Origin of the sequence: Marivirga sericea, assembly GCF_900177665.1 — a bacterium.
GTDB lineage: Bacteria > Bacteroidota > Bacteroidia > Cytophagales > Cyclobacteriaceae > Marivirga > Marivirga sericea.
Genome location: NZ_FXAW01000002.1, coordinates 1 through 57,671 on the forward strand (window position 1 = coordinate 1; position 57,671 = coordinate 57,671).

Sequence of the window (57,671 nt, forward strand, 5' to 3'; positions counted from 1 at the left end):
GAACATTAGTTCGTGCGGGTTTACCTACCCTTTTTTTAGGCAGGTTCAAGTCCTGCATGGCAGGCAAGCCCGCTCCTGGCACAAAAGCTTCTCAGAAATGAGAGGCTTTTTGTATTTTTGGATCTATTTCAAATTCATCTTGTTCACAGTATACGCTATTAAGAGCTCTCAAAGAAACTATATCTATAAAGGGTTGACTCAAAACCTGAAAGATAGAATTAATAGACATAATGCTGGAAAAAAAATACAGCACCCTGCTGTCCCTTTATTTTGATCTATACCAATGATTTCTCTACTAGGGAAGAAGCTAGAATTCATGAGAAATGGCTGAAGACCACTGCAGGTAGAAAATTCCTGAAAGAACTTCTTACCAAAAACATTTAAAATCTTGTGAGCATTAGCTCGTGAGGGCCTGCCTGTTTTCCAAACAGGTTCAAGTCCTGCATGGCAGGCAAGCCCGCTCCTGGCACAAAAGCTTTTCAGCAATGAGAGGCTTTTTGTATTTTAGGGCTACTACTATGTTTGTTATCTTTGCTATTAAGAGCTTCAATACAAACCATATCTACAAAGCTGTAACCTCCAGTATATAAAGGAGGATAATTACGCAAAATGTGCGGAGTGAAATGACTACCTCGCCTTGCTGACTATTTTTTCAACCCATTCCAAATAAATTTAAAACGAGATAAAGAGCTAAAATTCAGAAAAAGTGGCTTAAAAGGAGTGCTGAAAGGAAATGTCTTATAGACTTGCTCGATGAGCAGGCTTAAAATCTTGTTGTCATTGATTGGTGCAGTCCTTCCAGTTTAGAAGTTCTGGCTCATAGCGCAAAAGCTTCTCGGCAAAGAGGCTTTTCGTATTTTACATCTATTCCATTCTTATTGATAAAGCTGATTATTAATTATTGTAATTAGAAGCGAAATCTGCATTTAGGTTTGGGGAGCAGAGCATAAAAAAAGCCCTACATCTCTGTAGGGCTTTGCTCCTCTTCTTGGACTCGAACCAAGGACCCTTTGATTAACAGTCAAATGCTCTAACCAGCTGAGCTAAAGAGGAATTTTATCCGTTTGGGAATGCAAATATGCAAGGCTCTTTTATTATTTCCAAATAGTTCTTTTAAAAAAAATCAAAATTATTTTTCAAGGCATATTTTGACACTTTTTAGAGGGCTGATTTTAAAAAAGAAGCCAGAATGACATGTTTTAATAAGGTGAAATCTTAATAGTGAGACATAATGGCGTATAATTAAAATATATTGTAATTGGTATAGATTTTTCTATAGTGATTTTACATTAAATGTTAAACCTTAAAATATAATTGTTATGACACTAATAAAGTATAACCCAAGCTTACCAAATACTGAAAACAGAAGTTTTTCAAGTTTATTGGACAAATTCTTTAATGATTCATTCAATGGAGTTGGTAAAGAAATGCAACATTTTGCTCCTCAAGTAGACATTGCAGAGAGCAAAAAATCTTTTGAGATAGCAGTAGCAGCACCGGGAATGAAAAAATCGGATTTTAACATCGATATGAAAGATGGGTCCATTACCATTTCAGGAGAAAGAAAATTTGAAGAAAAGAAAGAAGAGAAGAATTTTCATTCCGTTGAAACACAATATGGATCCTTCTCAAGAACATTTCATTTGCCAGAAAATATAGAGGAAGATAATATCGAAGCTTCTTATCAAGATGGTATTTTAACTATTGTGATTCCTAAGGATGAAAAGAAAGAATTGAAAAGAACAATTCAAATTAAATAATAGCGAAAGTGAGCAAAAAGAGGGGGCCTGATTGCCCCTTTTTTATTAATACAATATGACTTAGAACAGTAGCGTTAATTCTGCGTTTTAATTTTAAGTTTAAAAAGAAATAGAAAGATGGAAAAGAAACAGTTTTTTATAGGAATTTTATTTGCCTCAATACTGAGTGCGCTGATTTCAGTCGGAGGATATATTTATTTTAATCCAAACCCATCAGCATCAGAAAATAAGAACTTTGAGGAAATTCAAAATGATAACACTCGTTTTTCAAGTTTTTTAGACGAAACGGTATATAATGTTCCGGAAGGAATTAATTTCATTTATGCTGCAGAACAAGTAACAAAAGGGGTAGTCCATATCAAAGCAAAAATGGACCGAAAAACACCTCAAGCTAAATCGCCTTTTGAAGAATATTTTAGAAATCAAAGGCCTCAACAATCCTCAGGCTCAGGAGTCATAATATCACCTGATGGATATATCGTGACCAATAATCATGTAGTTGAAAATGCTTCAGCTTTGGAGGTTATTCTACACGATAATCGAAGCTACAAAGCCCAGGTGATCGGTACTGACCCTAATACTGATATAGCATTATTGAAGATCGATGAAGAGGATTTAAACTTTGTAGAGTTTGGAAATTCTGATAATGCTAAAATTGGGGAATGGGTATTAGCAGTAGGTAACCCTTTTAACCTAACCTCAACTGTTACTGCTGGAATTGTAAGTGCCAAAGCAAGAAATATCAATATTTTGAATAGACAGAATAGATACGGGATTGAGTCTTTCATTCAAACAGATGCTGCAGTAAACCCCGGAAATAGCGGAGGTGCTTTGGTGAATTTATCTGGAAAATTAATTGGTGTGAATACTGCTATTGCAACTCCAACTGGAAGCTATGCAGGTTATTCTTTTGCAGTACCCTCTATTTTGGTCAAGAAAGTAGTAAATGACTTAAAAGAATATGGAGTTGTTCAAAGAGCCCTATTGGGTGTTAGTATTTTAAATTTAGATGATCCAAATTTGGAAACAAGAGAATTTCCAACAAACTCAGGAGTGTTCATCGGAGGTACTACACCAGGTAGTGCCGCGGAAGAAGCTGGTTTGCAAGCTGAGGATATCATCATCAAAATTGATGAAAAGAAAATCACTAATGTTGCGGAATTACAGGAGCAAATAGCACGTTTCAGCCCAGGTGAAGAGGTATTAGTGACTTACCTGAGAAATGGAAAAGAACAATCTTCAACTGTTAAATTGAAAAGCTTAGCCAATACTACTGAAGTTGTCACTGCTAGTACTGCTAGAGTGCTAGGTGGAGCTACATTCGAGGATGTAAGTGAAGAAGAAATGGAAGCATTAGATATTTCAGGTGGATCCAAAGTAGTGGAAATCGAAGATGGAAAATGGAAGGATATCGGAATCAAGGAGGGCTTTATCATAACAGCAGTAGATAAAGGCGCAGTGAAGGATACAGAAAGCTTAATTGCTATTCTTCAAAATGCAAGAGGAGGAATTTTGATCGAAGGCGTATATCCTGACGGATCAAAAGAGTACTATGGAATGGGTTGGCAATAAGCATAGACTATTGTAAATAATTTGAAAGGCACTCAAATACGGGTGCCTTTTTCTTTTGTTATCCTTTAAAAAAAGCCAATTTTGTGCCAATAAGAATTCAAAATACTTGCTGAACAGTTTGGTTTTCAGCTGAAAACGTGATTTAAACTATTTAAAGACCTATTAACACTTATTTTTTATAATTATTTAATACTATGGATATTAGAAAAACTTATGGCTTAGCGGATGCCTTAGAAAAATTAGGAGTAAAAGATCACAATGGGGGTACTTCTACTGGTAGTAATTGGATGGAAGGAAGCGGAAAAATAAGTTCTGTTTCACCGGTTGATGGAAAAGAAATTGCTTCTGTTGGAGTAACTACTGCGGAAGATTATGAAAAAACTATTCAAACGGCCTCAAAAGCGTTTACAACATGGAGTAACATGCCTGCACCAGCCAGAGGTGAGATTGTTCGTCAGTTTGGAAATAGATTAAGAGAATTGAAAGATCCTTTAGGTAGGTTAGTTTCTTACGAAATGGGTAAATCATTGCAAGAAGGATGGGGAGAAGTTCAGGAAATGATTGACATCTGTGATTTTGCCGTAGGATTATCTCGCCAATTATATGGATTAACAATCAAATCAGAGCGTCCTGATCATGCTATGCAAGAGCAGTGGCATCCATTAGGAATCACGGCTATCATTTCTGCTTTTAATTTTCCAGTGGCAGTTTGGAGTTGGAATACAGCCTTAGCATGGGTTTGTGGTAATGTTACGGTTTGGAAACCATCGGAAAAAGCGCCTTTAACGGGTGTCGCTTGTCAAAATATCATTGCGGAGGTTTTAAAAGAGAATGATATGCCCGAGGGAATCTCTTGTCTTGTTAATGGAGACTATAAAGTGGGAGAGATGATGACTAAAGACGCTCGTATTCCATTAGTATCGGCAACTGGATCTATCAGAATGGGTAAAATTGTTGGTCAAGAAGTTGCTTCTAGACTTGGTAAATCCATTTTAGAGCTAGGAGGAAACAATGCAATGATTATTTCCAAAGAAGCTGACCTGAAGATGACCTTGATAGGAGCTGTATTTGGAGCTGTAGGAACTGCAGGTCAACGTTGTACCTCTACTAGAAGATTAATTATTCATGAAGATATTTATGATGATTTAATCAGCAAAATGAAAGATGCTTACAAGCAAATTAGAATTGGCAATCCATTGGATGAAAATAACCATGTAGGACCGGTAATCGATAAAGATTCTGTCAATAACTACTTGAAAGCAATTGAGAAAGCAAAAGCAGAAGGTGGTAAAGTAATTGTTGAAGGAGGCGTTTTAGAAGGAGAAGGCTATGAAAGTGGTTGTTATGTAAAACCTGTGATCATTGAAGCAGAGAATTCTTTCGAAATAGTGCAGGAGGAGACTTTTGCTCCAATTCTATATGTAATGAAGTATAGCGGAGATATAGAAAATGCAATTGCACTACAAAACGGTGTTAAGCAAGGTTTATCTTCTGCAATTATGACTAACAATATGCAAGAAGCACACAGATACTTATCTTCACAAGGTTCTGATTGTGGAATTTCTAATGTTAACATCGGAACTTCAGGTGCAGAAATTGGTGGAGCTTTTGGAGGAGAAAAAGAAACAGGAGGGGGCAGAGAATCTGGCTCTGATGCTTGGAAAGCGTATATGAGAAGACAAACTAATACCTTGAACTATGGCAACTCTTTGCCTTTGGCTCAAGGGATTAAATTTGATATTTAATTTTTTCGATGAAATGCACACGATTATTCGTGTGCATTTTCTATATTGAATTGTTTTTAAACAATATTCATTTTATTAACTTGTTCCCAAATTAAAAACTGTCAATATGAGTAAATATCATTCCGTCATGTTAATCGATGATAATGAAATCGATAATTTGATAAATCAGAAAATGGTTGAAGCTGCAGGCTTATCTAAATATATTTATACACATACAGGTGCTAAAAGTGCAATTGAGTTTCTTAAGAATATTGAGCAATTAGCAGATGATATTGTTTCTAGTGTTCTACCAGATATTATTTTTTTAGATATAGACATGCCCTTAATGGATGGATTCCAGTTTTTAGAAGAATTCAATAAGTTGAAAGATAGCACAAGGGATAAATGTAAAATAGTGATGTTAACTTCTTCTATCAATCCGCAAGATGTTAGCAAATCTAAGAAGTATGAAGCAGTAAAGAAATATTTAAATAAACCACTTTCTCAAGAAAGCTTGACGGAGTTATCTATTTAATATCAAAATCATTACAATAAAAAAAGGCCATTTCATTTATTTTGAAATGGCCTTTTTTTTAAGAATTACTTTCTACAATACTAGCTTTTTAATAAGATCATCATTAAACTCTAAAAGTAAGGTTGGAGCAAAATGCTGAACAGGCTCAAGCGATTTAAACTTCTTCACAAGCTCGCTTATTTTTTCCTCTTTATTTCTTTTAGATTCACTTAATGAAATTTTCATGATTTTATTAAGTACCTGAATATTCATGCAATTTTCTTTGCCTATGATGCGGATTTGTCTTTGAATACTGTTGATCAACTGATTAAACAATTCATAATCTTTCATTAAACAGTATTCTAAGGCCAATAATGTTTTAATTTCGAGTTGAGCATTTTGATATTTCTTTAAGCTCACATCATTTAGTAAATTATTTAACCACTTAGCTGACTCTTCATATTTTTTATCAAAATGACAGCTTAAAGAACGGTAAGTAGCATAAGTGATGTATTGGGGAATGTCATCTCTATCGGGCTCAAAATCCTGAAACAAAGCCACATTCTCTTCAGAGAGCATTTCTTTTTCAGGCATTCTTTTAGCTCGTTGAATTTTTGTGATCAGAAACTGAGCTGGATAAGTGAACAAGTTAAAATTAGATAGAAAGCTTGCACATGATTCGTTGACCTCTTCAAAGTAGTTCTCTGCCTTCCTGTGAAGTCTGTAATGATTGTAATACTCTAATTTTAGAAATTCGTAGACTAGGGTCAGGTGGAAATAGATAGAATCTAAACTATATAATTCAAAGATGCCATCGGCCTTAGCTAAAATATCTTCTATGGGATCTAAATCAACACTGGTTTCATCCTCTTCAACGAATAATCTATGGAAAATATTCAAACAGTTTTTATAGATAAATAATCGATGGGAATCATAAATCTTGCAAGTATTAAGCATTTCCTTGTTCAACAGAACTAATTCCAATTTATTAGTTTCATCTCCAGTTAAAGAGTAATTGCCGAACTTAATAAAATAGTTACTTAACAAGTCCTCTGCTTTATCAACAGCAAGCATGTAAGCGACATGGCGATTATACAATTGACTGTACCCAAAATATTCTTCTGTATTCTGGTGCAATTTCTTTAGTGCTTTGTAGACAATCGTTAATTCGTTCGAAAGATCATAATCAATTAACTCTTTCTCTAGTTTTTTCAAAGTAGCAATTGCAATGGCTTTTTTCTTTGTGAAAATAATTTCATTAATATTAGCTACTTTCTTAAGAATATCCGTTCGCGGATTTTCCATTTGCTGAAGGAGATATTCCTCTATTTTTTGATTTAGTCTTGATCTTAAAGTATAATAGGCATTTGTATTCACTTCAAGCTCTTCCATAATGGCATGATCACTTGAAGAACTTTCACGCATTGACTTTAGTAGATAAGCAGATTTCTCTGCCCCGCCTGTAGATAGACTTTCGTGAACCGCTAAGTAATCAGCATCTGAAAGCTGCATGATTATATTCTTGAGTTTTGCCATAATCTTATTTATTTGCCATTTTCATGTCAATTCAAAGGAAAGTTAATTATTTAGATGAAAATCACATAAAAAAGTTCAACATTTATCATAAAACCTTACATCTAAGGCTGATTATTTCTGTTTAATCCACTTTTAATCCAGTAATTTTAAAGATTTGACGCATTAAACGATTACTTTTAAGTTAATCAGAAATTTAATTTGTCCACATAGTATGAAATACTTTTTTCTTTTCCTTGCAATAATGTTGGTCAGCTGTCAAGCTGACAATCCATCAGATTTTTATACTCAGGTAAATAAACTTGAAAAGATAGAAGGTAAGGCAGAATATAGTGATAGTCCCTTTTTGAGTGCTGGGAAGAAGCTTTACGTAGTGGGTCATCAAGACGGATTATTTCCTGATTTAGGTTGGCATGTGGAAGGAGAGATGGGAGGCGTTTGGCTACATCCTATTAAATTACTTGATGGTTATCATGGTGAGATAGACAATGGTGTAGACCAGGTTTGCCTGACAAAGGCCAGTAGGTTTTTCAACTATCCAGTTGGAAGTGAACAATTATTTGAATTAAACAAGTTGGGTCTAACCGTTTCTCAATTTCATTTCGTTCCACAGAATGAAAAGGGCTTGATAATAGCCTATCAATTTGAAAATAAAAGGGAGGAAGAGAATACAGTGCAATTTACTTTTAATGCATCTATTGATTTAAGACCAGTATGGTTAGCAGATTCTTTAGGCATTAAAGACGGCTCTGATGAAGGGGAATGGCAAAAAAGTAATGACCTATTTTTGGCCAAGGACAATAAAAATAATTGGTTCACAGCATTAGGAGGAAAAAGCTTTAAACCTTCGGATTCGGAGAACTCTTGCAAAGTGAAAAGAAAAGGACTTGGCTTTGATCAAGCAATGAGCAGATCCATCAAACTAAAAGGGAAGCAGAAGAAAACGATTTACTTTGTTGTAAGTGGTTCGGATCAAGATGAAAAGTCAGCCGTAAAAACGCATAAATATTTATCAAAGAACGCAGAGCAATTATTGCAAGATAAAATCAGTCATTATCGAGATATTCAGCGAAATAATAAATTGGTGACTAAGAACGAGCAGTTTGATCAGATGTATCGCTGGTTAAAATATAATTCAGAATGGCTTATGCAGGATGTGGTTGGCATTGGGACTGGTCTAACAGCAGGCAGCCCAGATTACCCATGGTGGTTTGGAACCGATAATGGGTATGCTGTACAGGGATTACTTGCATCCGGGATGCATGAACAGGCCCTACAAACCATTGATTTAGTCCTTAAGCTTTCTGAGAAAGTAAATGGCGATAGCGGCCGAATAATGCACGAAGCCTCTACAAATGGCGTGGTTTTCAATCCTGGAAATCTAAATACTACTCCCAAATTTATCAGCATGCTTTGGAAAGCCTTTGCCTGGACTGGGGATAAGCAGTTGCTGAATTATTATGATGTGGTGCAAAAAGGTGTGAAATGGATAGAATCTCAAGATATTGATGGAAATGGCTATCCTGACGGAGCTGGGATGATGGAAATTCATGGTTTAGACAGTGAAATGATAGATGTTATTAGCTATCAGTACGAAATGTATTTAGCAGCAGCAAACTTTGCAAAGGTGAAAGATGACAAAGTTTTAGTGGATGAATACCTTGTAAAGGCAAAGGATTTAAAGGCTAAGATCAACAGTGAATGGTGGGTGGATGAATTTAATTCTTATGCTGATTTTCGATCAACTAAAGTTCAAGCGCTTAAACTAATGGAAGAGGCTATTGTCCGTGCGGACAGTATTGACAAACCTTGGTCAGTTCAAGAATTACAGACGAAACTAGACACCTTGAAAAAAATGGAGATCAAGGAGACTTCACCATTTGTTGTTCATCATAATTGGATTGTAAATACACCGATGGAGGTTGGAGCTGCAGAACAAGCTAAAGCAGAAAAGGCTCTTCAAGCAGCTGAAAACTATCGCAACCGATTTGGCTTGTTCGTAACAGGAATAGACCGAGACGAGCAGCAAGAGAAAGCCTCTAAGTGGAAATCTTTTAGTTATGTGGGGGCAGTTATGACTTTGCCAACTGGCGTGCAGGCAATAGCTGAAGCTAAATATGGAAATCCGGACCGGGCCCTAGAATACCTTAAAATGTTGCAGCAATCTTTTAGCTACGCTTTACCGGGCTCTATGTATGAAGTTAGTCCTGACTTTGGAATGATGACGCAGGCATGGAATATTTATGCCGTAGCTGTTCCGGTGGTGGAGGAGTTTTTTGGAATACAACCCAAAGCATGGAAAAATGAAATATTGATCAAGCCTAATTTGCCGACAGAATGGACAGATGTAAAGCTGGAACGGATTAGGATTGGAGATAATCTGATCGATATCTCAGCTAAGAGGGTGGATAATGTTCTTGAATTTCGTGTTTCACAACTCTATAATTGGAAAATGATTTTTGAGTTTCCAAATGCTAAAAGTGTCATTTACGATGGTAATAAAATAAAAGGAGGAAAAGTGGAGCTTTACGATAGGCTTCATAATTTGAAAATTACTTTCTAAAATATTGGGGAAAACAAGAACATTTAAATAAGTGAAGCGTTTCTTCAGAAGTAATTTGGTAGTAAAAATAATCAGAAACATATGATGAATATAATAATAATCACAGCAGCTATTCTATTCCCTTTTATTACAGGAATAGTCAACATGAAAAGGGAGCAAAAAAAATTAGTGCTTAAAAAAGTGAGAAGTTAACAGCTTCTCATTTTTAGTTTACATTAATAGCTAAAATTTTTGTTGGTCAGTAAAGACTACTTCCAGTTGAACAATAGGTTATTTATGAAGTCCTACAAACATGGAAGTCCCAACTCCTAGTTCAGATTCTACCCATATTTTTCCAGCGTGATTTGCGACAATTTTTTTACAGGTGGCCAATCCGAGACCGGAACTCTTATATTTTTTATCTTTATTAATTTTAACGAATTTATTGAAAATTCTTTCCAAATTCTCCTCTTCAATTCCTATACCGTTATCATTTATTGTAATTATAACATAGTCTGATTGTATTTCAGCATTGATTGTTATTTCAGGATCAATCTCTGGTTTTCTGTATTTTAAAGAGTTCATGATTAAATTTTGAAACAATATTCTAAGTCCAGTTTCATTTCCGGTAATAACTGGCAAATTGGAGATTTCGATTCTTGCATTTTCGTCTTGAATCATAGTTTTTAAATATTCGACAGTATCATTTAGTAAAATATTTAAATCTACCTGCTCCCATTTATCTGTACTCATACCAATCTTTGAATAAATAAGGATTTCACCAATCAGAGTACTCATTCTCTTACTACTTTCTTCAATCAGCTCTAAAAAACGCAAGGATTTTTCACTTAAATTTTCTGAATCCTTAGATTTAATCAGCCGACTTAAGCTAGTAATTGCATTTGCAGGTTCTTTCAAATCATGAGCTGTAATATGAGCGAAATTTTCGAGATCTTTATTTTTATCAATTAATTGAGTTCTTGCTTCTACTAGCTCTTGAATTTGGATCGCCTCTGCAACAAGATAACTGACCTGTTCACCTTCAGTGAAATAAGGAGTTAAATTAAAAAGCACAGTTACTTCATTCTTATCTTTGTCCCATACAGTTACTTCATAACTTACGTTTTGACCATTCGCAGCATGTCCAACGGCTCTTCTTAAATTATCGTTTGTTTCTTTACTAATTTGCCACCAATATGTATCCCAAACGGCTCTTCCAACTACTTCTGCTTGTGATACTCCACCAAAAGCTAATGCTGGCTGATTTACCTCAAGCATAATTCCATTGGTATCTAAAAGCCCAATAAAATGATAAGTAGAATTAAAGATTCCTTTAAACCTGTCCTTTGCTTTTTGAAGTGCTAATTGAGTTTCCTTTAGCTCAGTTATATTTATATGAGTTCCATATACCCATTCTGGATTACCATTCTTATCTCTAGTGATAATCTTTCCTCTATCCATTATCCATACCCAATGTCCGTCTTTATGTTTCATGCGACACTCTGCATGGTATACATTGGTTTTCCCTTCAAAATATTCCTCTAACTTTTGATTTGATAACTCCTGATCATCGGGATGAGTAAGCCTTGCCCAGGTATCAACACTACTAGGCTCCAATTCTTCTTTCGTGTAACCCAGAATATTAGCCCAGTATTCATTAAAGCGGGTTTCTCCAGTCTTCACATTCCATTCCCAAGTACCCGCATGGGTTCCTTCCAAAATATTTTCTACTCGTCTTTTTTCCTCTAAAAGTTCTTTAAAGTATTTTTTTCGTTTAGTTATGTCCTGAATTTGTGAAATAAAGAACTGAAAGTCCCCTTCGCCATTTCTTACAACTGATACACTCAGAATAACCCAAATAATATTACCATTTTTATGGTAATATCTTTTTTCTATTTCATAAGCATCTGATTTTTTATCTATTAGCTGTTGAACGTTTAATAAATCTATTTCTAGATCATCAGGGTGTGTTAAATCTTGAAAGGTTTTAGTTGAAAGCTCCTCCTCTGTGTATCCTAGAATATCGCAAAGGCTTTTATTAACTTTTAGCCAGCTTCCTGTTGGTGAAACTAAAGCCATTCCTATTGAAGCATGTTCAAAAGCTGATTCAAATAGTAAATTCTTATCGATATTTTTCACAGGGATGTTCTATTAATTAATACTAAAATTTAATAATAACATTTTAAATTGGCAGCTTAATATTTAAAAAACAGGAGAGTTTCTGTTTTTTTTTACTTAAATTATTTTTCTATTAATTTATTTGTCTCTCTGGTAGTTTAACCTCAATCACAAATAGGACAGAATAGTAGGCAGCAGAGAGAAGAAGCATGTGTGATTAGCCATCCTTAACTTTTTACAATTGCAGCGATTTGCTTCAAATGTTCTTTTTGTAACGGCTTCATAAAATACCCTTCGACTAATCTGAATTTGCTGGATTTCTTTATATCTGCTTCGTCAGATGATGAACTAAGCATAAAAACATAGGTGTTTTTAGTAGATACAAAAGATTTAATTCTTTCTAAGAACTCCCATCCATTCATCAAAGGCATATTAATATCTAAAATGATCACATATTGCGTATCGACATTGTACTTATTTTTAAGATATTCTATAGCATAAACTCCATCCGAAAAAGTAATTATCTCTGAAGCAAGAGGACTATCTCTAATCATTAAATCCGTTAGCATAACGGATATCTCATCATCATCAATTACCAAAGTTTTGATATTCATCCTTTCTTCTTATTAATCTCAATTTGTTGTGACTTAAATATAACTCCTTTGATAATTTCATCTAATTCCTGTGCTGATTTTTGAATATGCCCATAAAAATCATCCTTTTGGTCCTCGGAGATCTTTCCATCGCGCAACACATTTACTAAACCTAGTAAGCGAGCTAAGGGTGCTCTTACCACATGGGATTGAGTCCAAGCGATTTCGCGAAGTACTTCGTTTTGCTTTTCTATAGCGTCTACATGGCTATTTCGTTCCGTTACATCATTTACCAATATGATTTCCGCCGGTTTACCTTTATATTGAAAGCTGTTGGAGCGGACTTCTACCTCAATGTGTTGCCCATTTTTTTTGATGTGAGTAGTTTCACCATGAAATAAATTTGAATGTGGTTGTTTGAGGGTTTCTAATCCAGCTTCCAAAATCTTTACATCAGCTGAAGGCCTAATTTGTGTAATATCCATATTTAGAAACTCATCGTAAGAATAGCCATAATGGGCAATTGCAGCATCGTTAACATCTAAAAACTTAAGCGTTTGCCTATCGAAAACCCACATGGGAAGGGGGCTAAAGTGAAAAAGGTCTGAATAGCGTTCCTCTGATTCTCTAAGGTTCACTAATATTCTGTTTCTTTCAATATTATAAACTATACTTTTATGTAAAACAGTACTGTTCAAAACATCCTTCAACAGATAATCTGAAGCTCCCAATGTTAAGGATTTAGCAGCAAAGTCTGCATCGGGATAACCAGTTAATATGATAATTGGTTGATTTTGTGATAACAAGTCCATCTCCTTTAGTAAGGGTTCGCCTTCCTTATCTGGCAAACTTAAATCCAACAATATAATGTCTATGTTATTATTGCTGCTAGTTAAAAATTGCTTTGCTGTATTAAAATCCTCTGCCCAGTGCAGTCTCCTGACTATATTTGCTTCTTCCAAATAATCTTCAATCAGAAGATAATCGCCAGGATTGTCTTCCACTACCAAAATATTATACCTCCTTTCGATCCCTTTCATAATGCCCATCTATTTAATTTTTTCAGCAGCTTTCAAACCTACTACAAAATTGCTCTATGCTAGCAAATGCTTTCGTGAACACCCTAATTTCAACTGGCCTTTCCTCACAACAGTTGTCATGGAATGAATAAGCTAAATCACTATCCTTTAGAAATGGAGAAGTAGTTAGCCATATAATTGAATGTGTCTATTTTCTATATGAGCTACTTTACCATTTTTAGCAGCTTCGATAGTTTTGATAATCTTAGTTTCTTCAAAAACTTCTCGGGCTGATACAGTATCCCCTTCATTATTGTCTACGGAAACTAAATGAATTGTCTTCATATGCTATATTCTAGTTAAAATCACCTTTATCAAAAGGGGCACTCCAAGGAATCCAAATCATTTAGCTCTTCTAAACATAATGCTCAAGTCATCTTAATAAAGTTTAAGCACTCAAAGCTATAAAAAATACTAATGTTTGAAATTTAACTCTTATAATTGATATTACATTCCAATTTATTGTACCGCTTGACTGTATAAAACAATCAAAATCTCACATGAGCTTCATCTTTAATTTAATAAAGAGTACATTTATCTTATTCTTAACTTTTTTAAAATCAACAACTTTTGTCATTATTTTCGGACTAAAAGTGATTTTTATTATAAGAATTGTGATTAAAGTACAAAAAAATTTCCTTTAAAAACATCTTATCTCAGAAAAAATAAATATTAATTTCAGAGTCTAATATTACTCTTGAGGTTCATACTATTTCCAAACCACAGCTTAATTCGAAAAATTTAATTCATAAATAAGTCCTTACTGATATGCGATAATTTCTCACGAGGGGATTTTATATAAAGGGATATATTTATATGGTTATGGTGCCTTAAACTTTTTCAAAAAGAAAAATTATGATTTTGGAATTGTAAAATAAAAAGTACTGCCTTTTTGGGCATCAGATTTCACCCAAATGCGACCATTTAATCTTTCAATTATTTTTTTTACGATTGCCAAGCCCATTCCCGTACCAGAATATTTCTTTTTATTATGAAGACGATGGAAAATGTTGAAAATTTTATCGTACGAATCTTCTTCAATACCAATTCCATTGTCTTTAACTGAAATCTTCCACTCATTTTTCAACTCGCTCGCTCTTATTATAATTTTAGGAGGAACCGCAGAGTGGCTGTATTTTAAGGAGTTTGCAATTAAATTACTGAAAATTTGAACTAGTGGAGATGGGTGACTATGTATTTTGGGTAAGTTTTTGAATTCAATATTGGCGCCTAACTCTTCAATCTTCTTTCTTTGTAAAAGGCATACTTCATGAACTACCTCATTTAAATCAACCTCGCTTATTACCTCTTCTGTTTTTCCAATTTTAGAGTAATCTAATAAATCAAGGATGATTTGACGCATTCTGTTTGCCCCATCCACAGCAAAATCTATATATTGTTGAGCCTTTTCATCCAGTTGATCCCCATATTTTTTTTCTAATTGACTTAAAAATCCAGAAATCATTCTTAAAGGTTCTTGTAAGTCATGTGAAGCTACGTAAGCGAACTGTTCCAATTCTGCATTAGAAATTTCAAGGTCTTTTGCATGTTTTGCCAGTGCCAGATTAGCTGACTTTATCTCTTGTTCTGCTTTTATTCTTTCAGAAACATCTCTTGAATTGGTTACAAAGCCTTGCACAGATGGCTCATTTATTAAATCAGTGATGTGGGACTCCATCCAGCGCCATTCTCCATCGCTACTTAAAAAGCGATAAGGGGCCAATTTAATGTTTTTTTGTTTTTTTAACTGTTGAAATTCGGCCCAAACGCGCTCTACATCCTCAGGATGAATAAAATCAAAGCCATTTTTTCCAATATAGTCTTCAGGCTCGAAACCCGAACCTTCGTTTGCAGGGCTAATGTATTTGTAGTTCCCTTCTTGGTCTAGAATAACAATTAAATCCATTCCTTCTTGAACCAGTGCCTTAAATCGCTTTTCACTACGCTTCAGTTGTTCTTCTGCTTTTAATTGATCCGTAGCATCTCTGGCAACACAGTTTATTAATTTTTGCTCTGGTACCCAATATGCCGACCAAACTACTGGGACAATATGCCCTTCTTTGTGACGATAACGGTTTTGGAAATTTCTAAAATGCTTGCCGTTTTGAATTTTCTCAGCTACTTTTTCAGTAAAAGCCCTATCCTCCTTTATCACATAGTCCATAAAGGGCTTCCCTACTAACTCTGTAGGTGCGTAGCCCCAAAGTTTCTCGGATGATCTGCTAACCATTTGAAATATGCCGTCTTTATCAATGGTACATAAAGTATCAAGAGAACTATCTAAAACTTGTTGAAGCTTTTGCTGGCTTTCAAGAAGTGCTACGTTTGCTTTTTGTGCTTCCGTTATATTCAGTGATGTGAGAAAAACACCATTGATTTTTCCATCTGCTGAAAAAATCGGTTTAAATTTTAGTTCATAAAATTGATGATCATCTTCTAAATTAATCTCTACTATATCTTTTACTTCATTCTTTTCCCAAACTCTTTTTAAAATCTTATCCCAACCTTCTTTCTGATCTGGCTTAACAAACTGAGTTATTTTTCTCCCCTTTTCGAGTCTTTTTTGAAAAAACAACTCTGAATGGACTGCCATCTGTTCATTGAATGAAACAATATTCAGCTCTTTATCTAAATACGTAAAGGCTTCCTCAGTATTATTAATGAGCAGTTCGAGTTCATTTAAAAGGGAAAGCCTCTCCGTTATATCGGTTCCTATTCCAAATATGCATCTCTCACCTTTATACTGAATTGTAGAGGCGGAAATAAACATGGGAACCTTTCCTTTGCCTTTTGTACTTAGCCAAGCTTCTAATTCGGTATAGCCTTTCTTTAGAACTTCCTGAATATGGTTGCTGACCTTTTCCTTTTCTTCTCCTTCAAAGAACTCGACCACAACTTTAGACCCTATTTCCTGCTCGTCATATTCTGTGACCTTTGGCAATTGCTTATTCCATAAAAGGAGTTCACCATTTTGATTAAAAAGGAAAAATACTGCCGGTAAATCTCTAATGATGTCCTGCGTAAGTGAATTCTGGTCCTTCAAGTCATTCTGAGATTCAACAAAATCACTTATATCTTGAAAAACCCCGATAAGTTTGCTTGGTTTTCCCTCCTCATCCTTAAAAATAGTAGCTTTCGAACGAACGTGAACAATATTTCCTGCTTTGGACATGAGCCGTTTTTCAATGAAATATTTTGCATCTTTTAGGAGTACTTCTTCCAGCAAAGCAGTGGCTCTTTCTCTATCTTCTGGATGAATGACTCCTATTCCTTTTTCGAAAGTGATCTCAAATTCCTGAGGTTGGTAGCCAAGCATTTTGAATACTCCATCGGACCATGAAAATTGATTTTCAAGTAGGTCTAGCTCCCATGTTCCTGAGTTGGTTAAGGCCTCGACTTGTTCATGCAATAGCTTTAATTTATCATAATCCTGAGCATCCATAGAAATCAGTACTTTATTAAAAGGGTAACCCTATATTTGTGAGGCTTTAATATAATAATTTTTTAATAAAGCAGGTTGAAGATGCCTTTGAGGCAGCGATATATTATCAAATTATTTTGCAAATCCTCTTGAGAAATATGTAACTGGGAGTCGGAGGTTAAACGACTCTACTCTCTTTCTTCGCTTGAGCATGAAAATCTAATATATAGATTGCCATAACGTAGAAAGGGACCATTACAATTCTGTAACGGGAAAGCGTTCCGAAATTATAGGTAGAAATTCCAACTCCGAAGGCAAATATTATAGCAAAAATCAAGCAAAAGAGAATGATTGGAGAGCGGATACTTTGAAGGATATGCACTATTTTGTTTCTATAAAACAAGCGAATAGTTAGACCCAATAAGAATACTGCTTCCATTGCAGATAAAAGCATTAAAGGGTTATTAACTTCCCAGAGGTAGGGTCTGAAAAGAGATACGTTTACAGCTTGGGGTGCTAATCGAATCATACTTCCAAAAGTGCCATCCAGTTCTCCAAGAGAATATCCTGAACCAGCGTCTCTACCTGTCCAATAACGAATATCATAAGCTGTTACCTGTGCTGTTTCAGCTATCTGATCAAGTGCATATCTGTTGTTATCTTCACCGGCTTTTAGTGCCACAAAATAGGCAAGCCCACCGCCAATAACGAGTAGGAATGGAGCCACTAAAACTCTAAGAACTAAGGATTTTATTCTGCCAATTCGGTAAAAAAAATACCACAAGATTAATGCAGGCATTAAGCATAAAAATATGTAAAGCTTCACTGAAGTGACTATATAAATTGCTGCAATTAAGAGTAAAATATTTAAGTAGAGTTTCTTGCGCTCAAAAAAGACTTGAATAAATGCGTAAACTAATAATCCGGTAGCTCCTAATGTAACAGTGTCTTTTAAAATGCCTGATCCCCAAAAAAATACAGTAGGGATAAAGAATATTGCAATGGCAAACTGAAGCTTAAGTTCAGGATAAATATTGCAAAAAGACTGGTACATCATCCACAAGCCCCAGAACGAAAAAAATGCAAAGAATAATGCCACTCCTGCATAAGAATTATAAGTAATGACACCGAAAATGGAGGCTATTCTTACTATAAAATAAGAAGTGGTATCTCTGTACATCCATATTTTAGAGGAGTATTGATATGTCTCGGCATCAAATTCACCATTGGCTGTAAGCAACTTTAATCCGGAAGAGAAATTTTGGTAGAAGGCATCAACTATGTGCGATGATCCATGTGTGAAGTAGGTATAAGTGTCACCTCCTCCGTAGTAAAACTGGTAGATTAAACCAACACCTATTGCTCCAAGCATTTTTAACAGTAATGCAGGGAAAAAATATATTTTTGTTTCCTGATCAGCAAAAGCGTCTCTTATTCCATATGCAACAAACATGAGAACTGAAAAAGTAACAGGCGCTATAAGAAAATCGATTGGTTTCACATCTTAAAACTACAAATCTTTCAACTTATCTTTAGCACTTTTAAAGACTGCTTGCTTTCGACCTGCTTTTTTCTTGGCTTTTTTATAATATTCTTTGGCTAATTCAGGTTCATCCTGTTTTTCAGCGATAATTCCTAAGTGATAAATACTGTAGAGGTAATAACCAGCCTCTTCTTCGCCCACATTTTCAGAGGAAACCATAGCTCTTTCGTAATATTTCTTTGCTTCATCTAAGTTGGCTTGCCTTTCATAGATTTGTCCTAAGAAAAAGCCAGCATATCTTCCTGAAGTACCTCCATAACCAGCTTTTGCGCTGTCGAGATTTTGAAATATTTCCAAGCATTCTCTTTCCGAATCTTGGATTCTGCCAGCGGTATAAAGTAAACGTGCATAGAAACGATGGAAATAAGCATTTTGAGGGAAAGTTTCATGAAGATATTCTGAAAGTTGTAGTCCTTTTCTTAGTTCTCCTTCATCTAAGGCCCAGATTCTCATTAAGAAATACTGTGCTTCTGTACGCGTATAGAAAGCATTTTGAGCTACTGTGGTGAGTTGTTTTACGCCTAATTTTTTATCGCCATCTTCAAAAAACCTTAGTACAGGCTTTAGTATTGGGTAATGTTCCGGCACCCATTCTACGTAATAATTGTACAAAGCATCTCCAAAAAGAAATTCTGGGCTTAAATTCTTATTCCCCTTGCTTTCCTCCATGTAGTTTAAGGCGTTTCGCGCTTCGAATGCAGCTTTTGTCCAGCTTTGATTTTCAGCGTAGAACCTGCCTTTAAATCCATGAATTGCGGCTAAGAAGAAAGTAGCTTCCATGCTATTCTCATCTTGTTCTTTCATGAATTCAGCGTAGAACTGTGCTGTGTCCAAGTAAGCAATCATTTTTTCATTGTTGGGATAATGGGTGGGCTCAGGTAATATTTTCCACCACTCGTTTAAACCGTATAAGAAATAAGGTAGTGGGTGGTTAGGAAAGCGAAAACGCAGCCACTTAAAATCTTGCTCCACTTTTTCATGCTCGGCATTGTAAATGGCATTTACAGAGGCATTCACTTCCATTTGGATGTACATGTTGTTGAGCAAAATACTGCTATCCTGCTCCATTACATATTGGGCCTTAATTGAGAAGCTTAAGGCAATTGAAATTGTGAGTAATAGTAAAGTTCTATACATTATATAAGTGCAACTACAACAAAATTAAAAAAGCTCGACTTAAATCGAGCTTTTAAAATACATATTATAACAAAATGTTTTAATGAGCCATCTGTTTCTCCTTGAATTTTTTGATTTGTCTCCTTAAAGCTTCAGAAGCAGCATCAATACCGGCTTCAAATGAATCACTTTTTTCCTTTGCAAAAAGTTGATTACCAGGAATATTTAATTTCACTTCCACTATTTTATTTGAATTGGTCGAGTCTTTATCCAATTTAAGAAAAACTTCTCCATCGATAAATCGATCATAAAAAGTTTCCAGTTTGTCTATTCTCTTTTGAATAAAGTCTAACAATTTTACGTCTGCGTCAAAGTGGATCGAATGCATTTGTAGCTTCATGATTTTTGTGTTTTATGGTTAAACTTACGCTTTAGGATGTGCTTGATCAAAAACTTTTTTGAGTTTGTCAAGCGAATTATGAGTGTAGACCTGAGTTGCGGCTAAGCTGCTGTGTCCTAACAGATCTTTTACTGCATTCAGGTCTGCTCCTTTATTTAATAAATGTGTAGCAAATGTGTGCCTCAGAATATGAGGACTTGTTTTACTTATGGTTGAAACCTGACTGAGATACTTTTTTGTAATGCGATTGATCATCATAGGATAAGCTTCATTTCCATTATTAGAAACGATTAGGGGGGTGCTCTCGTTGCCTGAAAATGATTTATTTTTATGGGAAATGTAAGTATTCAATCGACTTAATATTTTATTATGAAACGGAATGATTCGCTCTTTATTTCCCTTCCCTAAAACTCTTATAGTTTTTGATGGGATATTAAAATCTGAGTACTTTAAACCAATCAGTTCGGAAAGCCTAATCCCTGTGCCGTAGAGCAATTCCATGATCAAGGCATCACGGCTTCCTTCAAAATCATCTGCAAATTCAATAATAGACAATAGTTGATCCATTTCATTTTCCTGCACAAATTGCGGAAGTTCCTTGCTAGTTTTTAGCGCTTTGATTTTCTGAGTGGGATTTTCCTTGATTTCCTCTCGTGAAATTGCGAACTTGAAAAAGGCTCTCAAAGAAATGATTTTTCTATTGATGCTTTTCGGATTCATCTTTTCTTGCATCAAGGCCACAATCCATGCTCGGATATGACGATGCTCAACTTTTAGTAAATCTTGAAAGAGGTATTGGTTTTCTAGAAATCCGGAAAATTGCTTTAAATCGTTTTGATAGGAAATCAGAGTATGCCTGCTATAGCGTTTTTCAAACTCTAAATATTTCAGGAAAGTATTCAGCATATATTTAATAACCTATCTAAATTTTTGGCAAAAAAAAAGTTAGTATCCCTTCTCCGCAGTTTCTGCAAATGGATACTAACTTAATAAAATTATTTGATAAAAGCTAACTAAAAATTAGCTGTCTAAATCCCTCATTTTTTGCCTATAGGCGGCACGGATAACTTCTTTTCTTCTGGCAACAGAAGGCTTTACAAAGTGTTGACGAGCACGGACTTCTTTCAAAGCACCAGTCTTCTCGAACTTCTTCTTAAAGCGTTTCAAAGCTTTATCAATCGATTCGTTTTCTTTTACGTTTACTACGATCATAATTTACACCTCCTCTCGTGAATAATCTCTCAGAACTTCAGGCTTTTGTTTATCAATGAATTAGCCATTTGTTTTGAGGACTGCAAAGGTAGGAGAATGATTTTGGAAAACCTAATTGCTGGAAGCGTTCTGTTTTTTATAGCAGACCCGTCATTCTATAAAAATCATACATAGTTACTCGAAAGGCTTCTTTATGAGCTGTAGTTCTAAATAATGGCAGTTTTCCGTTTTTGGTATTTACATACAAGGCTACCTCATCGGTCAATCTATTATACAATTCCGTACTGAAGCGCATTTCATCTTTTCGTTTTTGCCCGCTTAAGGCAATTTTTCCTTGATCCTCCGATTCAATTGCTTCCCATAATACAGTAAATTCATCCTTTGCAATAGTTTTTGGCATTTCAATTATAGGATATACTCTATTAACTCGCCAATTTACCACCAATGAAATAGTAAAATAGAAATCAGTAGTATCTGTTTGTCGATCTTCGTGACGGTAGATTCTCCACCCTCCCTCTTCCATGACTTCCAAATCATAATTAGTTTGACGCATATTTCTGAAAAAAATATAGGCATCATCAGAATAGTTGAATCTCAACTTTTCCAATTCTACTTTTTCAGAAGTATTAACTGAGCAAGCTACATTGATGATCAAAAAAAGTAAGATGAATTTCTTCATGCTAAAGAAAACTGAAAATAAATGGTCTGGTTTTAATTTAGTTTAATTCTTTGCTCTATATCCTTTCGGTACCATGGGCTGACCTTCATCATAAGCATTTATATATAAAGTATCCGCTTCCTCTTTTTTGCCTTTGGGATAAACTATCCAAACGTCTAAAAGTCCAAATTTTTGATCTGCTCCAATGGTTTTACTGTTTAAGGTTTTGAAGGGGCAACAGCTTTTCACTCTTTCATATTTTATAGGAGTGCCGTCTTCCATTTCCAAAGCATTTAAAAAACGCATTCGGTTTTTCCCTCCTTCATGGTGGTTGGTTACGCCCACAAAAATGGGGTTTTTCTCGCTTCTTCCATAGGATTTATCATTGGTCGTAGTTCTTAAATAGATGGTAGAATCATTCACCATTTCATAGCTGTCTACTGTATTTTTTTCATTGGTATATTCAGGGTAATTCCGATCGAACTTACTTGGTGGTGGTTTACAAGCAAAAATAAAAATCCATAAAAATAAAATGGAAGTCGTTCTACTTTTCAATAAATAATTCATCTGTAGAATTGTTTTCGGTTAAATCTGATAACATTTTTTGATTGATAGGATTAACAGGTACAGCATTAATATTATCAAAGGAAATGCCTAATCTTTTAGTGGGTGCCAGTTCATAAATATCGTAATCATGCGCTGCTCCATTTCGCCAATGTATTTTTTCATAATCTCTGTTTTCGAGCACATACCATTCGTTTACTTGTTTAACAAATCCTGACTTAAAGTTTGAATCAAAAGCTTCTTTCATATTAGCAACACCACTTAATCTACTGGCATTATTTCCTACTGCAGCGTCCCGGATATAATGAACATAATATTTATTATCCTCAGGATTTTGTTTCCATTGAATCAAATAATGTGACCTTACCCCATCCTTGATAGTCTGAACAGTGAAAATATTCCTCTTTTTCCCTTCAATAGTTTCCTGAATTTTTTCGAATTGCACTATGGCATAATCATCTTTACATATGATCATTTTTGCTATGGGCCTAATGCTTTTTTTAAACATGAGCCTAGATGAGTCACTCATAACAGTCTTGATTTCAATATATTGTTTCTCATTACTTCTATACTCACCAATGATTTCAAAATAATTTTCCTTTACAAAGCCTTCATAAAGTAATCTTTGGGGGTGCTCTTTTCTTTCTCTTTCAATGGAATTACACAAAAAGAAATCATTTATATCTGAATTTTTTGGTCCCATTAATTTTGTGGGGTTTGCTTTATTTACTGTATAAGGCCCCAAATCCTGATATAGCCAATTTTGAAGAGATTGTCGCCAACTAATACCTCTGTTGTCTGCCGTTCTTCTGATTCTCAGAGTCTCATAACGAGTGTCTTCCGACTTTCTATTGATTCCTCGTTCGCTTAATAGCACAATTGCATCCAACATTCTAGAATAGGAAGTATCTCTAATTGTTGATTCCCTGTAAAAGGCAATCTGAGAATGTTTCCCTCTAGGATAGTTTTTTCGAATATTCTTTATGGCCTTTTCCACATACCAAGAAGCCGAGTCAAAAGTCCCTTTAATTACTACTTCGTCCATTGAAATTTTACTATTTCTCAAGGTGAAATTCTGCATTCCACCAAAGCTTATATTTTCAATTGGGATACTAAGACTATTATAGCCAATAGAACTGATGTTTAATTTTTCAAACCCTCTTTTTATACGAAGGGAGAAATATCCTGAATCATTGCTGATAGTGCCATATGCACTTTTATCTAATTGCAGATGAGCATAAGGAATTGGATTCTTATTTTCATCTAGCAGTCTGCCCGATAGGTTTTGAGCAGATATTACAAAACTGTTGGATATAATCAGAATGAAAAGCAAAAATTTTAGGTTCATTTTAAGATTGATTTAGAATCGAAACTAAGATATATGTTGTTTCATACAAAACATCATAGAATCATTTAATTACTTCCCGAAACCTAAAGCAACTTAGCAGGTGGTCATTAACCAAACCGCAAGCTTGCATGTGCGCATACATTATAGTGCTTCCCACAAACTTAAAACCTCTTTTTTTTAAGTCTTTGCTCAATGCATCTGACTCAGGAGAAGTAGCAGGTGCTTCTTTCATTGATTTTATTTTGTTGACAATGGGCTTATGATCTACAAAAGACCAAATATATCGATCAAAGCTCCCGAACTCCTGCTGCACTTCCAGAAACTTTTGAGCATTGGTTACGGCACCATTTAGTTTTAACTTATTTCGGATAATTCCTGGATTTTGCAATAACTCGTCAATTTTGGATTGATCAAAGTTCGCTACTTTTTTAGCACTGAAATTAGCTAATAGATTTCTATAGTTTTCTCTCTTCTTTAAAACGGTTGCCCAACTCAAGCCTGCTTGAGCACCTTCTAATATTAAAAATTCAAAATGCGTTTGATCATCATGAACTGGAACTCCCCATTCTTCATCATGATATTTTATATATTGTTCAAAACCTAAGCACCAAGGGCAACGCTCTTTATCAGTGGACATAGCTTGCAGCATTTATATCAATCGTAGTACCCGTAGCGTGGTCCATTAGGCCAGACATTAACATAGCGATCGTAGGTGAAATGTCTTCTGGTTCTGTTAATTTTGTCAAGGCGATATCATCCAATGCAAAGCCTTCTCCATACTGATCAATAAACTGCTGCGCCATGTCGGTTCTCACAAAGCCCGGTGCCACGGTAAAGGCTTTTATATTTTGTTTTCCAAAGGCTCTAGCAATGGATTTGGTTAAAGAAACAACGGCTCCTTTTGAGGTAGCATAAGCTAAGTAATCAGCTGTGTCTCCTCTAAAAGCAGCACGAGAAGAGATGTTTACGATGCGGCCACCAGTGTCTTGCTTTTGAAACTGCACTACGCTTCTTTTACATAACAATCCAACGGCATTCACATTGACATCCATTGTCTTCAACCAGTCATCGGTCCAGTCCACAGCATTTTTATGAATGTCTGATGAGAGTGCGATCCCTGCATTATTGACAATACCGTCTAGTCTCCCATCAAAATAGTCCAGTGTTTCGCTGAATAAACGTGCTACTTCCATAGCACCAGACAAATCTGCTTTGATGAGATGGATGCTAGATCCTAGTTCTTTTTTAAGCTTTTGAGCCGATTCCTCATTTCTGTTGTAATGAGCAACTACGTAAGCCCCGCATTCTACTAAGGTTCTGGTGATGGCAGCACCAATTCCTCTAGTTCCGCCAGTTACTAATATATGTTGATGAGCACAATCAATTTTCATATTTCTGAGAATAGAATTTACTAAGCTCAATTTAGTAAAAATTCTAATCTATAAAACTGTCTTTGACAAAATCATTGGGCAGGATTAGCTTCAAAATAATTAATTTCTCCGTTTTCAATTTCTAGATTGATCTGCAAGGGATTGCAGCAAACTTCGCAATCTTCTATATACGTCTGCTCTGAAATGCTGGCGTCCACTAACATACTGATTTCTTGAAAACAATGTGGGCAATGAAAGAAATGTTCTATCATATTTTGTAGTTTTGATTATAACAGAATTTTGTAATCAACGTTTCGAACTGTATGAAAAAATTAACTTTAACACTAGCGACTTTATTTGTTTTAATTCAAATCGCAAAAGCTCAAGTAGGAGATTCTTTTCCCGAAATGACAGGAACAAGTCTAACCGATGCAGAAATCACTGTGCCATCTGCTACACAAGATAAGATGACTTTAGTTGGGATTGCTTTTAGTAAAAAAGCAGAGGACGATTTAAAAACTTGGTTTCAACCTATTTGGGAAAGGTTTATCAGAGAGGCTGATCCTAATGCCCTTATTCCTGAAATGAAGCCTGATGTCAATGTTGTATTCATTCCTATGTTTACAGGTTTGAAACGAGGTGCTTCTGGTTCAGCAATCAGGAAAATGCAGAAAGACGTAGATAAAAAACTGCATCCGCATGTGATCGTCTACAGTGGGAAAATGGGTGACTACGAGGATCAGCTAAATATGAGTGAAAAGGACAAACCTTATTTCTATGTAGTCAATAAAGCAGGTGAAATTATTTATGCAACCTCGGGAAGATCATCAATGAAGAAATTAAATGAGGTGGAAGAAATGGTGACAGATTATTAAATCGTCCCTAAAAATTTGAGAAAGTCGAGAATCAATTGATAGAATCCGAAGAGGGCAAAAGCTAAAATAAGCACTGCAACAAGTCCTTTTATGAAAGTTGGTTTCTCTTTTTTGGCATTATCAGATTTCATATTATGCTATTATTTTAATTGCACCTTTCATTATCTCGGCTTTCACTTCTTTGTGTTCTCCTTTCAGTTCACCATCGACCTGTAGAAGTTCTGCTTGTTCACAATATATTTTCGCACTTTCTACTTTATAGATTTCGACATAAGGTGAGTTTTTAATATCACCCAAAAAGGATTCTAATGTCAAAGAAACTAAATCTCTCAGTGGCATAGGTTTGAAAATGATCAATTCGAAGCTACCGTCATCTAGTTTGCTTCCGGGATTGATAACTGCTCCGGAACCATAGCTAGAGGCATTAGCTAGCACAATCATTTCAGCTTTAACGTCTTTTTCTGTTCCGTTGAATTCAATAAGGAAGTCAGTAGCTTTTTTATCTATCAAAGAACTGAAGAAGGATTTTGCATAAGCGAACATGCCTCTTTCTTCATTTTCCTCAAAATCTTTGATCATTTGGGCGTTAAATCCTAAATCACTGAGGTGCAAGCAATAGTTTTTATCATTAATGCAAATCACGTCTATATCTTTGACACGCCCCTTCATAAGTGTTTCTAAGCTTTCCTCGACATCATTTTCGATCTCCAATTCATGGGCTAACCCATTGGCTGAGCCTAAAGGTATAATTCCTAGTTTTGTTTCTGAGTGAAATAAATTCTGTGCCACTAAATTCACAGTCCCATCCCCTCCGCATGCAATTAGGGTATCGGCTTGATAATCTGATTGCTTTTCTTTGATTTTTTCTTGATCATTTTGACCAGTTGTATAGAAAAGCGCATAATCCTTGTTATTTTTAGCACAGACAGACTTTATTTGTCTTTCCAGATTAGTCTTATCAGAATTTCCTGATTTGGGATTAATTATAAAAAGTAGTTTTTGAAATTGCATTAATACTAAAAATTAGAAATTATTCTACGTAGCTTAAATATACGATTTGCCCTTAATTTAAAACGATTATTAGGTATTATTTCTCCACCTAAAATTGTCCCCTTTATGGGCTATGGAAATCGAAACCAGATTTACCTGAAAGGTGGCGTTTTAGAAAACCGGCCTGAGTTTAATTCTGAAGCAGCGGACAAAAGAGGAAAAAATTTTAGGATTATGCTGTCTCGGTATTTGAGTTCTCCTATTCCGGACATGAAAGTTAAAATTGTACTAGGGGAGGAGAGATTCACCACCCAAACCGATGAATACGGTTATTTTAGTGCGTGGATTGAACCGAAGTACAAATTTGAACCGGGCTGGCATAAAGTTATTTTTAGCATAGATGAAAACGGGGAGGAGATTTACAAAGTCACGGGTGAGTTCTTAATTGTTGGAAGTGAAGCTCAGTTCGGAACCATTTCCGATATTGATGATACCATTTTAGTATCACATGCTACTCAACTATTCAAAAAGCTTCGGTTGATCATGACCAAAAATGCTAAAACAAGGTTACCATTTGAGGGCGTTGCTGAATTTTATCAAAAGCTTAGGGCTAGTGAAAACCCTTTTTTTTATGTAAGCAGCAGTGAGTGGAATTTATATGATTTCCTGCAAGACTTTTTTCAAGTTCAAGATATTCCCAAGGGGCCGTTTTTATTGCAGGAGTATAAATCAGGATTAAGGGATTTGTTATTTACTGGTGGAGGTAGTCATCAACATAAACGAGATAAAATAAAAAGACTGATGACACTTTTTCCGAACCTTAAATTCATCTTGATAGGAGACAGCGGACAAAAAGACACAGAAATTTATAGACAGGCATTGCACGAGTTTCCAAATCGCATTTTAGCAGTCTACATACGGAAAATCGGAAAGAAAGATGATTTTGATGAGAAGACCATGCATGAATTTGAAGATAAAGGAGTACCGCTCTTGATGTTGGAAAATACTGCGGAGGCTGAAAATCATGCTCAGGATAAGGGATTTATAATTAGTTAAAAAAAGGAAGCTAGCAAATATGAATTAACTTTATTTTTGTGCAAACACATTCTTAAACAACCCGTTACAAGTTTTGTAGTTAAAAATAAAACATAAAATTATGGGACTAAGAATAGGAGATACCGCACCAAATTTTCAAGCGGATACAACAGAGGGACAAATTGATTTTCATGAATGGTTAGGAGATAGCTGGGGAATTTTGTACTCCCATCCTGCTGATTTCACTCCAGTTTGTACAACCGAAATAGGCAGAACGGCTCAATTGAAAGATGAATTCGCAAAACGTAACACAAAAGTGGCTGTAGTAAGTGTGGATGATGTGAAATCACACAATGAGTGGAAAAAAGATGTAAATGAAACACAAAATACATCAGTTGAATTTCCAATCATTGGTGATGAAAAAAGAGTAGTGGCAAATCTTTATGATATGATTCACGAAAATGCTTCAGCTACTGCAACAGTTCGCTCAGTTTTCTTTATTGGGCCTGACAAAAAAATTAAAGCCACTATCGTTTATCCTGCTAGCACAGGAAGAAATTTCGCAGAAATTTTAAGAGTAATTGATTCATTGCAATTAACAGCTAAACATCAAGTGGCTACACCAGCTGATTGGAAATTTGGAGAGGATGTAATCATTACACCAGCAGTGACAGATGATGAAATACCAGCAAAATTCCCTAAAGGCCATACAGTTATTAAACCTTATTTAAGAACTACTCCTCAACCGGAATAGTAATGACAATTCAAAAAAAGGGGCAATCTACTTACAAACGGATTGCCCTTTTTTATTTATGTTCAAATGATAATTGTTTATTCTTCATAACCCCAATCTACTCCTGTCTTTAAATCTTTTATAATCAGTTTATTAGATTTAAGAATCGCTCTGATTTCGTCTACTTGGTCGTAATTCTTTTCTGCTTTAGCTTTTTTATAAAATTCAAGTAAAGAATCAATAATCGGATCAACTTCCGTTGGAGTTTCCTCTTTCAAACCTAGAATATCTTCCATAAACGTTTGATAAGTACTAGACATTTTTTCAAAAGCATCTTGTCCAACTTCGCCATATTTTAGTTGGCCTGTATGAAGAGAGTTGATTTTCTTCAGCAATTCAAAAAGCTGAGCGATGGTTTTTGCGGTATTAAAATCATCATTCATGGATTTATAACATGCATCACAAGCTAAATCTATCTGGCTGATGGCTTTTTCGTTTTTCTTGCCATCATCATTTTTAAAGCTGAGGCTTTTAATGATTTTTAAACCATTAGCCAGTCTTCTATAACCTTTTTGGGCCGCTTTCAATGCTTCGTTACTAAAATCTAAGGTGCTAGAGTAATGCGTTTGCATCATGAAAAAGCGAACAGTCATTGGCGTGTACCCTTGCTCCAGCATATCATGATTGCCGGTTACCAGTTGAGTAGGTAAGAAAGAATTTCCTAAAGATTTACTCATTTTCTGGCCATTTACGGTCAACATATTAGTATGAATCCAGTAATTAACGGGCTTTTTGCCATTTGCGCCCACAGATTGCGCTATTTCACATTCGTGATGTGGAAATTTCAAATCCATTCCGCCACCGTGGATGTCAAAAGTTTCGCCTAAATACTTTGTACTCATTACGGTACATTCTAAATGCCAGCCAGGGAAGCCATCGCTCCAGGGAGATGGCCATCGCATGATATGCTCATCTGAAGCCTTTTTCCATAAAGCAAAATCGAGCGGGTTCTTTTTATCATCTTGACCATCCAGCGTTCTTGTATTGCTTTGAAGGTCTTCAATTTTTCTTCCGCTTAAAATCCCGTATTCATGTGCTTCATTATATTTCGAAACATCAAAATAGATAGAACCATTTTTTTCGTAGGCCCATCCATTTTTCAATAATTTTTTATTGATTTCAATTTGCTCTACTATGTGACCAGTAGCAGTTGGTTCAATATCCGGCTCCAAAATGTTAAATAAATCCATCACTCTATGAAAACCATTCGCATATCTTTGGACAATTTCCATGGGTTCTACATTTTCGAGCTTGGCTTTTTTTCCAATTTTGTCTTCACCATCATCAGCATCATCTACCAAATGGCCCACATCTGTAATATTTCTAACATATCGAACTTTATAGCCTAAGTGGCGCAAGTATCGGTTTATGACATCAAAACTCATGAACGTTCGGACATTGCCCATATGGGCATCACTGTAAACAGTAGGTCCACAAACATACATCCCCACAAATGGAGGGTTGATAGGTTCGAATAGTTCCTTCTGTCTTGTCAGCGAGTTTTGTATCTTTAATTCTTTGTCCATATGGCAAAATTATAAATAAGATTCTCTTTTTCGGTACAAATTCGAGATTGAATTTATAGTTCTATAGTATTAATATATAAATCTGTTAGCCCAGACTATTTGTTTTGCTCAATTATTTACTCTAAATTTGCAACAAAGTTAGTAAAACAAGATCATGAGGGGGCTTTTAAGTCCCCTCTTTTTTATCGTAGAATGATAGGTTTAGACGAAAAAGTAAAGGCGTATTTACAAGAGATTATTACAGAGCCGCAATATTTTATTGTGGATATTGTAATTAGTGGAAACGATAAATTGAAAATTGTTGTACTACTTGATGGAGATGAAGGCGTTTCAATAGACTATTGTGCGAGCGTAAGCCGACAGTTAGCGCATCGAATGGAAGAGGATGAGGTATTAGAAAACGCTTATGTTCTGGAAGTATCTTCGCCTGGTTTGGATCACCCTTTGATGAACCAAAGACAGTATTTGAAAAATATTGGACGGAAAGTTAAAGTGGATACTACTGATGGTAAGTCTATCAGAGGGGAACTTTTGGAAGCAAAAGAAGACTTTATTCTTGTAAATCAGGAGATAAAGGAAAAAGGTAAAAAGAAAATAAAGTTGGAAGAGACGAAAGTTTCATTCGAAAATATAGACAAAACAAAAGTCTTGGTTTCATTTAAGTAACATGGACACATTAAATCTAATAGAATCGTTTGCCGATTTTGCAAGGCAAAAAAATATCGACCGTCCCACCATGATTCGCATCCTGGAGGATGTGTTTAAAACCATGATTCGTAAAAAATACGAAACGGACGATAATTTTGATATTATTATAAATGCTGATAAGGGTGACCTTGAAATTTGGCGTTTTCGAGAAATTGTGGATGATAATTCAGAAGATATCTGGGATCATGACAAAATCAGTTTGACTGAAGCTAGAAAAATTGAGCCCGATTTTGAGATCGGTGAAGAAGTAGCTGAGGAAGTAGAGTTAGAGCACTTTGGAAGAAGAGCTGTTACGACTGCTCGTCAAACGCTGATTCAAAAGGTAAAAGACCTTGAGAAAGATATCTTATTTAATAAATACAGTGAACTTGTAGGAGAAATCATCGCCGGTGAGGTGTACCAGATTTTGAGCCGTGAAACTTTATTGACGGATGCAGATGGAAATGAATTAGTGTTGTTGAAATCAGAGCAAATTCCGAAAGATCGATTTAGAAAAGGTGATTCTGTTCGTGCAGTAGTTCATAGGGTGGAGATGCAGAATGGAAATCCTAAAATTATTCTTTCGAGAACTTCTCCAGTCTTCTTGGAGCGATTATTCGAACAAGAAGTGCCAGAAGTTTATGATGAATTGATAACCATTAAAAAGATCGTAAGAGAACCTGGCGAGAGAGCCAAAGTAGCAGTTGAATCTTATGATGATAGAATTGATCCAGTTGGTGCATGCGTAGGGATGAAGGGGTCAAGAATTCACAGTATTGTAAGAGAATTACAGAATGAAAATATAGATGTAATTAACTTTACTGAAAATATGGAGCTTTATATACAGCGAGCTTTAAGCCCTGCAAAGTTAAGTTCTATGAAAATAGATATAGAGAATAAGCGAGTTTCAGTATATTTGAAACCTGATCAGGTCTCTTTAGCAATCGGTAAAGGAGGTCAAAACATTAAATTGGCAAGTAAATTAGTTGGGATGGAAATCGATGTGTTCCGTGAGTTGACTGATGCTGAGGAAGAAGATGTATTGATCGATGAATTCAATGACGTACTAGAAGATTGGGTTATTGAAGAATTGAAGAAAGTTGGGCTTGACACCGCCAAAAGAGTGTTGGAATTAGGTAGAGAAGAGTTAGTTAGAATGACTGACTTAGAAGAAGAAACAATAGACGAAATATTTAAAATATTTAGTCAAGAATTTGAGTAAGGGTTTTTATTACTCAGGTTCAATAATTTTTTAGCAGAATACAAAGCATTTATGTCAGAAGAAAAAATGATGCGACTCAGCCTTGCGGCAAGAAAATTGAATGTAGGTTTATCTACAATCACAGACTTCTTGGGTAAAAAAGGTTATGAGGTGGATAGTAAGCCAAACTCAAAAATTTCGGAAGAGCAATTTGGTATGCTCGCAAAAGAGTTTGCCTCCTCTGCACAAGAGAAAGAGGAAGCATCGAGCCTATCCATTGGTAAAAAACATAATAGCAATGTAGTGGTGGATTCGGATAGCGATGATAATGATGACGAAGAAAAAGTCTTAATTAAAAACGCTGGCGAAGGCAAGGAGAAAAGTACTCCGTCTGAGCAAAAGCCGACCGAGCAAGCATCTGCTAAAAAAGAAGAGACAAAAGATGATGTCTACAAATCTGAGAGCCCTAAACTATCAGGACCGAAAGTTTTAGGAAAAATTGATTTGGACGACAAGAAGAAAGGTAAAGCTGAGGAGCCTGCAAAAGCTACTGAAGAACCTAAGAAGGAAAAAGAACAGCCAGTAGCTGAAAAGAAAGCACCAGAAGAAGCTCCAAAAGGTAAGGTAGAGGAAAAAGAAGAAAAGAAAGAGGAGAAACCAAAGCTAGAGGAAAAAAAGGCTGAAGAGAAGAAGGAAGAAGAGGCGCCCAAAGGAAAGGTAGAAGAGAAAGAAGAAAAGAAGGAAGAGAAAAAGGAGGAACAACCTAAAGCTGAAACTTCAAAAGAGGAAGCTCCAAAGGAAGATAAGAAAGCAGAAGATAAGCCAACAGAAAAACTACCGTTAACGCAAGAAAAGCCAACAGAATCGACTATTGCTGCCAAAGCAGATTCTTTGAAAGGGCTTACGGTTCTAGGTAAAATCGATCTACCAAAAGAGAAGGAAAGAAAGGGTAAGAAAGGGGTTAAACCTGTAGCTTCTTCAGATGATAAGAAGGAAGCTAGAAGAGGCAAAAGACCTAGAAAGAGAATTGCTTCAAACAAACCTCAAGATGCACGACCTGGAGGCGGAACTGGTCAAGGAGCAAATAGAGCTTCAGGTCCTGGCCAAAATAGAGGTGGCGGAAGTGATAGAAATAGAGGTAGAAAAGGTAGAGTAGAAAAAGCAGAGCCTACAGAAAAGGAAATCCAAGAACAGATTAAGCAAACTATGGCACGCTTGAGTGGTAAATCACCAGGTGCTAGTGGTAATCGATCAAAATATAGAAAAGAAAAGCGTCAGACTCAGGCAGATAAAAGAGAGGGTGACCTTCAGCAACAAGAGCAGGAGTCTAAAGTACTGAAAACAACTGAATTTATATCAGCAAATGACTTAGCATCTTTAATGGATGTCAGCGTAAATGATGTCATTGCAAAATGTATGAATCTGGGAATTTTTGCTTCTATCAATCAGAGATTAGATGCTGAAACTATTACAATCATTGCAGATGAGTTTGGTTATGATGTGAAATTTACTGAGGCTGATGATGAAACGGAGGTAATAGAAGTTGAGGATAGCCCAGAAGATTTAAAAGACAGAGCTCCGATTGTTACGATAATGGGACACGTAGATCATGGTAAAACTTCATTACTAGATTTTATCCGTGAATCAAAAGTAACTGCTGGTGAAGCAGGTGGTATTACGCAGCATATTGGTGCTTATGATGTGATGACAGAGTCCGGCAAGAAAGTAGCATTCTTGGATACTCCGGGTCACGAAGCCTTTACAGCCATGCGTGCTAGGGGTGCAAAAATTACTGATGTTGCTATTATTGTAATAGCTGCTGATGATGCGGTGATGCCCCAAACCAAAGAGGCAATTAATCACGCGCAAGTGGCAGGTGTTCCTATGGTAATTGCCATTAATAAAGTGGATAAGCCGAATGCGAATCCGGATAAGATAAAAGAGCAATTATCTGCCATCAATATTTTAGTTGAAGACTGGGGTGGTAAATATCAGTGTCAAGAAGTATCTGCCAAATCAGGTGCGGGAATTGAAGACTTATTAGAAAAAGTATTGCTAGAAGCAGAAGTACTAGAGCTTAAAGCAAACGCAAAGAAATCTGCAGTTGGAACTGTAGTGGAAGCAGAGCTAGATAAAGGTAGAGGTTATGTTACCACTATCATGGTACAGGCAGGAACTCTAAAAGTTGGAGATGTAGTTTTAGCAGGAGCACATTATGGTAAGGTAAAAGCTATGTTTGACCACAAAGGGAAAAAGGTCGTGGAAGCAGGTCCGTCAACACCAGTTCTGATGTTAGGGTTAGACGGTGCGCCACAAGCGGGTGACCGTTTCAACGTAATGGAAACTGATCGTGAAGCAAGAGATATAGCCAATAAGCGGGAACAAATTCAGAGAGAACAAAGTATGCGAACTAAGAAGCATATTACTCTTGATGAAATTGGACGTAGATTGGCAATTGGTTCATTTAAAGAACTAAATGTAATTGTGAAAGGTGATGTAGATGGTTCAATTGAGGCATTATCTGATTCTTTACTGAAATTATCTACGGAAGAAATTCAGGTTAATATCATCCATAAGGCTGTAGGGCAGATTTCAGAATCTGATGTGCTATTAGCTTCAGCTTCAGATGCGATAATATTAGGTTTCCAGGTGAGACCATCTCAAAATGCTCGTAAAATTGCTGATAATGAGGAAATTGAAATTAGACTATACTCCATTATCTATGATGCTATCAATGAGTTGAAAGATGCCATGGAAGGTATGTTAGCACCAACTACTGAGGAGGTAATTACAGGTAACATTGAAGTTCGTGAGATTTTTAAGATTTCTAAAATTGGAACTGTTGCAGGATGTATGGTGACGGACGGATACGTAATGCGTAAGAACAAAATTAGGTTGATTAGAGAAGGTATTGTGAAATATGAGGGAGAAATCGATCAATTGAAGCGATATAAAGATGACGTTCAGGAAGTGAAGAAAGGGTTCGAATGTGGTATTAGTATCAAAGGCTACAATGACATTAAAGAAGGAGATGTGATTGAAGGATTTGAAGAAAGAGAAGTAAAAAGGACTTTGAAATAAAGTTTAGAATTAAATCATATAAGCAAAGCCGATTAGACGAAAGTTTAATCGGCTTTTTTATTAATGAGTTAGTGCATTTTTTAATTTTCTAACTAATCAAAAATCAATTATTTTAGTTTTAAATACGTTAAGCTTTTATGAATCAAATTTTTATCGATTACATATATCATGGTTAATTTTTCATCTCTACAACTAGAAGATCCTAAGGATATTCCCAATACTTTCATCAAAGCATGGAATAAGAAAGATGCTGTAATGCTGGCTTCTATTTTTGATGAAGATGCAGAATTTATAAATGTAACGGGTTTATGGTGGCATGACCGAAAATCCATTTTTAAAGCCCATGATTATGGTTTAAAAGTAATCTTTAAAGATTCAGAATTATCATTAAGGAAAACAAAGGTTAAATATTTAAGTGATAGAATTGCGGTGGTGAACGCAAGGATTCACTTGGATGGGCAAACTGATATCAAGGGTGTAAAGGCACAAGCTAGAAATACCATTTTTACATTTGTAGTACATCAAAAAGAGGACGGGCACTGGAGTTGTGCTTCGGCCCAAAATACCGATATAGTTCCTGGGAAAGAAACGCATATTGTGGATGAAGATGGAAGTATGGAGGCTGTGGATTATAGGAAAAAGGCTTAGAACTAATAAGTCAAGAGAATAATAATTATTTTACTATATTACATCATGCGTTATTTAATTCTTCTCCTCTTATTTAATTCTTCATTTATAGCAATTGCCCAATCCATAACTATTTACCAAGAAGCTGAGACAGGAAAATACTACCGTTCCAATCAGCTAGAAGAAGCTAATGAGTCCAAAGTGAAAACATACAAAATGGTTTTCCCAAATATGACAGTTACTTTTGCTGTTCAAATAATAGAAGAAATTAACAGAAACGATTCTACGATAAAAGTTTTTGAATGGGTGAAAACTACTGAAGGCAATCTGGAGAAGATATTTGATTATAAAGGTAAGGAGTTTCCTGACTATAAATTTGAAACACTTGAAAATGAAAGCTTACGAATATCTGACCTAAAAGGTAAACCTATTTTTGTTGATTTATGGTTTACCAGCTGCAGACCCTGTATTGCTAAATTTCCAGAATTGAATACTATTGCAAAAAAGTATAAAGACGAGGTTCATTTTGTTGCCATCACTTTTAACACTTCTAAAGAGGTTGAAAAACTATTAAAGAAACATCCACTCGATTTTATTCATGTAGTGGACGCCAAGCCATTCTTGAAAGAAATTGGTCAACAACTATATCCTAAAAATGTACTGCTGGATAAATCAGGAAGGGTTGTTTTTATAAGTGATAGTTTTACGCCCCTTGAAAAAAAAGAAATGCAAGACGTAATTGAGGAAATCCTTGGTTCTAAGTAACATTTTTTAGTTACTATCTAGCTAGTCAAATTGCTATTTCACCCTTGACATAAAATTCATTTGCATATAAGCCTGCATGTTACGAGATTGAAGAAACTTAAAATTCGTAATATGAGGAAATCATTTATAAAACAATGGATTTTTACATTGCTTGCTTTAGGCTGTTATTTTATAGCCTCAGCACAAGAAGTAGATTTAGAAAAGCTAAAAGGCATAGATGTACGCAGCATCGGCCCTGCTGGTATGAGTGGTAGAATTACCGCCATTGATGTGGTACACGACAATCCTCAGGTGATGTATGTCGGTTCTGCTTCTGGTGGTCTATGGAAATCTGAAAGTGGTGGTGTGGACTGGAAGCCGGTTTTCGATGAAGAGCAAATACTTTCAATTGGTGCTGTTGCAATTCAGCAGGACAATCCTGATATAATATGGGTTGGTACTGGAGAAGGTAACCCAAGAAATAGTTCTAATGGGGGTTATGGATTATATAAGTCAATGGATGGAGGAAAAAGCTGGAAACTGATGGGCTTAGAGAAAACTCGTAACATCCATCGGGTTAGAATTGATCCTAGAAATCCGAATACTGTATATGTAGGTGCAATCGGTTCTCCTTGGGGGGAACATCCTGAAAGAGGAGTTTATAAAACCACAGATGGTGGTAAAAGTTGGAATAAGAGCTTATTTGTCGATAACAAAACGGGGGTTGCGGAATTAATCATGGACCCGAATAATCCTAATAAATTATTCGCTGCTATGTGGGAACACAGAAGAAAGCCATGGACATTCAGTTCCGGTGGGCCAGGTTCTGGATTATACATGACTGTCGATGGAGGTGAAAACTGGAAAGAATTAACCGATGAGGATGGTTTGCCTAAAGGTGATTTAGGAAGAATAGGTTTAGCCATTTCAGCTGCAGATTCCAAAACCGTTTATGCTTTAATCGAATCTAAAAAGAATGCTTTATATAAATCAACTGATGGTGGTTATAAATGGGAAATGATTAATTCCGATATGGGAGAAATTGGAAATCGTCCATTCTACTATGCTGAGTTGTATGCTGATCCTTCCAATGAAAATAGAGTTTATACGATCTTCACTTATGTAAATGTAAGTGAGGATGGCGGTAAGTCATTTAAAGAATTAATGCCAGCTTATGGTACTGAAGTAGGGGTTCATCCTGATCACCATGCTTGGTATATCCATCCCAATAATCCAGATATGATGCTGGATGGAAATGACGGTGGGTTAAATATTACTTATGATGGTGGAGAGACCTGGAGATTTGTGCAAAATCTACCAGTTGGACAATTTTATCATATCAATGTAGATAATGATTATCCTTACAATGTATATGGCGGAATGCAAGATAACGGCAGCTGGATTGGCCCAGCTTACGCTTGGAAGTCGCAAGGAATAAGAAATTCATACTTTCAGGAATTAGCTTTTGGAGATGGATTTGATGTAATGCCAGATCCAGATAATTCAAGATATGGATTTGCTCAATCTCAGCAAGGTTTTGTCGTGCGCTATGATAGAGAAACGGGTAACAACCAAATCGTGAGACCGACCCATCCTGATAAAGATGTATTGTTAAGATTTAATTGGAATGCCGCCATAGCGCAGAATCCGTTTGATAATAGCTCTGTTTATTTTGGTAGTCAGTTTTTACATAAAACTACAGACAAAGGTCAAACTTGGAAAATCATTTCACCTGATTTGACAACGAATGACCCTGAAAAACAAAAGCAATTTGAAAGTGGTGGTTTAACTTATGATGCAACAGGAGCAGAAAATAACACCACCATCACCGCTATTGCGCCTTCTTCATTGAAAGAAGAAGTAATTTGGGTAGGAACAGATGACGGCAATATTCAATTGACTCAAGATGGCGGGAAAAGCTGGACTAAAGTTAGTACCAAAATCAAAGACTTTCCAGCGGAATCATGGGTCGCTCAAATCCAAGCTTCCACATATAATGCCGGAGAAGCATTTGTAGTAGTGAATAATTATAGAAATTTCGATTTCAAACCTTATTTGTTTCATACTACCAACTATGGTAAGAGCTGGACAAATTTAACTTCCGGAGATGAAGTTTGGACATACACCTTGAGCGTGGTACAAGATCCAGAAGAGCCGAATTTAATGTTCTTAGGAACGGATGGCGGTTTATATTTTAGTATCAACAAAGGCCAAAATTGGCAAAAATGGACCAATGATTATCCAAATGTACCAACTCGTGATATGGTGATTCATCCACGTGAGCATGATTTAGTAATTGGTACTTTCGGTCGAGCCATTTATGTAATGGATGATATCCGACCTCTACGGGAATTAGCTACTGAAGGCAAAACAATATTAGATCAGCCTTTGAAATTATTTACCCCTCCAACTGCTTATCAGGCGGTAAATCAGCAGCCAAGTGGTTCTCGCTTTGGAGCGAATGCGCTTTTTAATGGAGAGAATAGAAATTCTAATGCGATGATTTCTTATTTGATCAATGCCCCAGAGAAAAAAGAGGAAGAAGATAAAAAGGATGAGGAAGAGGAAGAAGAGGATAAGGATAAAATTACTTATGATTCCCTTAAGCTTCAGGTATATAATATGGAAGGCAAGTTGATCCGTACCTTAAGAGAGAAGGCTCCTAAAGAAAATGGCTTACACCGCATGTATTGGAGAATGGATGAGGCGGGACCACGAGGCCCTAGCAGAAGATTGACTAAAGAAGATGCTGAAGAGTCAGGCGGAGTGGATGTAATGCCAGGAAAATACAAGCTGGTGATGCACTTTGGTGAGCACAAAGACTCTACTGAGATTGAAGTGAAGTTCGATCCTCGATTGGATGTGAATATGAGTGATTTGCAAGCTCGTTATGATTTCCTAAAATCAGTCGAGGAAATGCAATTGAAAGCTTATAAGGCTAGTCAAAGAATTCTGAAAGCCAAAGAAACAGCTGATCACTACATTCAATGGATGAAGGAAAAAGATAAAGAAGCTTTCAAAGAACAAATTAAAGCAAGTAAAGCGATCAAGGATTCGTTAGAGGTATTGTTTGAGCCTTTCGTGGGCGAGGATTTCAGTGAAAAGCAAGGGATTATCAGAACGCCAATTCCTGATATAGGTGATAGAATTGGTAATGCTTATTATTATACTGCTGCTAGTTTCGACAAGCCTGGTGAAACCCAGAAGCAATTGAAAAAGCAGGCAGAAGAAGCACTGATGCCTGCAATTGTAGCGTTTAACAAATTCTTTGCAGAGGATTGGAAAGCCTATCAGGAAAGCATTAGCGAATTAGATCTTTCGCTTTTTGAGGAGTATGAAGCTATTGAATGAAAAGAAAAAGTTGGATTTTAATAATAACGGGAAAGCCTGTGGTAGAGATGCTGCGGGCTTTTGTTTTTATGCGCACCAAAGGTTCATTAGTATGATTTCTTATATTAATCTAATAACAATCAAGACCCCCTTCTCGCCATGCTTTACATGATGGTCTGTACACTTGCAGCTATAACCTATACATTCTACTTCTACACAAAGAAAGTCTATTAAGTTACTTGAAACACTAATCGGGTATTACGAACATGATAATTCCTGATTCTCAGTAATACAACAAGAACTTACTTGAATCAATTACAACAGCAAAACCCCAATTCACAAAAGCCTGACCTTTTATAATAATTCTTGCATTCTTATGTTTATACCTATGTAAATGATGCCCCAAGAACCAAATTAATAGCTATAGTAAAACCGTTGCGTCATTTTAACATTCCCAATTATTAAAAAAACTATCATGAAATATCTTTCACTATCCCTAATCATTATTCTATTTGCTTCAAATACATTATCAGCCCAAGAAGAGTATGAATCCGATGAAAGAGTGGCTTGTTTTAATGGGGATCAAGAATATCATTTTGGAGCCCTATATATTGATAGTGAGGGAGACACTATTACAAACGAAAAAATGGTGTTAAGACCATTAGGTAGGCCTTGGTTTTTCCAGATGCGCTATCAGGTGGCGGTAAAATATATTTACCATACCGATACGGCAGGCTATAAAAACTATCTTGATCCGGATAAATGGTGGCAAGAAAAAAATCAAAAACATTATGATAAAAAGGAGAGTATCGACTTTCTGAGGATGAAACGACTGGGGCAGTAGCAAAGAAAGGTATCATTTATATGCACCCTCCAAGAACCAATCAATACCGCATATTATCTTTTTCCCATCATCCTTTTGTTTATACGAAAGCTCTGACAGATTCTACCTTTAATTTTTCACGTAGTCTGGAATTCATAGGGATGGGCGGCCCTATGATACAAGATTATACTGTCAAGCCACTTGGCGACACCACTGTGAACAACTCAGAAGTTACAGCCTGGAATATATTGGCTACCTCAGGCGGAGATTTTAATGACTTCCATGAATCTCAGGATTTTTATGATTCCACTATGGAAGCCATCGTTACGAAAGAGTATGGTTTCATCAAGATGCACTACACTTTCAATAACAACATCAAAATTCAATTTGACTTGCAAGAAGTAAGAGCAATGGACTGATTAACACAACTGCGATTATTAAGCTACCATAAAGGGTTAAGTGAACTTTTCAATTTTCTAGTGTGGAAATGAGATTCCTTTGTAAATTGTATCTGGGCTTGGTGGTGTTAACTGCCACCCCTACAAAGCCTGTTATATTCTAAGTTTAAATTATGAAATCTATGGTCGCCTACGATGAATATTATCATACTGAAAACCTCTTCGGAGACCCATATCCCGAACTGATAGAATTTTTGGCTCATTATCCGAAAAAAGGGAAAGTGCTGGATTTAGGTTGCGGGCAGGGTAGAGATGCTATTGCCATTGCTCGGATGGGTTATGATGTTACTGGAATAGATCATTCCAAGGTTGGAATTGATCAAATGAACAAAATTGCCAAAGTCAAAAACCTATCCTTGACTGGGAAAGTAGGAGATATCTTTTCTTACAATGAGTGTCAAAACTATGATATTATTTTACTCGACAGTATGTTTCATTTTGCAAAGAAGGACAAGGCAAAAGAGATTGCATTAGTTCAGAAAATCGTTTCCCAGATCCGAAGAGAGAGCTTGGTCATATTCTGCATCCAAGACAACGGAGAAAAAGTTAGCATTCTAAACACCGCAATTGGTTTTGAAGGGAAATTGAAGAGGCTAACAGATCAGAAATTTGTTTATACTTTTAAAGACCAGGAAAGCGGTCACAAATCTGAAACCAATTATCGGATGATTGTAGTACAAAAATAAAAAAAGCAGCCACCCTTTCGAATGACTGCTTTAATCAACCAAAATTTAAATTCTTGTTATTCAATCACTACATCAAAAGTAGCTTGAATGTCGGTTTCACCACCTGCGTTGCTTGGGTCGCCATTTACTGCGCCCTCAGCTGATTTGTTGGGCTCATGTCTTAAAATGACTACTAAAGAACCATCGCTCGCTTCACCAGTTATGAAAACTGTTGCTAGTCCAATGGGATTTCCATTTCCATCAGCATCATCATAAGCAAACTCAATATCTAATCCATTACTTTTCTGAAAGAAAAACTGATGTTCTTCGTCTTCTTCTACTATCTCTGCAGTAATGTCTTCGTTTTCTTCATCGTTTCGCACTTCAATGGAGACATTGTAGCTTGTATTAGGAGCTAATGTTCCATTGGTATAAACTGGTTCGATTGGGCCATCTCCATCTTCATCAAAAATAGAGAAAGACACATCGTCTCCTCCGCCAACAGGGGTGAAGGTCATTTCCAGGGTTGTAATTAACTCTTCTTCATTTTCCGGCTCTGGATCTTCTGTATTACATTGTGAAAATAGTAATACGGCTACTAAAAGTAGCATGCTTCGTAAAATACTCATCGTTTGGTTTTTCATTTTTGATTGTTATTTATTTGGTTTTAAAAGTTTGTTTAAAAGATGTAATTGATTCGTAATTCAAAATTTCTACCTGTTTCAGCCGCGTAAAAACGTAAGCGATTCAGGTAATCTGTATAGTCGGTATTCATTAAATTGTAAATGCTTAATCCTACGTTTAATTGGGCATTCTCTAATTTTCGAGTGGTATCCAATGAAAAATTAGTAATGAAATAGCCTTCAGGCACAGGTACAGTTGCCCTTTCGTACGCCTCGGTTTCTGTGATAGGTGCTCTGAATTGTTCAAATACCTGTAATCCACTTAAGGCAAAATCTATTTCCTTAAAGCCAAGCACATTTGAAATTCTCCAGTTCAAGGAGTTTTCCCATCGATCGGCGGGCATGAAAATCAAAGGCAGTTCATTTGAAATATCGTTTCCTCTAATGATAGATGCTTTTGTATTGAATGTGAGATGATGAAAAAACTCATAGCTCCCCATAATATCCATTCCGAAAATATCTGCTAAGGTCTGCCTATATTGATAAACAGGAAAAGCTCCTCTGATAGTCAGTCTAGGTTCTTCGGGCTCTAAATAGATGTAGTTTTGAATCCTGCTTGCATAAGCATCGACTTTTACTCTTAATTTTTCTTTATGGTTATACTGCACACTATGTAACCATTTAAAAGAAGTTTCGGGTGAAAGTTGGTCATCTCCTTCCTCAATTGCCGCTACACTATGATGCAGGCCTTGGCTGTATAATTCATTGATGCTAGGCGCCCTTTGGCTCCAGCTTAAATTAGATTTGTATTTCAAATTAGCACTGAAATCATAACCACCACCCACTATTCCTGAAAACATATTGTATTGGTGCTGTGGGTTAATTAATTCATCATCTTCGTTAAATTTCAGGACATCAATACCAATAGCGTCAAATCGGAGACCTGCTTCAAGACTCCAATTTTCTTCAGCCCACGCTTCATTTATAAATGTACCAATCTGGAAACTGGAATAATTAGGAATCAAGGGTGTTGTTCCTGTACCGGGCACGTTTTTATTATTTTGATATTCATAATCTAATCCTATTTCGCCACTGAGATTGCCCCAAACAGGCTCATGGTGGAAAAGCAGTTTAGCCACATGGCTATCGAGTTGTAAGTCAACTGACGGTTTATTGCTTCTTCCTCCTCTTCTGACGTCAAATTCTTGTCTGGTATTTTGTTGATAAGCATATATAAAATCGAAATCACCATAATCAGAACGATCTAGATGGACTTTTGCTTTCAATAACTGGTGTACCACATTTTGCTTAGGATTATTGATTTCGTATGAAAAGTCTTCTGTGAAGAATGGAGGACGCTGATCTAGAGCTTCAAAAAAATTATCAACATTTCCTATGTGGGCGCCTCTTAATATTCCGATTTCAGTAGAGAATCTGCTGTAAAAAAGATCTGCTTGTAAATCCTGTTTTATATAGTTGGCTGCAGCGGAAAAATTCAATTCTTCGCTACCGGTATTTGTTAAATTGTAATTGGCTGCCTGCAGATCTCCTGATTTCTTGGCAGAAGATTGAAGTCTCCAATTAATAGATTTTTCATCATTTAGCAAGAAGCTGCCAGATATCATAGCTGAACCAATTCCCCCTCTTCCATTTGTAAAACCCACCAAATCTAGGCTACCGTGTATCAATGAATCAGGAAGAAGTGGCTCAGGTTCTAGCAGCAAAGCTCCGCCTATGGCTCTGGGACCATATTTGACAGAAGAAGCGCCTTTCACTATGGTGATTCGTGAAGCAACAAATGGGTCAATCTCAGGTGCATGGTCAACACCCCACTGCTGGCCCATTTGGGAAACTTCATTGTTGACCACTTGAATTCTGCTTCCATAGAGGCCATGAATCATAGGTTTATTAATACCAGGTCCTGTCTTGATGTTATAAACACCAGGTAAAGTGCTTACAGATTCTGAAAGAGATTTTCCTTTCAGCTTTCTTAATTCTCGGGTAGATAATACGCTTTCGACATTACTTAACAATACTTCCTCCCTTTTATGGGAGTGGACGCTTACGGCAGAAAGAATATTGTTTTTTTGTTCTAGGTAGAAGTCCTTTTTGAGATTTTGTATGTCAACAGATATATAAGTTGTGATAGACTGGAATTCAACTTGACTTATGACTACTTCATATTTATCATGACAGGATATTTTGATAGAAAAATAACCATTTTCATCTGTTTGCACCCCATCTCCTAGGGCTGGCAAGTAAATGCTAGCAAAGGCTATCGGCTGATGTTCAACTTCAGATAGTACTTGCCCGGAAAAAAGTGCAGAGCATTTTTCTTGAGCCAGTCCAAATTGAGCTATCATCATTAGCAAGCTAACTAGTAATATTTTACACAAACGCAACATTGTTGCAAATATATGAAAGTTGCGTTAACTTTAAGAACTTTTAAAAAATTCTTTTATCCTTTGGTGTAATTTTGAAATGGCAAAAATGGATGTCAAGCAATTTTTTAGTAGTATTGGGATATATTTTAGCTAATAATATGAAGACTATGAAGAAACTATTAATGATGATTCTAATCTGTGCTCCATTTTTAACTGTTGCGCAGGAGCAAGAATATAAAGAGCGTTTTGAACAGTTAGGGAGCATGTTACCTACTCCTAACTCTTACAGAACAGCATCTGGGGCGCCAGGAGAAAATTATTGGCAGCAAAAGGCTGATTATACTATCAAAGTAAAATTAACAGAATCCTCAAATAAGATTACGGGTTCAGAAACCATTACCTACTATAATCAATCACCTCATCCTTTAAATTATTTGTGGTTACAATTAGACCAAAACATGAGAGCGGAAGGTTCAGATAGTGAGTTGGTTAGCAATGCAACTTTCTTTAATGACACTATTCCTGCTAAATATTTGGAGCAGTATGTGGCTAACGGTGGAAGTTCATATGATTTTCCTGGAGGATTTAATATTGAATCTGTAAAAAATGCGGAAGGAGAGGATATGGATTACCTAGTTCAAAAAACAATGATGAAAATTCGTTTGCCTCAAACATTAAAGCCAGGAGAAAACATTTCTTTTTCAATTGACTGGAATTACTTTGTGAATGACAGAATGAAAGGGGGAGGAAGAAGTGGTTTCGAATATTTCGAAGAAGATGGAAATTCGCTTTATACGATAGCACAGTTCTTCCCAAGAATGGCTGTTTATAATGATGTAGAAGGATGGCAGAACAAGCAATTCCTAGGTTCTGGAGAGTTTGCCTTAACTTTTGGTGATTATGATGTTGAAATCACAGTTCCCGATGATTTCATTGTAGGAGCTACTGGCATGGTTCAAAATCCTAAAGAAGTTTTAACTAAGGAGCAAGCCAAAAGGTATGAAAAAGCGTTAAAATCAACAGAGCAAACATTCATTGTAACGGAAGAAGAAGCAATAGAGAATGAAAAGGACAAGTCTACTAACTATGAGACTTGGAAATTCAAAGCAGAAAATGTGAGAGATTTTGGTTTTGCTGCTTCCAGAAAATTTATTTGGGATGGACAGATGGTAGAATTAGAGTCCACAAAACCTTTTGCACAGTCATTCTACCCGAAAGAGGGAAATCCACTTTGGGAGAAAGAATCTACAAAAGCAGTAAAAAACACCTTGGTGTTATATTCTGAAAGAACATTTGATTACCCCTATCCTCAAGCTACATCAGTGCATGCTGCTTCAATAGGGATGGAGTATCCTATGATCTGCTTCAACTTCGGAAGACCGGATGAAAATGGGGAGTATTCAGTAAGAACACAATTAGGGATGACTTATGTAATTGTTCATGAAATTGGCCACAATTATTTTCCAATGATTGTCAACTCTGATGAGCGTCAGTGGGCTTGGATGGATGAAGGCTTGAATTCTTTCCTAGAATCAAACGTAATGTTTGAATATTACCCAGACTTACCTTATTCGGATAATATTCCGCAAGCGGTTACGGGCTATATGAAAAGTAGTAAAGACCAGCAAAGAGCCATCATGACCAATCCTGAGCAGGTATTGCGTTTAGGGCCAAATGCATATTCAAAACCAGCAGCTGCATTAAACTTATTGAGAAACACCATCATGGGTCCTGAACTTTTTGACGAATCATTTAAAGCGTATGCGCAAAGATGGATGTTCAAGCACCCCACGCCAGCAGATTTTTTCCGAACCATGGAAGATGCATCTGCAGTTGATTTGGATTGGTTCTGGAGAGGATGGTTCTACACTACGGATCATGTGGATATCAGCGTAGATGAAGTTAAATATTTCCGAATTGCTCAGGAAGAGTCTGATATGGAAAAGAATGCTAATGCACCAAAAGGTGATTTAGGAGAAGGGGAAACAGAAGAATTAAATACTGACTTCAGTGATGGTCCTAGTTACATTTCTGTTTCAAACACACCTGATTTTTGGTTTGGAGAATATCGCTCAAAAGTTGATGATGATGCCATTAAAGCTAGATACGCTGACAAGCATTTTTACGAGATTACCTTAAGCAATGAAGGTGGATTGGTTTCCCCTCTTTTATTCACTATTGAATACACAGATGGTGAAAAGGAAGAGAAATATATTCCTGCTGAAATCTGGAGAAAAAACGAAGGTAAAACCCGCAAGATGTTGATTCTTGACAAAGAAGTATCTAAAATCGTTTTTGATTCGGAAGGAGACTTAGCTGATACTGACAAATCTGATAATGTTTTTCCAAAGGAAGAAGGCAAAACTAAGTTGGATAAGTTTAAAGAAAAAGGAGAGTAAATTTTCCTAAGTTTTAAAAACTAAAGCCATCTCAGTTGAGATGGCTTTTTTTATAAATAATGTCTCGTCCCTAACTAAGTAGGCAAATATAGTCGCGGGAGGGAAGACAAAAATGCGGGCCGGTCTTGGCCTTTGGATGGGAGCATATTTTTGTCTTGATTTTTTGTATCTTTTTTATCAAGAAAAAAGCTTAAGAAGAAATTTATTTCCGATTAAGCCACCTAGAGCGGGGTTTGTCTTTATTATTGAATCAACTTCTTATTCCCTTCCAAGCCGTGTTCAAATTGAAGGGTAATATGACCGATTGAAAAATTCGTATGGAGTAAATCCTGAATTTTATTTTGAATATCATGTGTTTCACTCACATTTAGATCTTCTTGTAAATCTACATGCGCCTCTAAATGAATGGTATATTCATCCAATTGCCAAACATGGATATGGTGAATATTTTTCACTTCCTGTAATGATTCCACTTCTTCAACCAATAGTGGGATATTGATACCTTCTGGAACAAACTGCAAGAGGATTTTTGTGGAACTCCACAGTAGTTGCCAAGAAGTAGCAATTAAATAAACCCCAATCAAAATGGATAATACGCCATCTACCCAAGTAACTCCATAATATTTCATAGCTAAGCCACCACCCAATACAGCTGCAGAGAACAAGGTGTCTGATAGTAAATGTAAGAAAGCGGACTTCATATTCATGCTATTCTTTGCAAACTTTACTAAAAACAGAACACTTAATCCGTTGGCAATTATTGCAACACCTGCAAGCCAAATAACAAGATCATTATTGATCTCTAATGATTGTGTGATTTGTAAGCGCTCAACACTTTGCACTACAATATAAACAGCAACTGCAATTATTGCAGCTGAATTTACAAAAGCAGCTAGCACTTCTGCTCTTTTATAGCCAAAAGATTTACTGTAGGTAGCTTCCTTCTTGGCCAGAACAATAGCGACTAAACTGATGATGAGTGCAGCAACATCACTAAAATTGTGCATGGCATCGGAAATCAGTGCCATAGAATTTCCTACAATTCCTCCCACGATTTGAGAAACCGTAATAATGATGTTGAGCAATATGACCCATCTTAGCCTGTTTTCTTTTTGCATAGGGCTCAAAATTAGGAAACTTAGACGGCTTTACTAAGATTCAGCAGGTATTTATAACTGATAATAGACACCAAGTGACAATGAATTTGTAATCAATCGCTCATGGTATTTTTCTGAATTAAATGGGACTAGGGCTTGCATTTGAGCTTGTGACTTAAGGAAGAAGTTCAGCTTTCCTATGTCATATTGAGCTCCAATTCCTGCTGAAATACCGATTCCATTTTGATTATCGATTCCGTATGGGTCTGGTTCATTTATTTGAAAATTGAGTATAGGGCCTCCCTCAATAAAGAAGTATTTGAAAAATGATAGATTAGCATACAGGGGGATGTTTAGATTATCTACATTAAAGTCCCAAGTTTGAAGCTCCGCAGTGCTCGAGCCATTTTGTGCTTCCATTGATAATTGCTGTAATTGTAGGCCAGAAAGCAGTGTTATATTCTTTGACAATTGCAGCTTGTAGTTTAGCGAAAGTTGACTCCCGCTTTTATGATGGTACGAAGAGGCGCCAGCTAAAGACTCAAAATCAGTTGCTCTTCCACTAAAAACATGACCTGCGGATAAACCAATTGAGTGATTTTGTGAGTAGGAATAACTTGAAGAAATGAGCAAGGTAATTAAGACTATTAATTTATTCATAGTGTTTTGGTGATTGTTTCATTAACGACACCATTTTGAAAAAATAGGTTGGCATCAAAAAAGCCCTGATCACAAAAATGATCAGGGCTCAAATTTTCTAAAGTAGTTATTCTCTATTTGTCCATTTCCAATTGTAAGGATTGCGGAGTAGTCTCCAATTCTCCAATCTCAATTTTAGAATCGCCTTTTACTGTAATAGTAGCTTTAATAAAATCCTCCGCTTCTGCTTTATAGATATTTTCTACATATTTCTGAGGATTTCTGTCAATATAGGGAAACCAGGTGCTGTGAATTTGCACCATCACTTTATGACCTTTTTTGAAAGTATGTAAAATATCCTGCAAGGCGATTTCTACTTCATCTTCCTCATTGGGTACAAATGGTTTTGGGTCTGCAAAGCTGTCTCTGAACCTTCCTCTGAAGACTTCTGCACGCACTAATTGTTGGTAATTTCCCATTTTAATATTTTCGGGATTGTGCTCATAGTTTTCGTGATCACCAGGATAAACATCTATTATTTTAACGATGAAATCTGCATCAGTAGAAGAGATCGCCACTTTTAATTTAGCTGCAATTTCACCAGCTAAGGTCAACTGTTCTTCCAAAGGATCAGATTCCCAAACCAAAACATCAGGTCTGCGACCAGCATGACGTTGATCATCGGTCATATAGGGTCGTGGGGTAAAGGTTAGACTTTCTGTAAAAGAGGTGTAGGGAACTGGTTTAGCTGGGTCTGATACATAAGTAAACTCATCCTCATTACTGCCTTCATCATTGATCAATAATTTTCCATTCTTAGCAAAGCCTAAAGTATTTTTAGGAATTTGCGGTGGCCAAACATCAAATTTTTGCCATTCTTTCAAACCAGTATCAAACATATAGGCCTCTGGTAAATTAGGTTTCCCTTTTCCATCTCTCAAGAAGTGGTTGAAGAAGGTGCGCTCAATTTCTGTTTGATAAAAAGTGGAGAGGCTATCTCCAAAATAAATATGATTGACTGCTTGAATACCTCTTTCCCGTGCCCAATCACCATGACTCCACGGGCCAAAAACTATAGTATTATAAGCATCAGGGCTAGTTTTTTCGATGGTTTTATAGATATTTAATGGGCCATATAAATCCTCTGCGTCATACCAGCCACCTACAACCATTACTGCATGGTCGATATCATCTAAATGAGGGATAATACTTCTCTTTTGCCAAAATTCATCATAGTTTGGGTGTTCTACCGTTTGCTCCCAGAACTCATTATCAAAATGAAGCTTCTCTGTTATATTTTTAAGAGGCCCCATTTCTAGATGGTAATCATAGCCATCAATAGCATTGGCTGTTCTCATTCTAGCGAAAGCTTCGTTGTACCAAGATTCTTTTGTCGGACCATCAGTTTGATAACCAAAAACAGGGTAGGCTGCTGTATAACTTTGTAAGTAAGCGCCATTATGATGGAAATCATCAAAGAAGAAATCTCCAATGGGAGCCTGGGGTGAACTAGCTTTTAGTGCAGGGTGCGCATCAGGCAATGCGGCTGCAGTGTAGAAGCCCGGGTAGCTGATTCCCCATTGACCAACTTTTCCGTTCGTTTTTCCTTTTAGGTGCTTTAACAACCATTCAATAGTGTCGAAGGTATCGGAACTCTCATCAGCCTCTTTTTTATGTTTATTACCAGGAATATTAGGCGTCATGTTAGTAAACTTGCCTTCTGACATCCATCTACCTCTCACATCTTGATAAACGAATATAAATTTATCTTCCATTAAGTACTTTGAAGGTCCTAAAGAACGCTTATACTGATCGGCTCCGTAAGGCGCAATACTGTAGCAGGTTCTTTGCATCATAATAGGATGCTTTCCTTCTTCCTTAGGTGTATAAATAGCTGTATAAAGTCGGGTGCCGTCACGCATCGGAATATATACTTCTTCTTTGTCGTAATTTTCTTTTACGTAGCTACTCTCATCTTCCTTTTCTTGTGCTTTAAGGCTAGGATGTAAAAGGAAGCAAAACCCAATGAATAATAATATGTGTTTCTTCATTTTTAATTAAGTTTATTTTGGAAGGATAAGTTAGTAAATATGTATTTGAGTTAGGCGATAGGAGTTTAAATTTTGATGGATGGCAATAAGCAAATCCTTAAAAAATGAAAAAGATCTTTTAAAATGAATAGTTTAAAAGTGCTACAGTTCAAATATTCCAGTCGAGCAGTTTTGAATAGTTTCAAAAACAAAAAATCTTTTGTATCTAAACCTAAATCTACTAATTTGAAAGTTAAATCAATTGAAGAGAAATGGAACAGAATTTTACCCAATGTTCAAAGTGTAAGGCCTCAATCACGGCAGAAGATGTATTCTGTTCTAATTGTGGATATCCTGAAAACGCTGATCAAGAGGAAAAGGACAAATATGAGTACAGGATTAAGCTCAAAATGAATGTATTGAAAGATGCTAAAAAGAAGTTGAAAAATGTAAAAATATTGCTTTGGGTTCTTGCTGGTCTTCATTTAGTGGTTGGTTTAGCTTTCTTATCTCAGGAGATCACTTTTTATGACGGAATTGGTCCTATCATCGCTGCAGTGATTTTTATTGCATGCGTGTTCTGGGTAAATAAACAACCTCTAGTTGGGATTATGGCTGCTTTCATATTTTGGGTTTTGCTGCAATTGTCGGTCGTTTTGGTAGATCCCGCCTTATTGTTAAGTGGTATTATTTTGAAAATAGTATTTATTGGTATTTTTGTGAAAGGCATAAGCTCTGCAAAAGACTATAAGGAATTTTCACAAAAACTTCGAACCTTAAATGCAACTACCTAATGAAGAAATAGACATTTCGATTGAGTGTCATAGATGCGGAGAACCGCAAAAAAGGGGATATAATTTTTGCAATAAATGCGGAGCTCAAAATATTAATGCGTTTCGGAGAGAGTTAAAAAAGGATAGTAATTACAGCAGAAATTTAACAAATCTTGCCAGATACACCTTTGTTATTTTAGCACTTATAGTAGTATCAATCTTTACAGGTGATGACTTATATTCGCTTATTTTTTGGACTACTTGTTTTGCAATTGTAGATGTAATTTTTGGAATACTGCAACCAGAAGTCTGGAGCCTTTTCAGTATTAAAAATATTAAGATCAAGCCGCTTTTATTTGTTAGTTTATTTGGCATTCTCTCTGGCTTTTTAGTTTCTTACAGTATCGAAAAGCTAAATTTATTTTTAGAGTTAGAGACATATAATTCCATTGATATATTCAAAGACTTAGAGTACTCTTTGATTTCAGCAATTGTTTTGACAGCCGTTTTCCCAGCTATCTTCGAGGAAATGGCCTTTAGAGGGTTTATATTTAATAACTTGACAAGGTTGGCCGGTAAAAAATCGGCAATATGGGGATCTTCATTTTTATTTGGCTTAGTTCATTTTTCGCTTTTAAGCCTGTACTGGATTGTTCCTTTTGGACTGTTTTTGGCATACTTTAGAAATCGCTACAATACTATTATTTACGGTATAGTGCTGCATTTTATTCATAATTCAACAGTTGTTTTAATTGATCATTATGAATTGTTTTAGGGGATTGATTTTTATTGTGGGTATATTGTGACGGGTACTAAGCTCCATTTTGTTCACATTGAATGTAAAGCTCCTTAATGTTGTAAACGAAGACCATCTATCATTTTCCCTAAACTGTTTCTCTCCTCAACCGTTTGCATTTTAGTTGTCGCAGAAAAAAAATCAATGAATCAGATATTAGCAGTCGAAAATTTAAGTAAAACATATCAATCTGGGGAGAAGTCCTTAACAGTACTTTCTGATATAAATTTTGAAATAGAGCCTGGGAGCAGTTGCGCCATTATTGGTCCGTCCGGCAGCGGGAAAACAACTTTGCTTGGATTATGTGCAGGCTTAGATGAGGCCGGAACTGGCTCCATTATTCTGGATGGAAAGCAATTAGAAAAGCTTTCGGAAGACCAAAGGGCGGCTGTTCGTAATGCTTCCGTTGGATTTATTTTTCAAAGTTTTAACTTGCTACCCACTTTGACAGCTTTGGAGAATGTAATGGTACCGTTGGAGCTCCTAGGTAAAAAAAATGTGAAGCCAATAGCGGTTGATTTATTGGAAAAGGTGGGTTTGGGAGATAGAATGCATCACTATGCATCTCAACTTTCCGGTGGTGAGCAACAAAGAGTCTCCATTGCAAGAGCTTTCGCCAACCAACCTAAAATTTTATTTGCGGATGAACCTACAGGTAATTTGGATCAAGAAACGGGAGAAACAATTGAAGCCTTGATATTTAATTTAAATAAAGAATTAGGGACAACCTTGATTTTAGTAACGCACGATACTGAATTGGCAAAACGAACCGACCGCATCCTACAACTAAAAGGAGGTAAACTGATTAAAGATTCTGCAAGCGCAACATCTGAAAAAGCATAAATCCATTCTCATGCAAAATTTAAATTGGTTATTGAAAATGGCTTGGCGTGACAGTCGCAGAAATCGCTCGCGTTTAATTCTATTTATGAGCAGCATTGTACTCGGTATAGCAGCTCTAGTTGCCATCAATTCCTTTGGCGATAATCTTACTCAACAAATTAACTCAGAAGCAAAAGAACTTCTGGGTGCAGATGTAGAACTGGAAAGTAGAAGTCCCTTCCCAGATTCGCTCTATCAATTTCTGCAGGACGAAAACTTACAGCTTTCGGAAGAGAGAGCTTTTGCAAGTATGGTTTATTTTCCTAAAAATGGAGGAACACGTTTGATCAATGTACGAGCGGTGGAAGCTAACTATCCTTTTTACGGAGCTATAGAAACCACACCAATATCCTCGGCTAAAACTTATAATAAAAATCAGGACGCATTGGTGGACCAGTCTTTAATGCTGCAATTTAACATCAGTCCTGATGACTCTGTTAGAATTGGGACGACCATCTTCTCAATAGCTGGCGAAATCAATAAAACACCAGGGCAATCCGCTATCACGACAACGGTTGCTCCACCCGTTTTTATACCTTTCTCCAAATTAGAAGGAACGGGCTTGATGCAAAGGGGAAGCAGAATCAACTATAAATTATATATCAAATTTCCCGATGGAATCGATGATCAAAAATATTTTAATGAGGTTTTAAAACCGAGATTAGAAAAAGAAGAAATCCGGTTCGATGATGTGGAGGAGCGAAAGGAGGAATTAGGTGATGCTTATTCCGATTTAACTGGATTTCTAAATTTAACAGCTTTTATAGCACTTCTTTTAGGTTGTATTGGAGTGGCAAGCTCGGTGCAGGTTTATGTGAAAGAGAAGGTGAAGTCTGTTGCTATTCTTCGTTGTTTGGGAGCCTCTTCTTTACAGGGTATGTATATTTTTCTTATACAAATTTCTATTATTGGTTTTATTGGATCTATAATAGGTGCTGCGATTGGTAGCAGTATTCAGTATTTCTTACCACAACTATTTGCTGATTTTCTGCCTTTTGAAATAGAACTAAGTTTTAGCTTACCGTCATTCTTTCAAGGGATTCTTATTGGCTTATTAGCTTCTGTCTTATTTGCCTTGGTACCGCTTCTGCAAATCCGCAAAGTTTCTCCATTAAATGTGCTGAGAAGTTTGGGTTGGGGAAAGACATCTAAGGCAAGCCGGTTTGTCTATGTACTAGTTGTTCTTTTTGTATTTGGGTTTTCCTATTTACAACTCGATTCGCTGAAGGAAGCAGCTGTTTTCACAGTTTCCTTATTGGGAGCAGCCTTAATTTTAATGGGAGTGAGTAGGTTAATCATTTGGGCCGTCAGAAGGTTTTTTCCAAACAATGCACCTTTTGCAACCCGTCAAGGCTTAGCTAATTTATACAGGCCAAATAATCAGACTTTGATATTGGTGGTGACCATTGGCTTGGGCACTGCCCTTATTACCACGCTCATGCTAAGTCAAGATCTTCTATTAGATAAGGTCAAATTAAGTAGCAGTGAAAATCAACCGAATATGGTCCTCTTTGATATTCAGAGTGACCAAGTAGAAGAAGTAGTAGAAATAACGGAAAGAGATAGTTTACCTGTTATTTCTGAGGTGCCCATTGTTACCATGAAATTGCACAGTTTGAAAGGGGAGTTTGTTGATGCAATCAAAGAAGACACCACGGCAGGAGTTCGAAATTGGGTGCTGAGGCGGGAATATAGAGTGACTTACCGAGATGAGCTCATTGATTCAGAAACCATTCTGGAAGGAGAATGGGATGGGCGAGTAGAGTCTGCAACTGATTCTATCTTTATTTCGCTTGATCAAGGACTAGCAGAAGACATGAAAGTTGGATTAGGAGACCCGTTAACCTTCAATGTGCAAGGAGCTTTAATTCAATGTTATGTAGGAAGCATCAGAGAGATTGATTGGCAACGGGTGCAAACCAATTTCTTAGTGGTTTTTCCCGAAGGTGTTTTAGAAGAAGCTCCTAAATTCCACGTGTTGCTAACTAGATATGAAAAAGTAGAGAAATCCGCTCAATATCAGCAAAAAGTGGTGAGCAAATTCCCGAATATTTCCATCATCGATTTAGATTTAATTTTGAAAACCGTGGATGAGGTATTGGGAAAAATTTCTTTTGTGATTCAGTTTATGGCCTTTTTTAGCATCATCACGGGCGTAATTGTATTGATTGGAGCAGTAAATATCAGTAAATTCCAAAGAATGCAAGAAGCCGTGCTATTAAGAACAATAGGGGCAAGCAGAAAACAGATAGTGCGCATCAATTTTATGGAATATTTCTTTTTAGGAAGTATTGCGAGTTTAACAGGTATTATTATAGCTATTTTATCCGCCTGGGGATTGGCTTACTTTAGTTTTGAAACCGTTTTTGTTCCTAATCTGTGGGCTGTGTTAATCACCTATATTGCTATTACAGGACTAACCGTTTTCATTGGTTTAACGAATAGCCGATCTGTAGTGAATAAGCCTCCTTTAGAGATATTAAGGAAAGAAGTGTAGTTAACTTTAAGCAGATGAGCTTATAACATTTGACCCGACTGAAAATTTAGTAAGAGAAGTAGGTTTTCAGATTGCTTCAAAATTAGAAGTTCTACATTTGTTTATGTATCATTGGGTTTGATAAAAATCAAAAAGATTTTTTAGAAGATTTAAATGAAAATTATGAAGAATTTAGTAAAAGGATTTTTAGTGATTACCCTATTTTGTTTTAGTGCTAATTTATTTGGCCAAGAGTTTGGCTTAACGGCTGGATTGAACATGTCCAATGCTTTAATTAAAGATAATGACCAAACCTATAGTGAAAATTTCGATAGCAGGTTAGGGTTTCATGTGGGAGCAACAGCAGAAATGCCCTTGACAGACATGTTTTCTTTTCAAACTGGTTTATTACTTTCCACCAAAGGCTACCGTTCAAGCGAAGAGTTTTCCGGCTTTGGTATTACGGTGACGGCTGAAAGTAATTTAGATTTATTATACCTTGAAATTCCTTTAACTGGAAAAGCTACCTTTGATGTAGGTGGGGCACAGCTTTATGGTATTTTTGGCCCTTCTGTAGGAATTGGGCTTAGTGGAACCCTAAAAAGCGAGGCAGTTTCAGGAGGAAGTACTGTTACTGAAGAAGAACCTATTGTATGGGGTTCCAATGAGGACTCAGATGACTTTAGAAGGTTGGACTTAGGTTTATTGTTTGGAGCTGGAGTGGAGATACAAAGTATAGAAGTTGGAATAAATTACAATCTTGGTCTAGCCAATATCTTACCTTCTAATGCTAATGGCAGCAGATTTAGCAACAGAGTTTTGGCGATATCTGTAGGCTATAAATTCTAAAAGAGAATTTTCACAGAACGTTAAGTTGGTACGTGCATTTAGCACGTGCCCTTTACTATTCCAGTCTAATCCTGAAATTGCTTTGCTTATTTAGAGCTCACTATTTTGTATCGAGAATAGCTGGCTTAGGATATTTATCTTTTTGCTCAAGTAAAAAGGAGAGTAGAAATTGAAAAAATAAAACTGAACATAAGCTTGTAGCATCATCTATGAAAGCAAATCATTTGCACTTTTCTGTATTAACCCCCAAGCCCTTTCCAAATGTCCTTTAGTCAATTCAGGATGTCCACCTACCAATCTCAAAGTATATTTTCCATTCAGTTTAGTATGGGTGATAAATATCTTTCCTGTTCCATTGATATTTTTCAGAAGTCGCTCATTGAATTGATTAAGCTCTTGTTCATTCATCTTCCCATTATTAAACCGGAAGCATAAAAGGTTAACCGGTACTGGAGCTAACATTTCAAAATCAGCTGACGTTTTTATTTCAGTTTCTAACTCCTGCGCCCATTTAATATGCTGATCAATAATTGACCTCAACTTTTCAGCTCCAAACTCTCTAAGGACAAACCATAACTTTAATGCTCTAAACCTTCGACCGAGTTGAATATGCCAATCTCTGTAGTTATTTACTTCCTCATCGGCATCTGTTTTGAGGTATTCAGGGGTAATGCTATACGTCTGTTTTAATAAGTCAGGATCCTTGATAAAGTAAAGGCTGCAATCAAAATTCACAAACATCCATTTATGCGGATTGAATACCATGCTGTCTGCCATTTCAAGTCCTTTACTCATCCATCTGTGCTCTGGGCAAATCAAGG

General features: G+C 36.3%; 49 protein-coding genes and 1 tRNA gene (1 of these 50 running past the window's edge). 24 read left to right on the forward strand and 26 right to left on the reverse strand.

What is annotated here, in order from left to right; all coding sequences use genetic code 11:
* The first annotated feature begins 97 nt into the window (after positions 1–97).
* Positions 98–274, forward strand: a complete 177-nt coding sequence (locus tag B9Y84_RS20815; RefSeq protein ID WP_245830837.1) for a GIY-YIG nuclease family protein — start codon at positions 98–100, stop codon at positions 272–274.
* Positions 275–979: 705 nt separating this feature from the next.
* On the opposite strand, the gene B9Y84_RS05185 is transcribed toward B9Y84_RS20815, so the two are convergent.
* A tRNA-Asn gene (locus tag B9Y84_RS05185) sits at positions 980–1,053 on the reverse strand.
* Positions 1,054–1,319: 266 nt separating this feature from the next.
* Here B9Y84_RS05185 and B9Y84_RS05190 point away from each other — a divergent pair.
* The 4 genes from B9Y84_RS05190 to B9Y84_RS05205 all read left to right on the forward strand — a co-directional run bounded on the left by B9Y84_RS05190 (position 1,320) and on the right by B9Y84_RS05205 (position 5,591).
* Positions 1,320–1,760, forward strand: coding sequence for an Hsp20/alpha crystallin family protein (locus B9Y84_RS05190; protein WP_085516046.1), 441 nt, complete (start codon positions 1,320–1,322; stop codon positions 1,758–1,760).
* Positions 1,761–1,877: 117 nt separating this feature from the next.
* Entirely contained in the window at positions 1,878–3,332 is a 1,455-nt protein-coding gene (locus B9Y84_RS05195; protein ID WP_085516047.1) for a trypsin-like peptidase domain-containing protein, read from the forward strand.
* A gap of 194 nt (positions 3,333–3,526) precedes the next feature.
* Positions 3,527–5,077, forward strand: coding sequence for an L-piperidine-6-carboxylate dehydrogenase (gene amaB, locus B9Y84_RS05200; protein ID WP_085516048.1), 1,551 nt, complete (start codon positions 3,527–3,529; stop codon positions 5,075–5,077).
* Between the two features lie 106 nt (positions 5,078–5,183).
* Complete coding sequence (locus B9Y84_RS05205) at positions 5,184–5,591, forward strand: response regulator (RefSeq protein ID WP_085516049.1); 408 nt, start codon at positions 5,184–5,186, stop codon at positions 5,589–5,591.
* Positions 5,592–5,663: 72 nt separating this feature from the next.
* Here B9Y84_RS05205 and B9Y84_RS05210 read toward each other — a convergent pair whose 3' ends face one another.
* Positions 5,664–7,106, reverse strand: coding sequence for a hypothetical protein (locus B9Y84_RS05210; protein WP_085516050.1), 1,443 nt, complete (start codon positions 7,104–7,106; stop codon positions 5,664–5,666).
* Between the two features lie 211 nt (positions 7,107–7,317).
* Between B9Y84_RS05210 and B9Y84_RS05215 the strand changes: the two genes are divergently transcribed.
* Positions 7,318–9,666 (forward strand): glucosidase family protein, encoded by a 2,349-nt coding sequence (locus B9Y84_RS05215; protein WP_139827949.1) that lies wholly within the window; start codon positions 7,318–7,320, stop codon positions 9,664–9,666.
* 270 nt (positions 9,667–9,936) lie between these two features.
* On the opposite strand, the gene B9Y84_RS05220 is transcribed toward B9Y84_RS05215, so the two are convergent.
* The 16 genes from B9Y84_RS05220 to B9Y84_RS05290 form a co-directional block, all read right to left on the reverse strand.
* Positions 9,937–11,784 carry a PAS domain S-box protein gene (locus tag B9Y84_RS05220; RefSeq protein ID WP_085516052.1) on the reverse strand — a complete coding sequence of 616 codons (1,848 nt, stop codon included), beginning with the start codon at positions 11,782–11,784 and terminating at the stop codon, positions 9,937–9,939.
* A 206-nt stretch (positions 11,785–11,990) separates the two neighbouring features.
* The gene (locus B9Y84_RS05225; RefSeq protein ID WP_085516053.1) at positions 11,991–12,377 is read right to left on the reverse strand and encodes a response regulator; all 387 of its coding nucleotides are present in this window, start codon (positions 12,375–12,377) and stop codon (positions 11,991–11,993) included.
* Positions 12,374–13,396 carry a response regulator gene (locus tag B9Y84_RS05230; RefSeq protein WP_085516484.1) on the reverse strand — a complete coding sequence of 341 codons (1,023 nt, stop codon included), beginning with the start codon at positions 13,394–13,396 and terminating at the stop codon, positions 12,374–12,376. The genes B9Y84_RS05225 and B9Y84_RS05230 overlap by 4 nt, the downstream gene beginning before the upstream one ends.
* Before the next feature lie 165 nt (positions 13,397–13,561).
* Positions 13,562–13,720: a hypothetical protein gene (locus tag B9Y84_RS20560; protein WP_176223726.1), complete on the reverse strand. Its 159-nt coding sequence runs from the start codon at positions 13,718–13,720 to the stop codon at positions 13,562–13,564.
* A 568-nt stretch (positions 13,721–14,288) separates the two neighbouring features.
* Positions 14,289–16,877 (reverse strand): PAS domain-containing sensor histidine kinase, encoded by a 2,589-nt coding sequence (locus tag B9Y84_RS05235; RefSeq protein WP_085516054.1) that lies wholly within the window; start codon positions 16,875–16,877, stop codon positions 14,289–14,291.
* Between the two features lie 157 nt (positions 16,878–17,034).
* Entirely contained in the window at positions 17,035–18,357 is a 1,323-nt protein-coding gene (locus B9Y84_RS05240) for a hypothetical protein (protein ID WP_085516055.1), read from the reverse strand.
* A gap of 9 nt (positions 18,358–18,366) precedes the next feature.
* Positions 18,367–19,536: a tetratricopeptide repeat protein gene (locus B9Y84_RS05245; RefSeq protein WP_085516056.1), complete on the reverse strand. Its 1,170-nt coding sequence runs from the start codon at positions 19,534–19,536 to the stop codon at positions 18,367–18,369.
* 79 nt (positions 19,537–19,615) lie between these two features.
* Entirely contained in the window at positions 19,616–19,915 is a 300-nt protein-coding gene (hpf, locus tag B9Y84_RS05250; RefSeq protein WP_085516057.1) for a ribosome hibernation-promoting factor, HPF/YfiA family, read from the reverse strand.
* Between the two features lie 24 nt (positions 19,916–19,939).
* Complete coding sequence (locus B9Y84_RS05255; RefSeq protein WP_085516058.1) at positions 19,940–20,821, reverse strand: tyrosine-type recombinase/integrase; 882 nt, start codon at positions 20,819–20,821, stop codon at positions 19,940–19,942.
* Between the two features lie 114 nt (positions 20,822–20,935).
* The gene (gene rpsU, locus B9Y84_RS05260) at positions 20,936–21,127 is read right to left on the reverse strand and encodes a 30S ribosomal protein S21 (RefSeq protein ID WP_085516059.1); all 192 of its coding nucleotides are present in this window, start codon (positions 21,125–21,127) and stop codon (positions 20,936–20,938) included.
* Between the two features lie 136 nt (positions 21,128–21,263).
* Positions 21,264–21,806, reverse strand: coding sequence for a hypothetical protein (locus B9Y84_RS05265; RefSeq protein WP_085516060.1), 543 nt, complete (start codon positions 21,804–21,806; stop codon positions 21,264–21,266).
* Between the two features lie 42 nt (positions 21,807–21,848).
* Positions 21,849–22,352, reverse strand: a complete 504-nt coding sequence (locus tag B9Y84_RS05270; protein ID WP_085516061.1) for a hypothetical protein — start codon at positions 22,350–22,352, stop codon at positions 21,849–21,851.
* Complete coding sequence (locus B9Y84_RS05275) at positions 22,330–23,697, reverse strand: carboxypeptidase-like regulatory domain-containing protein (protein ID WP_085516062.1); 1,368 nt, start codon at positions 23,695–23,697, stop codon at positions 22,330–22,332. Before B9Y84_RS05275 ends, B9Y84_RS05270 begins: the two co-directional genes overlap by 23 nt.
* 61 nt (positions 23,698–23,758) lie before the next feature.
* Positions 23,759–24,334, reverse strand: coding sequence for a DNA-3-methyladenine glycosylase I (locus B9Y84_RS05280; RefSeq protein WP_245830824.1), 576 nt, complete (start codon positions 24,332–24,334; stop codon positions 23,759–23,761).
* Positions 24,324–25,088: an SDR family NAD(P)-dependent oxidoreductase gene (locus B9Y84_RS05285; protein WP_085516064.1), complete on the reverse strand. Its 765-nt coding sequence runs from the start codon at positions 25,086–25,088 to the stop codon at positions 24,324–24,326. The genes B9Y84_RS05280 and B9Y84_RS05285 overlap by 11 nt, the downstream gene beginning before the upstream one ends.
* A 71-nt stretch (positions 25,089–25,159) precedes the next feature.
* Positions 25,160–25,339 carry a CPXCG motif-containing cysteine-rich protein gene (locus B9Y84_RS05290; protein ID WP_085516065.1) on the reverse strand — a complete coding sequence of 60 codons (180 nt, stop codon included), beginning with the start codon at positions 25,337–25,339 and terminating at the stop codon, positions 25,160–25,162.
* Between the two features lie 51 nt (positions 25,340–25,390).
* Here B9Y84_RS05290 and B9Y84_RS05295 point away from each other — a divergent pair, with 51 nt between their 5' ends.
* A complete protein-coding gene (locus B9Y84_RS05295) occupies positions 25,391–25,942 on the forward strand; it encodes a hypothetical protein (protein ID WP_085516066.1) in 552 nt (183 codons plus the stop codon).
* 132 nt (positions 25,943–26,074) lie between these two features.
* Here B9Y84_RS05295 and B9Y84_RS05300 read toward each other — a convergent pair whose 3' ends face one another.
* Complete coding sequence (locus B9Y84_RS05300) at positions 26,075–26,953, reverse strand: diacylglycerol/lipid kinase family protein (protein WP_085516067.1); 879 nt, start codon at positions 26,951–26,953, stop codon at positions 26,075–26,077.
* 105 nt (positions 26,954–27,058) lie between these two features.
* Here B9Y84_RS05300 and B9Y84_RS05305 point away from each other — a divergent pair, with 105 nt between their 5' ends.
* Together B9Y84_RS05305 and B9Y84_RS05310 are read left to right on the forward strand one after the other, a co-directional pair.
* Positions 27,059–27,988, forward strand: coding sequence for an App1 family protein (locus tag B9Y84_RS05305; protein ID WP_085516068.1), 930 nt, complete (start codon positions 27,059–27,061; stop codon positions 27,986–27,988).
* A 100-nt stretch (positions 27,989–28,088) separates the two neighbouring features.
* A complete protein-coding gene (locus tag B9Y84_RS05310; protein WP_085516069.1) occupies positions 28,089–28,721 on the forward strand; it encodes a peroxiredoxin in 633 nt (210 codons plus the stop codon).
* A gap of 77 nt (positions 28,722–28,798) precedes the next feature.
* Here the strand turns inward: B9Y84_RS05310 and cysS are convergent, their stop codons facing one another.
* Complete coding sequence (gene cysS, locus B9Y84_RS05315) at positions 28,799–30,286, reverse strand: cysteine--tRNA ligase (protein ID WP_085516070.1); 1,488 nt, start codon at positions 30,284–30,286, stop codon at positions 28,799–28,801.
* 192 nt (positions 30,287–30,478) lie between these two features.
* Between cysS and B9Y84_RS05320 the strand changes: the two genes are divergently transcribed.
* The 9 genes from B9Y84_RS05320 to B9Y84_RS05360 all read left to right on the forward strand — a co-directional run bounded on the left by B9Y84_RS05320 (position 30,479) and on the right by B9Y84_RS05360 (position 41,923).
* Complete coding sequence (locus B9Y84_RS05320) at positions 30,479–30,952, forward strand: ribosome maturation factor RimP (protein ID WP_085516071.1); 474 nt, start codon at positions 30,479–30,481, stop codon at positions 30,950–30,952.
* Position 30,953: 1 nt separating this feature from the next.
* On the forward strand, positions 30,954–32,195 hold the full coding sequence (gene nusA / locus B9Y84_RS05325) for a transcription termination factor NusA (RefSeq protein ID WP_085516072.1): 1,242 nt from the start codon (positions 30,954–30,956) through the stop codon (positions 32,193–32,195).
* A gap of 51 nt (positions 32,196–32,246) precedes the next feature.
* A complete protein-coding gene (gene infB, locus B9Y84_RS05330) occupies positions 32,247–35,255 on the forward strand; it encodes a translation initiation factor IF-2 (RefSeq protein ID WP_085516073.1) in 3,009 nt (1,002 codons plus the stop codon).
* A 168-nt stretch (positions 35,256–35,423) separates the two neighbouring features.
* Positions 35,424–35,903, forward strand: a complete 480-nt coding sequence (locus B9Y84_RS05335; protein ID WP_085516074.1) for an SgcJ/EcaC family oxidoreductase — start codon at positions 35,424–35,426, stop codon at positions 35,901–35,903.
* Positions 35,904–35,948: 45 nt separating this feature from the next.
* On the forward strand, positions 35,949–36,647 hold the full coding sequence (locus B9Y84_RS05340) for a TlpA family protein disulfide reductase (protein WP_085516075.1): 699 nt from the start codon (positions 35,949–35,951) through the stop codon (positions 36,645–36,647).
* Positions 36,648–36,758: 111 nt separating this feature from the next.
* The gene (locus tag B9Y84_RS05345) at positions 36,759–39,977 is read left to right on the forward strand and encodes a WD40/YVTN/BNR-like repeat-containing protein (protein ID WP_085516076.1); all 3,219 of its coding nucleotides are present in this window, start codon (positions 36,759–36,761) and stop codon (positions 39,975–39,977) included.
* A 454-nt stretch (positions 39,978–40,431) separates the two neighbouring features.
* A complete protein-coding gene (locus B9Y84_RS05350) occupies positions 40,432–40,800 on the forward strand; it encodes a hypothetical protein (RefSeq protein ID WP_085516077.1) in 369 nt (122 codons plus the stop codon).
* 20 nt (positions 40,801–40,820) lie between these two features.
* Positions 40,821–41,198 carry a hypothetical protein gene (locus tag B9Y84_RS05355; RefSeq protein ID WP_139827950.1) on the forward strand — a complete coding sequence of 126 codons (378 nt, stop codon included), beginning with the start codon at positions 40,821–40,823 and terminating at the stop codon, positions 41,196–41,198.
* A gap of 152 nt (positions 41,199–41,350) precedes the next feature.
* Positions 41,351–41,923, forward strand: a complete 573-nt coding sequence (locus B9Y84_RS05360; RefSeq protein ID WP_245830825.1) for a class I SAM-dependent methyltransferase — start codon at positions 41,351–41,353, stop codon at positions 41,921–41,923.
* A 56-nt stretch (positions 41,924–41,979) separates the two neighbouring features.
* On the opposite strand, the gene B9Y84_RS05365 is transcribed toward B9Y84_RS05360, so the two are convergent.
* Together B9Y84_RS05365 and B9Y84_RS05370 are read right to left on the reverse strand one after the other, a co-directional pair.
* Positions 41,980–42,546, reverse strand: a complete 567-nt coding sequence (locus B9Y84_RS05365) for a hypothetical protein (RefSeq protein ID WP_085516079.1) — start codon at positions 42,544–42,546, stop codon at positions 41,980–41,982.
* 35 nt (positions 42,547–42,581) lie between these two features.
* On the reverse strand, positions 42,582–44,891 hold the full coding sequence (locus B9Y84_RS05370; RefSeq protein ID WP_176223727.1) for a TonB-dependent receptor: 2,310 nt from the start codon (positions 44,889–44,891) through the stop codon (positions 42,582–42,584).
* Positions 44,892–45,076: 185 nt separating this feature from the next.
* Here B9Y84_RS05370 and B9Y84_RS05375 point away from each other — a divergent pair, with 185 nt between their 5' ends.
* Positions 45,077–47,308 (forward strand): M1 family metallopeptidase, encoded by a 2,232-nt coding sequence (locus B9Y84_RS05375; RefSeq protein ID WP_085516486.1) that lies wholly within the window; start codon positions 45,077–45,079, stop codon positions 47,306–47,308.
* Between the two features lie 242 nt (positions 47,309–47,550).
* On the opposite strand, the gene B9Y84_RS05380 is transcribed toward B9Y84_RS05375, so the two are convergent.
* The 3 genes from B9Y84_RS05380 to B9Y84_RS05390 all read right to left on the reverse strand — a co-directional run bounded on the left by B9Y84_RS05380 (position 47,551) and on the right by B9Y84_RS05390 (position 51,095).
* A complete protein-coding gene (locus tag B9Y84_RS05380) occupies positions 47,551–48,426 on the reverse strand; it encodes a cation diffusion facilitator family transporter (protein ID WP_085516081.1) in 876 nt (291 codons plus the stop codon).
* 51 nt (positions 48,427–48,477) lie between these two features.
* A complete protein-coding gene (locus B9Y84_RS05385; protein ID WP_085516082.1) occupies positions 48,478–49,065 on the reverse strand; it encodes an outer membrane beta-barrel protein in 588 nt (195 codons plus the stop codon).
* Between the two features lie 113 nt (positions 49,066–49,178).
* Positions 49,179–51,095 (reverse strand): CocE/NonD family hydrolase, encoded by a 1,917-nt coding sequence (locus B9Y84_RS05390; protein ID WP_085516083.1) that lies wholly within the window; start codon positions 51,093–51,095, stop codon positions 49,179–49,181.
* 251 nt (positions 51,096–51,346) lie between these two features.
* On the opposite strand from B9Y84_RS05390, the gene B9Y84_RS05395 reads away from it, so the two are divergent.
* The 5 genes from B9Y84_RS05395 (at position 51,347) to B9Y84_RS05415 (ending at position 56,850) form a co-directional block, all read left to right on the forward strand.
* Positions 51,347–51,868 (forward strand): zinc ribbon domain-containing protein, encoded by a 522-nt coding sequence (locus B9Y84_RS05395; protein ID WP_085516084.1) that lies wholly within the window; start codon positions 51,347–51,349, stop codon positions 51,866–51,868.
* On the forward strand, positions 51,855–52,622 hold the full coding sequence (locus B9Y84_RS05400; protein ID WP_085516085.1) for a CPBP family intramembrane glutamic endopeptidase: 768 nt from the start codon (positions 51,855–51,857) through the stop codon (positions 52,620–52,622). The genes B9Y84_RS05395 and B9Y84_RS05400 overlap by 14 nt, the downstream gene beginning before the upstream one ends.
* Positions 52,623–52,787: 165 nt before the next feature.
* Positions 52,788–53,486: an ABC transporter ATP-binding protein gene (locus tag B9Y84_RS05405; protein WP_085516086.1), complete on the forward strand. Its 699-nt coding sequence runs from the start codon at positions 52,788–52,790 to the stop codon at positions 53,484–53,486.
* A gap of 10 nt (positions 53,487–53,496) precedes the next feature.
* Positions 53,497–56,022, forward strand: coding sequence for an ABC transporter permease (locus B9Y84_RS05410; protein ID WP_085516087.1), 2,526 nt, complete (start codon positions 53,497–53,499; stop codon positions 56,020–56,022).
* Positions 56,023–56,184: 162 nt separating this feature from the next.
* Positions 56,185–56,850 carry a porin family protein gene (locus tag B9Y84_RS05415; RefSeq protein ID WP_176223728.1) on the forward strand — a complete coding sequence of 222 codons (666 nt, stop codon included), beginning with the start codon at positions 56,185–56,187 and terminating at the stop codon, positions 56,848–56,850.
* Between the two features lie 207 nt (positions 56,851–57,057).
* Here B9Y84_RS05415 and B9Y84_RS05420 read toward each other — a convergent pair whose 3' ends face one another.
* On the reverse strand, positions 57,058–57,671 hold the end of the coding sequence (locus tag B9Y84_RS05420; protein ID WP_085516089.1) for a pyridoxal phosphate-dependent decarboxylase family protein. Its footprint extends 805 nt past the window's final position; only the last 614 of its 1,419 coding nucleotides appear in the window; the start codon falls outside the window, past its right edge; the stop codon is at positions 57,058–57,060.

Coding starts and splice junctions, on each gene's coding strand:
- B9Y84_RS20815 (WP_245830837.1), top strand. CDS start 98: ATGAGAGGCTTTTTGTATTTTTGGATCTATTTCAAATTCATCTTGTTC.
- B9Y84_RS05190 (WP_085516046.1), top strand. CDS start 1,320: ATGACACTAATAAAGTATAACCCAAGCTTACCAAATACTGAAAACAGA.
- B9Y84_RS05195 (WP_085516047.1), top strand. CDS start 1,878: ATGGAAAAGAAACAGTTTTTTATAGGAATTTTATTTGCCTCAATACTG.
- amaB (WP_085516048.1), top strand. CDS start 3,527: ATGGATATTAGAAAAACTTATGGCTTAGCGGATGCCTTAGAAAAATTA.
- B9Y84_RS05205 (WP_085516049.1), top strand. CDS start 5,184: ATGAGTAAATATCATTCCGTCATGTTAATCGATGATAATGAAATCGAT.
- B9Y84_RS05210 (WP_085516050.1), bottom strand. CDS start 7,106: ATGGCAAAACTCAAGAATATAATCATGCAGCTTTCAGATGCTGATTAC.
- B9Y84_RS05215 (WP_139827949.1), top strand. CDS start 7,318: ATGAAATACTTTTTTCTTTTCCTTGCAATAATGTTGGTCAGCTGTCAA.
- B9Y84_RS05225 (WP_085516053.1), bottom strand. CDS start 12,377: ATGAATATCAAAACTTTGGTAATTGATGATGATGAGATATCCGTTATG.
- B9Y84_RS05230 (WP_085516484.1), bottom strand. CDS start 13,396: ATGAAAGGGATCGAAAGGAGGTATAATATTTTGGTAGTGGAAGACAAT.
- B9Y84_RS20560 (WP_176223726.1), bottom strand. CDS start 13,720: ATGAAGACAATTCATTTAGTTTCCGTAGACAATAATGAAGGGGATACT.
- B9Y84_RS05235 (WP_085516054.1), bottom strand. CDS start 16,877: ATGGATGCTCAGGATTATGATAAATTAAAGCTATTGCATGAACAAGTC.
- B9Y84_RS05245 (WP_085516056.1), bottom strand. CDS start 19,536: ATGTATAGAACTTTACTATTACTCACAATTTCAATTGCCTTAAGCTTC.
- hpf (WP_085516057.1), bottom strand. CDS start 19,915: ATGAAGCTACAAATGCATTCGATCCACTTTGACGCAGACGTAAAATTG.
- B9Y84_RS05255 (WP_085516058.1), bottom strand. CDS start 20,821: ATGCTGAATACTTTCCTGAAATATTTAGAGTTTGAAAAACGCTATAGC.
- rpsU (WP_085516059.1), bottom strand. CDS start 21,127: ATGATCGTAGTAAACGTAAAAGAAAACGAATCGATTGATAAAGCTTTG.
- B9Y84_RS05265 (WP_085516060.1), bottom strand. CDS start 21,806: ATGAAGAAATTCATCTTACTTTTTTTGATCATCAATGTAGCTTGCTCA.
- B9Y84_RS05270 (WP_085516061.1), bottom strand. CDS start 22,352: ATGAATTATTTATTGAAAAGTAGAACGACTTCCATTTTATTTTTATGG.
- B9Y84_RS05275 (WP_085516062.1), bottom strand. CDS start 23,697: ATGAACCTAAAATTTTTGCTTTTCATTCTGATTATATCCAACAGTTTT.
- B9Y84_RS05280 (WP_245830824.1), bottom strand. CDS start 24,334: ATGTCCACTGATAAAGAGCGTTGCCCTTGGTGCTTAGGTTTTGAACAA.
- B9Y84_RS05285 (WP_085516064.1), bottom strand. CDS start 25,088: ATGAAAATTGATTGTGCTCATCAACATATATTAGTAACTGGCGGAACT.
- B9Y84_RS05290 (WP_085516065.1), bottom strand. CDS start 25,339: ATGATAGAACATTTCTTTCATTGCCCACATTGTTTTCAAGAAATCAGT.
- B9Y84_RS05295 (WP_085516066.1), top strand. CDS start 25,391: ATGAAAAAATTAACTTTAACACTAGCGACTTTATTTGTTTTAATTCAA.
- B9Y84_RS05300 (WP_085516067.1), bottom strand. CDS start 26,953: ATGCAATTTCAAAAACTACTTTTTATAATTAATCCCAAATCAGGAAAT.
- B9Y84_RS05305 (WP_085516068.1), top strand. CDS start 27,059: ATGGGCTATGGAAATCGAAACCAGATTTACCTGAAAGGTGGCGTTTTA.
- B9Y84_RS05310 (WP_085516069.1), top strand. CDS start 28,089: ATGGGACTAAGAATAGGAGATACCGCACCAAATTTTCAAGCGGATACA.
- cysS (WP_085516070.1), bottom strand. CDS start 30,286: ATGGACAAAGAATTAAAGATACAAAACTCGCTGACAAGACAGAAGGAA.
- B9Y84_RS05320 (WP_085516071.1), top strand. CDS start 30,479: ATGATAGGTTTAGACGAAAAAGTAAAGGCGTATTTACAAGAGATTATT.
- nusA (WP_085516072.1), top strand. CDS start 30,954: ATGGACACATTAAATCTAATAGAATCGTTTGCCGATTTTGCAAGGCAA.
- infB (WP_085516073.1), top strand. CDS start 32,247: ATGTCAGAAGAAAAAATGATGCGACTCAGCCTTGCGGCAAGAAAATTG.
- B9Y84_RS05335 (WP_085516074.1), top strand. CDS start 35,424: ATGGTTAATTTTTCATCTCTACAACTAGAAGATCCTAAGGATATTCCC.
- B9Y84_RS05340 (WP_085516075.1), top strand. CDS start 35,949: ATGCGTTATTTAATTCTTCTCCTCTTATTTAATTCTTCATTTATAGCA.
- B9Y84_RS05345 (WP_085516076.1), top strand. CDS start 36,759: ATGAGGAAATCATTTATAAAACAATGGATTTTTACATTGCTTGCTTTA.
- B9Y84_RS05350 (WP_085516077.1), top strand. CDS start 40,432: ATGAAATATCTTTCACTATCCCTAATCATTATTCTATTTGCTTCAAAT.
- B9Y84_RS05355 (WP_139827950.1), top strand. CDS start 40,821: ATGCACCCTCCAAGAACCAATCAATACCGCATATTATCTTTTTCCCAT.
- B9Y84_RS05360 (WP_245830825.1), top strand. CDS start 41,351: ATGAAATCTATGGTCGCCTACGATGAATATTATCATACTGAAAACCTC.
- B9Y84_RS05365 (WP_085516079.1), bottom strand. CDS start 42,546: ATGAAAAACCAAACGATGAGTATTTTACGAAGCATGCTACTTTTAGTA.
- B9Y84_RS05370 (WP_176223727.1), bottom strand. CDS start 44,891: ATGATGATAGCTCAATTTGGACTGGCTCAAGAAAAATGCTCTGCACTT.
- B9Y84_RS05375 (WP_085516486.1), top strand. CDS start 45,077: ATGAAGAAACTATTAATGATGATTCTAATCTGTGCTCCATTTTTAACT.
- B9Y84_RS05380 (WP_085516081.1), bottom strand. CDS start 48,426: ATGCAAAAAGAAAACAGGCTAAGATGGGTCATATTGCTCAACATCATT.
- B9Y84_RS05385 (WP_085516082.1), bottom strand. CDS start 49,065: ATGAATAAATTAATAGTCTTAATTACCTTGCTCATTTCTTCAAGTTAT.
- B9Y84_RS05390 (WP_085516083.1), bottom strand. CDS start 51,095: ATGAAGAAACACATATTATTATTCATTGGGTTTTGCTTCCTTTTACAT.
- B9Y84_RS05395 (WP_085516084.1), top strand. CDS start 51,347: ATGGAACAGAATTTTACCCAATGTTCAAAGTGTAAGGCCTCAATCACG.
- B9Y84_RS05400 (WP_085516085.1), top strand. CDS start 51,855: ATGCAACTACCTAATGAAGAAATAGACATTTCGATTGAGTGTCATAGA.
- B9Y84_RS05405 (WP_085516086.1), top strand. CDS start 52,788: ATGAATCAGATATTAGCAGTCGAAAATTTAAGTAAAACATATCAATCT.
- B9Y84_RS05410 (WP_085516087.1), top strand. CDS start 53,497: ATGCAAAATTTAAATTGGTTATTGAAAATGGCTTGGCGTGACAGTCGC.
- B9Y84_RS05415 (WP_176223728.1), top strand. CDS start 56,185: ATGAAGAATTTAGTAAAAGGATTTTTAGTGATTACCCTATTTTGTTTT.